The 57,671-nt window shown below is 48.3% G+C and carries 52 protein-coding genes (2 of these 52 running past the window's edge); 38 read left to right on the top strand and 14 right to left on the bottom strand.

The window, feature by feature from the left end:
- Window positions 1-299 carry the 5' portion of a winged helix-turn-helix transcriptional regulator gene (locus B5Z18_RS06135; protein ID WP_079468494.1) on the bottom strand. Its footprint begins 67 nt before the window's first position, so the window shows 299 of its 366 coding nt (coding positions 1-299); its start codon is at window positions 297-299; its stop codon lies off the left edge, out of view.
- A 178-nt stretch (window positions 300-477) separates the two neighbouring features.
- Between B5Z18_RS06135 and B5Z18_RS06130 the strand changes: the two genes are divergently transcribed.
- Both B5Z18_RS06130 and B5Z18_RS06125 read left to right on the top strand, forming a co-directional pair.
- Entirely contained in the window at window positions 478-1,350 is an 873-nt protein-coding gene (locus B5Z18_RS06130; protein WP_079468493.1) for an NAD(P)-dependent oxidoreductase, read from the top strand.
- A 79-nt stretch (window positions 1,351-1,429) separates the two neighbouring features.
- Entirely contained in the window at window positions 1,430-2,203 is a 774-nt protein-coding gene (locus B5Z18_RS06125; protein WP_079468492.1) for a helix-turn-helix domain-containing protein, read from the top strand.
- A 2-nt stretch (window positions 2,204-2,205) separates the two neighbouring features.
- On the opposite strand, the gene B5Z18_RS06120 is transcribed toward B5Z18_RS06125, so the two are convergent.
- On the bottom strand, window positions 2,206-2,535 hold the full coding sequence (locus tag B5Z18_RS06120) for a winged helix-turn-helix transcriptional regulator (protein WP_235015880.1): 330 nt from the start codon (window positions 2,533-2,535) through the stop codon (window positions 2,206-2,208).
- 192 nt (window positions 2,536-2,727) lie between these two features.
- On the opposite strand from B5Z18_RS06120, the gene B5Z18_RS06115 reads away from it, so the two are divergent.
- From B5Z18_RS06115 to B5Z18_RS06095, 5 genes are all read left to right on the top strand, one after another.
- On the top strand, window positions 2,728-3,510 hold the full coding sequence (locus B5Z18_RS06115) for an SDR family oxidoreductase (RefSeq protein ID WP_079468490.1): 783 nt from the start codon (window positions 2,728-2,730) through the stop codon (window positions 3,508-3,510).
- Window positions 3,511-3,615: 105 nt separating this feature from the next.
- Window positions 3,616-4,206, top strand: coding sequence for a TetR/AcrR family transcriptional regulator (locus B5Z18_RS06110; protein WP_079468489.1), 591 nt, complete (start codon window positions 3,616-3,618; stop codon window positions 4,204-4,206).
- A 54-nt stretch (window positions 4,207-4,260) separates the two neighbouring features.
- Window positions 4,261-4,479 (top strand): hypothetical protein, encoded by a 219-nt coding sequence (locus B5Z18_RS06105; protein ID WP_079468488.1) that lies wholly within the window; start codon window positions 4,261-4,263, stop codon window positions 4,477-4,479.
- Between the two features lie 28 nt (window positions 4,480-4,507).
- The gene (locus tag B5Z18_RS06100) at window positions 4,508-5,776 is read left to right on the top strand and encodes an MFS transporter (RefSeq protein ID WP_079468487.1); all 1,269 of its coding nucleotides are present in this window, start codon (window positions 4,508-4,510) and stop codon (window positions 5,774-5,776) included.
- Between the two features lie 114 nt (window positions 5,777-5,890).
- Window positions 5,891-6,877 carry a GlxA family transcriptional regulator gene (locus B5Z18_RS06095; RefSeq protein WP_079468486.1) on the top strand — a complete coding sequence of 329 codons (987 nt, stop codon included), beginning with the start codon at window positions 5,891-5,893 and terminating at the stop codon, window positions 6,875-6,877.
- Between the two features lie 5 nt (window positions 6,878-6,882).
- Here the strand turns inward: B5Z18_RS06095 and B5Z18_RS06090 are convergent, their stop codons facing one another.
- Window positions 6,883-7,314 carry a response regulator gene (locus B5Z18_RS06090; protein ID WP_159454209.1) on the bottom strand — a complete coding sequence of 144 codons (432 nt, stop codon included), beginning with the start codon at window positions 7,312-7,314 and terminating at the stop codon, window positions 6,883-6,885.
- 190 nt (window positions 7,315-7,504) lie between these two features.
- Here B5Z18_RS06090 and B5Z18_RS06085 point away from each other — a divergent pair, with 190 nt between their 5' ends.
- Together B5Z18_RS06085 and B5Z18_RS06080 are read left to right on the top strand one after the other, a co-directional pair.
- Entirely contained in the window at window positions 7,505-8,767 is a 1,263-nt protein-coding gene (locus B5Z18_RS06085; protein WP_079468484.1) for a PQQ-dependent sugar dehydrogenase, read from the top strand.
- Window positions 8,768-8,789: 22 nt separating this feature from the next.
- Window positions 8,790-9,212, top strand: a complete 423-nt coding sequence (locus tag B5Z18_RS06080; RefSeq protein WP_079469993.1) for a secondary thiamine-phosphate synthase enzyme YjbQ — start codon at window positions 8,790-8,792, stop codon at window positions 9,210-9,212.
- A 3-nt stretch (window positions 9,213-9,215) separates the two neighbouring features.
- Here B5Z18_RS06080 and B5Z18_RS06075 read toward each other — a convergent pair whose 3' ends face one another.
- Window positions 9,216-9,929 carry a 2OG-Fe(II) oxygenase gene (locus B5Z18_RS06075; RefSeq protein WP_079468483.1) on the bottom strand — a complete coding sequence of 238 codons (714 nt, stop codon included), beginning with the start codon at window positions 9,927-9,929 and terminating at the stop codon, window positions 9,216-9,218.
- 176 nt (window positions 9,930-10,105) lie between these two features.
- Here B5Z18_RS06075 and B5Z18_RS06070 point away from each other — a divergent pair, with 176 nt between their 5' ends.
- Complete coding sequence (locus tag B5Z18_RS06070; protein WP_079469992.1) at window positions 10,106-10,837, top strand: metallophosphoesterase family protein; 732 nt, start codon at window positions 10,106-10,108, stop codon at window positions 10,835-10,837.
- 12 nt (window positions 10,838-10,849) lie between these two features.
- Here B5Z18_RS06070 and B5Z18_RS06065 read toward each other — a convergent pair whose 3' ends face one another.
- Complete coding sequence (locus B5Z18_RS06065) at window positions 10,850-12,598, bottom strand: ATP-binding response regulator (RefSeq protein ID WP_079468482.1); 1,749 nt, start codon at window positions 12,596-12,598, stop codon at window positions 10,850-10,852.
- Between the two features lie 209 nt (window positions 12,599-12,807).
- Here B5Z18_RS06065 and B5Z18_RS06060 point away from each other — a divergent pair, with 209 nt between their 5' ends.
- From B5Z18_RS06060 to B5Z18_RS06035, 5 genes are all read left to right on the top strand, one after another.
- Window positions 12,808-14,160, top strand: a complete 1,353-nt coding sequence (locus B5Z18_RS06060; RefSeq protein WP_079468481.1) for a TlpA family protein disulfide reductase — start codon at window positions 12,808-12,810, stop codon at window positions 14,158-14,160.
- A 304-nt stretch (window positions 14,161-14,464) separates the two neighbouring features.
- Window positions 14,465-15,694 carry a PepSY-associated TM helix domain-containing protein gene (locus B5Z18_RS06055; protein WP_079469991.1) on the top strand — a complete coding sequence of 410 codons (1,230 nt, stop codon included), beginning with the start codon at window positions 14,465-14,467 and terminating at the stop codon, window positions 15,692-15,694.
- A 224-nt stretch (window positions 15,695-15,918) separates the two neighbouring features.
- Entirely contained in the window at window positions 15,919-16,854 is a 936-nt protein-coding gene (locus B5Z18_RS06045; protein WP_079468479.1) for an NADP-dependent oxidoreductase, read from the top strand.
- A 323-nt stretch (window positions 16,855-17,177) separates the two neighbouring features.
- A complete protein-coding gene (locus B5Z18_RS06040; RefSeq protein ID WP_079468478.1) occupies window positions 17,178-18,050 on the top strand; it encodes an EamA family transporter in 873 nt (290 codons plus the stop codon).
- A gap of 124 nt (window positions 18,051-18,174) precedes the next feature.
- Window positions 18,175-20,187, top strand: coding sequence for a hypothetical protein (locus B5Z18_RS06035; RefSeq protein ID WP_079468477.1), 2,013 nt, complete (start codon window positions 18,175-18,177; stop codon window positions 20,185-20,187).
- Window positions 20,188-20,324: 137 nt separating this feature from the next.
- Here B5Z18_RS06035 and B5Z18_RS06030 read toward each other — a convergent pair whose 3' ends face one another.
- Complete coding sequence (locus tag B5Z18_RS06030; protein ID WP_159454208.1) at window positions 20,325-21,557, bottom strand: TlpA family protein disulfide reductase; 1,233 nt, start codon at window positions 21,555-21,557, stop codon at window positions 20,325-20,327.
- Between the two features lie 266 nt (window positions 21,558-21,823).
- On the opposite strand from B5Z18_RS06030, the gene B5Z18_RS06025 reads away from it, so the two are divergent.
- Genes B5Z18_RS06025 through B5Z18_RS06015 form a run of 3 tightly spaced genes read left to right on the top strand, consistent with a single transcriptional unit; the run spans window position 21,824 to window position 24,447 of the window.
- Window positions 21,824-22,693, top strand: a complete 870-nt coding sequence (locus B5Z18_RS06025; protein ID WP_143313505.1) for a LytS family sensor histidine kinase — start codon at window positions 21,824-21,826, stop codon at window positions 22,691-22,693.
- Complete coding sequence (locus tag B5Z18_RS06020) at window positions 22,686-23,747, top strand: sensor histidine kinase (RefSeq protein WP_079468474.1); 1,062 nt, start codon at window positions 22,686-22,688, stop codon at window positions 23,745-23,747. The genes B5Z18_RS06025 and B5Z18_RS06020 overlap by 8 nt, the downstream gene beginning before the upstream one ends.
- A gap of 4 nt (window positions 23,748-23,751) precedes the next feature.
- Window positions 23,752-24,447, top strand: coding sequence for a LytR/AlgR family response regulator transcription factor (locus B5Z18_RS06015; RefSeq protein ID WP_079468473.1), 696 nt, complete (start codon window positions 23,752-23,754; stop codon window positions 24,445-24,447).
- A 102-nt stretch (window positions 24,448-24,549) separates the two neighbouring features.
- Here B5Z18_RS06015 and ppsA read toward each other — a convergent pair whose 3' ends face one another.
- Entirely contained in the window at window positions 24,550-26,964 is a 2,415-nt protein-coding gene (gene ppsA / locus B5Z18_RS06010) for a phosphoenolpyruvate synthase (protein ID WP_079468472.1), read from the bottom strand.
- Between the two features lie 212 nt (window positions 26,965-27,176).
- On the opposite strand from ppsA, the gene B5Z18_RS06005 reads away from it, so the two are divergent.
- Together B5Z18_RS06005 and B5Z18_RS06000 are read left to right on the top strand one after the other, a co-directional pair.
- The gene (locus B5Z18_RS06005; RefSeq protein ID WP_079469990.1) at window positions 27,177-27,680 is read left to right on the top strand and encodes an Lrp/AsnC family transcriptional regulator; all 504 of its coding nucleotides are present in this window, start codon (window positions 27,177-27,179) and stop codon (window positions 27,678-27,680) included.
- Between the two features lie 64 nt (window positions 27,681-27,744).
- Complete coding sequence (locus B5Z18_RS06000) at window positions 27,745-28,551, top strand: hypothetical protein (RefSeq protein ID WP_079468471.1); 807 nt, start codon at window positions 27,745-27,747, stop codon at window positions 28,549-28,551.
- Here the strand turns inward: B5Z18_RS06000 and B5Z18_RS05995 are convergent.
- Window positions 28,508-30,532 carry a beta-L-arabinofuranosidase domain-containing protein gene (locus tag B5Z18_RS05995; RefSeq protein ID WP_079469989.1) on the bottom strand — a complete coding sequence of 675 codons (2,025 nt, stop codon included), beginning with the start codon at window positions 30,530-30,532 and terminating at the stop codon, window positions 28,508-28,510. The genes B5Z18_RS06000 and B5Z18_RS05995 overlap by 44 nt on opposite strands.
- A 126-nt stretch (window positions 30,533-30,658) precedes the next feature.
- Here B5Z18_RS05995 and B5Z18_RS05990 point away from each other — a divergent pair, with 126 nt between their 5' ends.
- Window positions 30,659-31,465 (top strand): alpha/beta hydrolase, encoded by an 807-nt coding sequence (locus B5Z18_RS05990; protein ID WP_079468470.1) that lies wholly within the window; start codon window positions 30,659-30,661, stop codon window positions 31,463-31,465.
- Window positions 31,466-31,535: 70 nt separating this feature from the next.
- Window positions 31,536-32,381, top strand: coding sequence for a protease complex subunit PrcB family protein (locus B5Z18_RS05985; RefSeq protein ID WP_079468469.1), 846 nt, complete (start codon window positions 31,536-31,538; stop codon window positions 32,379-32,381).
- 69 nt (window positions 32,382-32,450) lie between these two features.
- Here the strand turns inward: B5Z18_RS05985 and B5Z18_RS05980 are convergent, their stop codons facing one another.
- Together B5Z18_RS05980 and B5Z18_RS05975 are read right to left on the bottom strand one after the other, a co-directional pair.
- Window positions 32,451-33,299, bottom strand: coding sequence for an NAD(P)-dependent oxidoreductase (locus tag B5Z18_RS05980; protein WP_079468468.1), 849 nt, complete (start codon window positions 33,297-33,299; stop codon window positions 32,451-32,453).
- A gap of 29 nt (window positions 33,300-33,328) precedes the next feature.
- Entirely contained in the window at window positions 33,329-33,682 is a 354-nt protein-coding gene (locus tag B5Z18_RS05975) for a winged helix-turn-helix transcriptional regulator (protein WP_079468467.1), read from the bottom strand.
- A gap of 125 nt (window positions 33,683-33,807) precedes the next feature.
- On the opposite strand from B5Z18_RS05975, the gene B5Z18_RS05970 reads away from it, so the two are divergent.
- The 4 genes from B5Z18_RS05970 to B5Z18_RS05955 all read left to right on the top strand — a co-directional run bounded on the left by B5Z18_RS05970 (window position 33,808) and on the right by B5Z18_RS05955 (window position 36,715).
- Complete coding sequence (locus B5Z18_RS05970; protein ID WP_079468466.1) at window positions 33,808-34,602, top strand: SDR family oxidoreductase; 795 nt, start codon at window positions 33,808-33,810, stop codon at window positions 34,600-34,602.
- Window positions 34,603-34,705: 103 nt separating this feature from the next.
- Window positions 34,706-35,938 carry a trans-sulfuration enzyme family protein gene (locus B5Z18_RS05965; protein ID WP_079468465.1) on the top strand — a complete coding sequence of 411 codons (1,233 nt, stop codon included), beginning with the start codon at window positions 34,706-34,708 and terminating at the stop codon, window positions 35,936-35,938.
- A 62-nt stretch (window positions 35,939-36,000) separates the two neighbouring features.
- Window positions 36,001-36,531 (top strand): hypothetical protein, encoded by a 531-nt coding sequence (locus B5Z18_RS05960; protein ID WP_079468464.1) that lies wholly within the window; start codon window positions 36,001-36,003, stop codon window positions 36,529-36,531.
- A 1-nt stretch (window position 36,532) separates the two neighbouring features.
- Window positions 36,533-36,715: a hypothetical protein gene (locus B5Z18_RS05955; RefSeq protein ID WP_079468463.1), complete on the top strand. Its 183-nt coding sequence runs from the start codon at window positions 36,533-36,535 to the stop codon at window positions 36,713-36,715.
- Window positions 36,716-36,727: 12 nt separating this feature from the next.
- Here B5Z18_RS05955 and B5Z18_RS05950 read toward each other — a convergent pair whose 3' ends face one another.
- A complete protein-coding gene (locus B5Z18_RS05950; RefSeq protein WP_079468462.1) occupies window positions 36,728-38,056 on the bottom strand; it encodes a GntP family permease in 1,329 nt (442 codons plus the stop codon).
- Window positions 38,057-38,217: 161 nt separating this feature from the next.
- On the opposite strand from B5Z18_RS05950, the gene B5Z18_RS05945 reads away from it, so the two are divergent.
- The 3 genes from B5Z18_RS05945 to B5Z18_RS05935 all read left to right on the top strand — a co-directional run bounded on the left by B5Z18_RS05945 (window position 38,218) and on the right by B5Z18_RS05935 (window position 40,693).
- Window positions 38,218-38,748, top strand: a complete 531-nt coding sequence (locus B5Z18_RS05945) for an OmpA family protein (protein WP_079468461.1) — start codon at window positions 38,218-38,220, stop codon at window positions 38,746-38,748.
- A gap of 115 nt (window positions 38,749-38,863) precedes the next feature.
- Window positions 38,864-39,973, top strand: a complete 1,110-nt coding sequence (locus B5Z18_RS05940) for a Gfo/Idh/MocA family protein (RefSeq protein WP_079468460.1) — start codon at window positions 38,864-38,866, stop codon at window positions 39,971-39,973.
- Window positions 39,974-40,099: 126 nt separating this feature from the next.
- Entirely contained in the window at window positions 40,100-40,693 is a 594-nt protein-coding gene (locus B5Z18_RS05935; RefSeq protein ID WP_079468459.1) for a porin family protein, read from the top strand.
- A 5-nt stretch (window positions 40,694-40,698) separates the two neighbouring features.
- Here the strand turns inward: B5Z18_RS05935 and B5Z18_RS05930 are convergent, their stop codons facing one another.
- Window positions 40,699-41,202, bottom strand: coding sequence for a DinB family protein (locus B5Z18_RS05930; RefSeq protein WP_079468458.1), 504 nt, complete (start codon window positions 41,200-41,202; stop codon window positions 40,699-40,701).
- 135 nt (window positions 41,203-41,337) lie between these two features.
- The gene (gene folD, locus B5Z18_RS05925; RefSeq protein ID WP_079468457.1) at window positions 41,338-42,198 is read right to left on the bottom strand and encodes a bifunctional methylenetetrahydrofolate dehydrogenase/methenyltetrahydrofolate cyclohydrolase FolD; all 861 of its coding nucleotides are present in this window, start codon (window positions 42,196-42,198) and stop codon (window positions 41,338-41,340) included.
- 165 nt (window positions 42,199-42,363) lie between these two features.
- Here folD and B5Z18_RS05920 point away from each other — a divergent pair, with 165 nt between their 5' ends.
- From B5Z18_RS05920 to B5Z18_RS05900, 5 genes are all read left to right on the top strand, one after another.
- Window positions 42,364-44,352 (top strand): FAD-dependent oxidoreductase, encoded by a 1,989-nt coding sequence (locus tag B5Z18_RS05920; RefSeq protein ID WP_079468456.1) that lies wholly within the window; start codon window positions 42,364-42,366, stop codon window positions 44,350-44,352.
- 111 nt (window positions 44,353-44,463) lie between these two features.
- Window positions 44,464-45,030, top strand: a complete 567-nt coding sequence (locus tag B5Z18_RS05915) for an RNA polymerase sigma factor (protein ID WP_133256276.1) — start codon at window positions 44,464-44,466, stop codon at window positions 45,028-45,030.
- Window positions 45,031-45,164: 134 nt separating this feature from the next.
- On the top strand, window positions 45,165-46,424 hold the full coding sequence (locus B5Z18_RS05910; protein ID WP_079468454.1) for a FecR family protein: 1,260 nt from the start codon (window positions 45,165-45,167) through the stop codon (window positions 46,422-46,424).
- A gap of 52 nt (window positions 46,425-46,476) precedes the next feature.
- Window positions 46,477-49,803 (top strand): TonB-dependent receptor, encoded by a 3,327-nt coding sequence (locus B5Z18_RS05905; RefSeq protein WP_079468453.1) that lies wholly within the window; start codon window positions 46,477-46,479, stop codon window positions 49,801-49,803.
- Window positions 49,804-49,815: 12 nt separating this feature from the next.
- Window positions 49,816-51,516, top strand: a complete 1,701-nt coding sequence (locus B5Z18_RS05900; protein ID WP_079468452.1) for a RagB/SusD family nutrient uptake outer membrane protein — start codon at window positions 49,816-49,818, stop codon at window positions 51,514-51,516.
- Window positions 51,517-51,576: 60 nt separating this feature from the next.
- On the opposite strand, the gene B5Z18_RS05895 is transcribed toward B5Z18_RS05900, so the two are convergent.
- Window positions 51,577-52,503, bottom strand: a complete 927-nt coding sequence (locus B5Z18_RS05895) for a helix-turn-helix transcriptional regulator (RefSeq protein ID WP_079468451.1) — start codon at window positions 52,501-52,503, stop codon at window positions 51,577-51,579.
- Between the two features lie 90 nt (window positions 52,504-52,593).
- Between B5Z18_RS05895 and B5Z18_RS05890 the strand changes: the two genes are divergently transcribed.
- From B5Z18_RS05890 to B5Z18_RS05875, 4 genes are all read left to right on the top strand, one after another.
- Window positions 52,594-53,478, top strand: coding sequence for an SDR family oxidoreductase (locus tag B5Z18_RS05890; RefSeq protein WP_079468450.1), 885 nt, complete (start codon window positions 52,594-52,596; stop codon window positions 53,476-53,478).
- 289 nt (window positions 53,479-53,767) lie between these two features.
- On the top strand, window positions 53,768-54,322 hold the full coding sequence (locus tag B5Z18_RS05885; RefSeq protein WP_079468449.1) for an RNA polymerase sigma-70 factor: 555 nt from the start codon (window positions 53,768-53,770) through the stop codon (window positions 54,320-54,322).
- Between the two features lie 96 nt (window positions 54,323-54,418).
- Entirely contained in the window at window positions 54,419-55,360 is a 942-nt protein-coding gene (locus tag B5Z18_RS05880) for a FecR family protein (RefSeq protein WP_079468448.1), read from the top strand.
- Between the two features lie 33 nt (window positions 55,361-55,393).
- Window positions 55,394-57,671: the 5' portion of a TonB-dependent receptor gene (locus B5Z18_RS05875; RefSeq protein ID WP_143313504.1), read on the top strand. Its footprint extends 1,031 nt past the window's final position; the window shows 2,278 of its 3,309 coding nt (coding positions 1-2,278); the start codon lies at window positions 55,394-55,396; the stop codon falls past the right edge of the window.

Here is a 57,671-nt window from a genome sequence, read left to right as displayed (position 1 = left end):
TCCATTGCCTTAATCAGTGGTAAGGTGCTCAGTCCAACTTCTGTGAGGTAATATTCTACTTTTAACGGAATACCGGCATATACTTTTTTATACAGGATGCCAAGATCTTCCAGTTCCTTCAGGTGCATGGTGATCACGCGCATGCTGGCACCATCCACTTCCATCTCGCGGTGAATGTCACTCGGCCGCCTGATGTCGTCATGGATACACTCAATGATCCAGGCTTTCCATTTACCGCCCAATACCTTCATGAAAATGCTGATGCCACAGTGCAGCTCCGGGATTTTCTTCTCGTACATAGTGTTTCATTTGCCCGAAAGATAAACATTTTACCCTGGTTCATAAAAACGAGCAAACAGCGATGCGCTGTAATGCAGCAGGGGAGCATACCGAAAAAGTTTTCCCTGGGGGAAACTTTTTTCGGTTATTGTCTGTCACCGCTATAGGTAAGACATTTGAGGCATAAAAAATGAGATGATGACAACAAACAAAAGTGTTTCCGTAATTGGATTAGGCCCTATGGGATTTGTACTGGCGCGCACCTTACTGGATAATGGTTATCACGTAACGGTATGGAACCGCAGCGCGGAAAAAGCAGCGCCGCTGGTAGCCGATGGCGCCGTACTGGCAGCAGATCCTGCCGCAGCCATATTGGCAAGCCCGGTGATTATTACCTGTCTCAATAATTACGATACCACCCGTAACATTCTTTCTATGCCGGAAGCAGCAGCTGCCTTAAGTGGCCGCCTCCTGCTGGAGTTAACCACCGGTACTCCGCAGGATGCAAGAACAGCAGAAGCCTGGGTGCAGGAGCTTGGTGCACACTACCTGGATGGCGCCCTGCTGGCCACACCCCGGCAAATAGGAAAAGCGGATACGCCTATTTTTTTATCAGGACAAATAGCTGCTTTTGAAAAAGGAGAGGCCATACTGAAAGTATTGGGTGGCAACCTGATGTACATGGGCGCAGCAGCCGGCGCTGCCGCTGCATGGGACCTGGCCATACTTTCCAGCCTGTTTGGTTTGGTCACCGGCTTCCTGCAGGGCGCACGGATTTTTGAATCGGAAAAGCTGGATGTAAACGCATTGGGCGATATGATCAACAACATTGCACCGGTACTCGGGGAAATGGTGCGGCATGAAGGCGCGGTGATCAGCACCAATAATTTCACACATCCCGAAAGCAGCCTGAAAACCTGCGCAGTATCTATTGCTTTAATGGTGAAACAGGCCGCTGAATCAGGCATTCCCGGGGAAGTGCCTGCCTTCATCCTTAACCTCATGAACAAAGGCATTAAAGCCGGTTATGGAGAAGAACAGCTGGGAGCATTGATAAAAGCCATGCGGTAAGTACGGGCGTTAGTGTTTAGTCCGCTGCGGACTAAACACTAATTATGCGTATCTTTATAAACACCTAATTTGTTACCACATGAACATGGAAAGTTATCTCCCGTCAGCGATCCTTTCTCCTTACGTCAGCGCTTATCTGATCATCGAAAGCAAAGACGGTATGGAGAACCGCGTAATGCCGGATACTGCTGTGGTGATGTCTTTCAGGTTTGGTGGTAAAGTGATGACCGGAGACGCCGGAGAAGCAACCGATCTGCCGGTAACAGCATTGGCCGGTTTGCGCAGAACTTCCCGTCTGTTACATTATGCGCCCGGCACCGGCAATGTGTTGGTGAAGTTCAGGGAAGGTGGGGCTACAGCCTTTTTCAAAACACCCCTGCATGAACTTTTTGATACGCATGAATCGCTCGATCAATTGGTACAGCGCCATAAAATAAGAGAGGTGGAAGAACGGTTGTATGAAGCGAAAAACAACCTGCAGCGGATCGCTATTGTGGAACAGTTTCTTATCGCCGCACTCAGCAGCCGGCAACCGGACTTACTCATCCGCAATGCGGTACAGCAAATTAAAACCGCAGCCGGCCATGTAAAGATCAAATCACTGGCAGCAGACCTGTATATCAGTCAGGATGCCTTTGAAAAACGTTTCCGGCGCAGTGTGGGAACTACTCCCAAACAGTTCTCCGCCATCGTAAGATTACGGCACCTGCTCGATCATTTCCCGGAAGCTGATAGTCTTACCGAAGCTGCCTATGACGCCGGCTATTACGACCAGGCGCATTTTATAAAAGATTTCCGCGCCTTCACCGGGCAAACACCACAGGCATTTTTTCAGCAGGCCACCTGGTGGTAACATCATAGCGCCACTGGCTCTTCCTTCTTTTTCATCAATGCCTCAAATTCGCCCTGGTAGGCTTCTCCCCATTTATCCATCGCATCCACTACGGGCAACAACGACGCGCCAAAATCAGTAAGATAGTATTCTACTTTCGGTGGCAGCTCATGATAAATAACACGTTTAATGATCCCGTGAAATTCCAGTTCCCTTAGCTGCAAATCCAGTACCCGCCTGCTCGCAGAAGGCATCGCCCTTTGCAGTTCACTGGGCCTTCTTACCCCTTTGTTGATCAGGTACACCATATAGGATTTCCATTTACCACCAATAATTTCCATGATGATCGCCATCCCGCACGCAAAACTTTTTGGAATCTTTTTTTCATACATAACCAATCGCTTTTCTGATACGGACAAATTTATCCCTAATAGCCGGATTGCCGGCATACGGATAAAATTTTCCGTATAGGAACATAATATCCGTTATTGTTCTGTTCACCCGATCTGCGTCACTTTGCAGCATTGATCATCAAAAAAAATAACATGACCAGCACAACAAATAATTACAAGGGAAAGAAAGCAGTAATCACCGGCGGTACACACGGTATGGGAATGGCAGTGGTTAAAATGCTGATAGCAGGAGGGGCAGAAGTATTGCTCACAGGGAAAAATCCAAACAACCTGGAAGCAGCCAAACAGGAACTGGGTAACAGCGCGCACATCATCGCTTCTGACACATCTTCCATGACCGATATCGAAACCCTGCGCAACACCGTGGCTGCTACTTTCGGACAAATCGATTTCCTGTTTGTGAATGCCGGCTTCTCTTTGCTGGAGCCATTCGATAAAGTAACGGAGGCCACTTACGATAAAACTTTTGCCATCAACACCAAAGGCGCGTATTTCACGGTGCAGCAACTGGCGCCACTGATAAAAGATTACGGTGCAATTGTGTTTACTACTTCTATCGCCAACAACGCCGGTTATGCAGGCATGAGCGTATATGCCGGTGCAAAAGCAGCGCTGGCTTCGTTTGTAAAAGGCTTTGCCGCCGAACTGCTGCCCAGGAGTATCCGCGTAAATGCGGTAAGCCCCGGCTTTATCAACACCCCTACTATGGGCGTATCCGGTGCATCAAAAGAAGAACTGCTGGCCTTCGAAAAAATCGGGGAAGCAGTAACGCCGCTGAAACGCAACGGCAGCACGGAAGAAGTGGCAAAGGCCGCACTGTTCCTGGCCTTCGATGCTACGTTTACTACCGGTGAAGAGCTGACAGTGGATGGCGGTCTTTCTAAAAGTCTCACCCCGCCCGATCTTTCACACTAATTTCAAAGGGCTGGCTATAAAACCAATAGTCAGCCCTTTCCTGAAATCCCCTTGTCTCAAAAAAATATTTTAAAATGAGCAATCGCTCACTTATCTTTGTGTCGCATGAGATACAGAGACGAAAATAAGATACAGGCCATCCGTGAGTGTGCCATTGAAATGGTGGCTAAGGATGGACTCGAAAATTTTGGTATCAACCGGCTGGCAAAGGCAGCGGGTGTATCTCCGGCTACTATTTATATTTATTATAAAGATAAAGAGGACCTGCTGACGAGTATCAGCATTGAAGAAGGAATAAAAATGACGCAGGCCACCCTGAAAGATTTTGACCCGAAAATGAGTTTTAAGGAAGGGCTGTGGGTGCAGTGGAAAAACAGGGCCGCTTTTGCACTGGATAACCACCTATCCGCCAACTTCTTTGAACAGCTGCGTAATTCTACTTACAAAGACAAAATGATGGAAACCATCACGCATGAATTCCGCAGGGCAATGGGCGACTATGTGCATAATGCGGTAACACGGGGAGAGATCGACGAAATGCCCCTCGAAGTATACTGGTCCGTTGCCTTTGCGCCATTGTACTCGCTGATAAAATTTCATAACGAAGGACAAAGTCTCGGTGGCCGTAAGTTTAAGTTCTCAGAAAAGATCATGAAAGAAACATTCGACTGTGTGGTAAAAGGATTGATGAAATAGCTCTTTTTTTTGTCAAATTAATAAATGAACGCTCGCTCACAAAACAAAATAGTCATGCAACACGTTCTTATTTTCAAAACAAACATTGCCACTGCGCAAGCCCGCTCCAAAGTAGCCCCGTTACTGGACCAGCAGCCCTTTATTGAAAAGTGGACAGTAGACATGGAAGACGTAGATTGCGTACTGAGAGTGGTAGCTGCTGAACCGGTGCCGGATCGCATCATCGCATTGATCAACGCCAGCGAGTACGAATGTGCAGAGCTGGAAGACTAACAAATACATAAGCTGAAAATCTCCCTGAATGAAACAAACATCACCCGCATTTTCCGGTCACCAGAAAATGATAGTAGCCCTGTTGGCACTCACACAATTCACGGTCATCCTCGATTTTATGGTGATGTCGCCACTCGGAGATATGCTCATGAAATCGATGAGCATAAAGCCCAACCAGTTCGGACTCATCGTATCAGCCTACGCTTTCAGCGCCGGTATCTCCGGGCTGCTCACTGCCGGCTTTGCCGATCGTTTCGACCGTAAGAAATTACTGGTATTTTTTTACGCCGGCTTTATCCTCGGCACGTTGTGCTGCGGACTGGCCAACACCTATTACACGATGGTCGCGGCCCGCATCATCACCGGTTTATTCGGCGGTGTAATCGGATCTATTTCGCTGGCCATCGTTACCGATCTTTTTGATATCTCACAACGCGGCCGCGTAATGGGATTTGTACAAATGGCATTTGGCGCCAGCCAGGTACTTGGTATTCCTATCGGGCTATACCTCGCCAATGCCTGGGGATGGGAAGCCCCCTTCTTCCTCGTAGCCGGCGTAGCCGCTATTGTAATGCTGCTGATCATCCTGCAGCTGCAACCGGTTATTGCGCACCTGGCCGTACAACGCGATAAAAGCGCGTTCACACACCTGTGGCATACCGTGAGAAACCGCGATTACCGCATCGGTTTCAGTGCCACCGCACTGATGTCTGTAGGCGGATTTATGATGATGCCTTTCGGTAGCGCGTTTGCCGTAAATAACCTGCACGTTACACACGAGCAGTTGCCTTTATTGTTCATGGTTACCGGCGTAGGTTCCCTGTTCATTATGCCGGTGCTGGGAAAATTAAGTGATAAAAGAGACAGGTTCACGCTCTTCTCCATTGCTTCCATTTATGCGTTGGTAATCATCATTATTTATACACACTTAACACCGCAACCGCTCTGGATCATCATGTGCCTGAACGTATTGATGATGGCGGGTATCATGGGCCGTATGATCCCCTTCACCGCCTTAACCACCGGCATCCCCGACCTGTCGGACCGTGGCGCGTTTATGAGTGTGAACTCCTCCCTGCAACAAATTGCCGGCGGAATAGCAGCGGTGATCGCAGGCATGATCGTAGCACAGAAAGATAAATTCAGCCCGCTGGAACACTACGATACACTCGGATGGGTAATTGTGGGGTTAACACTTCCCTGTATTTACCTGGTACACCGCGTAAGCCTGATCGTTAAAAGAAAACTCGCCAAAGGCGCCGTGGTGAATACTACGGAAGTAGTGGCGGAGACGTAATATTTTCGGGGAAGCCGGTATTGCCGGCTTCCCCGAAAATATTTAATAAGATAAAGGTACTTTCATCACCCGTTTAGGGTTGATTCCGAGAAACTTTTATCTTAGATTTGAATTATGAAACAGATCTCCATTCTCGTTCCCAAAGGCGCTGTTGCGCTCAGCTGCATTGAAGGCCCGTTTGTACTGTTTACCAAAGCCAACGATTTCCTGGAAAGCGTTGGAAAGGACCCGCTGTTTAACGTTAAGCTGGTAGGGCTCTCCAAAGAAGCGCACGAATACGACCGGTTCTTTAAAGTAACCCCGGATGTAGTGATCACAGAAAAACATAAAGCCGACCTGATCATCATTCCCGCAGTGAACGGGGAGCGTGAAACGGTAATAGAACAGAATAAAGATTTCTATCCGTGGATTGTACAGCAGCATGAGGGAGGATCAGAAGTGGCGAGCCTTTGTGTAGGCGCCTTTTTACTGGCGTCCACGGGCCTGCTTAAAGGAAAGCGTTGCTCCACGCACTGGCTGGCAGCCAATGAATTCAGGAACATGTTTCCTGATATAGAACTGGTATCTGAAAAAATCATTACAGATGAAAAAGGTATTTATTCCAGCGGTGGCGCCAATTCCTTCTGGAACCTGCTCATTTACCTGATAGAGAAATACACCGACCGCGATATGGCCATCCTGGCATCCAAGTATTTTGAAATTGAAATAGACCGCACCAACCAGGCTACCTTCACCATCTTCAAAGGTCAGCGCGAACACCAGGATGAATCAGTAAAACAGGCACAGGAATTTATTGAACAGAACTGGCAGGAAAAGATCACGGTGGAACAGCTGTCATCCATGTTTGCCGTAGGACGCAGAAGCCTCGAAAGAAGATTTAAAAAAGCCACCAGTAACACGGTGTCGGAATATATTCAACGGGTTAAAGTAGAAGTGGCCAAAAAAAGCTTTGAAAGCAGCCGTAAAAACATCAATGAAATTATGTGGGAAGTTGGGTATTCGGATACAAAGGCATTCAGAACCATCTTCAAGAAAACCACCGGTTTGTCACCGCTGGAGTATAGGAACAAATACAATAAAGGAGCAACTGCTGCTAAATAAATCCTTTATTTTTCTGTACCTGTGGAATTGGAAAAGATCTTATGCCACCGTCCTTCCAATACGCCTTTCAGCATGGTGCATAGTTCCTGGAAAGTATTGGGCTTGGTAAGGAATAATTTTGCACCCAGCCGCATAGCATCTTCCATGTCTTCTTTCATATCAGAAGTACTCAGGATCACAATATTTGTTAACTGATGCTGCAGGATTTTCTTCAGCTCTATCAGGCATTCCCGCCCATTCATCAGCGGCATGTTGAAATCAAGGAAAATGTAATCGGGAGCAGGAATTTTATTCTCCTGGAACATAGCTATCGCTTGTATTCCACTGTCACATACATGCGTTTCTATAACCGGGGAAATATTATTGATGGCTTCCTGGAAAAAAATTCTGTCATCCGCATCGTCATCAATAATCATTATTTGTTGTGGTCTTGTCATGGCTAAAATTTTAAGCATTTAGGTCTTCACGTTCGTTTGGATCTTCGGCGGGGAAATATGAAGATAAACAAAAATGCGAGTGCATTCAAATTAAAGATTTTGTAATACATATGGTCGCGTTCCTTTAATTACTACACCAGTGGCGCAAATATTGTAAAAGAGGATAGTATCACCCTGAAAGTATATCCCCATGAAAAAATATTTGTTGTCACTCGTATTGTTGTCCTTCATTTATCAGCTGTCCGCACAGGATAGCGTTCACTTACCGTTACCTGCAAAATCACATACCAACTACAGCCAGGTACGGGGCTGGAAACCGGGAGAAACGCCCATTGCCCCCGCGGGATTCCACGTTTCGTTATATGCGGATGGTTTTGAAAATCCGCGGTGGATGTACGCACTTCCCAACGGGGATATCCTGGTGGCAGAATCCAACAGCAACCACTCCTTTTTTACCAGGATCGGCGCTGCCATTATCGGGGCCAATAAATCCAATAGTATGAAGCATAGTGTGGACCGTATTACCCTGTTGCGGGATGCTGATCACGATGGCATACCGGAATTGCGCAGTACTTTCCTCACCGGCCTGGAGCAACCCTTCGGTATGCTGCTGATAGGCAACCATTTTTATGTGGCCAACACCAACGCTTTACTCCGCTATCCCTACAAAACCGGGGACACTGTGATCACCGCGGCGCCGGAAAAAATAACAGCCCTGCCGGCAGGAAAAACAAACCGGCACTGGACCCGTAATATCATCGCAAATAAAGACCAGTCAAAAATTTATATCGCTATCGGCTCAGGCTCCGACCACGCAGAAAAAGGTATTGAAAAGGAACAATCAAAAGCAGCCATCGTGGAAATTAACCCGGATGGTACCGGGCGCCGCATTTATGCCGCAGGGTTAAGGAATCCCGTGGGCATGGACTGGGCGCCGGGTACTTCCACTTTATGGGTAACGGTAAACGAAAGGGATAAGCTGGGCAACGACCTGGTACCGGACTACCTCACCGGCGTAAAAGAAGGCGGTTTCTACGGATGGCCGTGGGTGTATTACGGTCAGCATAAAGACACCCGCGTGAAAGATCCCGCCCCGCCGGAAGTGAACAATACCATTATTCCCGATGTACAACTGGGCGCTCACACTGCTTCCCTGGGGCTGGTATTTTACCGGGGAGATAAATTTCCGGAAAGATATCACCAGGGCGCGTTCATTGCCCAGCACGGCTCCTGGAACCGCAAGCCCATCTCAGGATACAAGGTATTGTTTGTACCTTTTGCCAATGGAAAACCCGCCGGTAAACCGGAAGATTTTCTCACCGGCTTTGTAAAAGATTCCACCACGGCAGATGTAAAAGGCCGGCCGGTAGGACTGCTCGTATTGAAAAACGGCGCCCTGCTGGTAACAGACGATAAAACCAACCGCATCTGGAAAGTGGTATACGGACAATAACGAAATGTTTAACTTGCACGGCATGAAAATATTCCAGCAGGCATTACAGCTACAGCAAAGAAGAAGAGGGTTTCATATTATCACCACAGAAATCATACAGGCATTTCCACAACTCTCCGAAATAAAAACGGGGATGCTGCAGGTATTTATCCAGCATACTTCCGCATCACTCACCCTGAATGAAAATGCAGACCCCACCGTGCGGAAAGATTTTGAAATGTATTTCAATAAAGCAGTCCCCGAAAATGATCCGGAATACCTGCACGATGATGAAGGGTCCGACGATATGCCGGCACACCTGAAAGCGGCCTTGCTGGGCAGTTCTGTTATGATCCCTATCCGCAACGGACGCCCCGCATTAGGCACCTGGCAAGGCGTGTACCTCTGCGAACACCGCAACTATGGCGGCCCGCGGAACCTGCTGCTCACCGCATGGGGCGAATAACAATCAGCTTAACGCATCATGAAAAATAATGCCCAGCGTATGCCGGTTGCCGGTATGCACCGGGCTTACGCCATGCTTCATGTTCACACGGTAATATCCCTTGCTGCCTTTTACGGGCCGGAAATTGGTGGTAAATATCAGCATGTCGCCACGCTGTGGCCGTAGCACATTGGCTTTGGACTGCGCCCGCGGAATCTGTTCTGTTAATACAAACTCGCCCCCGGTATAATCTTCTTCCGGCTCATTCAGGAATACCACCAGTTGCATGGGGAAATAAATATCGCCGTACAGATCCTGATGCAACGTGTTAAAGCCATCCTGGCAGTATTTGAGGATCAGGATAGTAGGCTTTGTTTGTCCGTTGGCATGGCAATGTTCTTTTAACGCTGTATGCGTAGCAGGGTACCGCTGCGTAATATTTAATACCTCCATCCATTTGTTCGCTACCGGCGCAATAAACGGGTACACCGTTTCGCGGATAGTGGTAATCAGTTCCGGCAGCGGATACTGAAAGTATTTATATTCTCCTTTCCCAAAACGGTAACGCTCCATCACAATGGTTTTACGATAGGTGTCATCTGCCTGGTAGGCATTGATCAGCGAATCACATTCCTCTTTGCCCAGCATGCCTTTCAGCAAGGTATAGCCATGATCGTTCAACTGTGCTGTGGCGTGCTGCCAGTCGTGCGCCAGCAACCGCTTTTTAATATCTTTCATCTGGTGTTTTTTTTATGGAGATACAAAAATAGCTGCACGGGCCATCACAGAAAACCCGGTTCTTGCGAATGGTACTATTTAACGGAACAATTGTATTTTTCAGGGTTTATTATTGCGTGAAATATGCAACGCATAAATTAAATTGTAACGTTGCAAATATCAAAATGAACAATGGAATGTTGAAGTTGGCCATCATCAGTGATATCCACGCAAACCTGCCTGCGTTGATATCAGTATCGGAAGACATAGAACAGTTTGGCGCCCACCAGGTATATTGCCTGGGGGATCTTACAGATGCGGCGCCGTGGCACAATGAAGTAATAGACCTGATCCGGCAAAAGAACATCCCGGTAATTATGGGTAATCATGATGAACGCATTGCCTTTGATCATCCTGTATATCCGCTCAGTAAACACACGCCGGAAGAACAGGCAGCGCGGCTCCGGGCTATCAACTATACAAAAGAAACCATCATGCCGCAACATGCAGCTTTCCTCGCAGAACTGCCGCGTTCTATACAGATGGATGTTGCCGGCCTAAAAGTATTACTGGTACACGGCAGCACCCGGAGCAACGATGAATACCTCTACCACAATCATGATGAAAACGATTTGCTGGGAATGATGGACGAACATCATGCAGATATTATGGTGACCGGGCATACCCATCTCTCTTATATACGCCCGCTGAAAGCGGCGGGAAAAATGGTGATCAACACCGGTTCCGTAGGCAGGTCAAAGGAAAAAGACCGGTTGGCTGCTTACCTGCAACTAACGGTTACCGGCAGCGAAATTATGCCGGTTATCCGCAAAGTGCCGTACCCGGTGGAGGAAACAATAGCCGGCATCCGGAACAGTCCCATCCCGGATTTCTATGCACATTTTTTAGCGGGGAGCGATAAAGTGTAGGATGTATCAGGGCTACCTGGCAATTGAAACCGGCCCGGTAGTATCCGCCATGATTACCAGGTCTCTCAATATCGTATATAGTTGTTCAATATTTACCGGCTTGCTTAAAAATCCATCTGCGCCGGAAGCAATCACTTCTTCCTTTACTTCACTATAGGCATTGCCGGATACCAGTATAAAGGGGATCTGCCGCAGCTGGCGGTCGGCCCTGAACTGCGACAACATTTCCACGCCGCTGGTATAGGGCATGATCATGTCCATTAATATCGCATCCGGTTGATGCAGCCGCGCTTTGGTAAGTCCCTGCGGACCGGAATCGGCCAGGATCGCTTCTATACCCATGCGTTTCAGCGCCAGTGAAAACGCGAGGTGGTTCAGGTGGTCGTCGTCTACTACCAGTACTTTCAACCCGTTTAATATGGAATAGTCGATGATATGATCGGTAGCAGGAGGGGGCGTCGTAATTTCCACCGGCATCCGCAGCGTAAAGATGCTGCCGCCGCCATCCGGGTTATCTGTTACGGAGAGATCGCCTCCCATCATGCGGGCCATATGCCGGGCAATGGGCAGTCCAAGCCCGCTGGATTCTGTATGTTGCCCCGGTTCACTCACATACGGATCAAAGATGTGTTCCTTCCGGTCGGCGGAAATGCCCACCCCCTGATCGGTTACGGAAACCACCAGCTGGTTGTTTTTCATGCCGGCCTTCACGGTAATGATCGACCGGAACGTGGTAAACTTAATGGCATTGCTGAGCAGATTCACGATAATGGTGCGAAGCTTGGATTTGTCTGCCAGGATATACTCCGGCAGGTTGTCGCTCAATGAAATGTTTATATGTACAGATCTTCTTTTGGCGAGGTATTCATAGGTGTCGCATAAATGCTGTACCCAGTCGCTGAAGTGGAACGGCGAATGACAGATCTCATCTTTTCCTTCCTCAATTTTCGCCCACCCCAACGCGTTGCTCATCACCAGCTGCATATCCTGGCAGGCAAAATGTACTGCTTCCAGGTGGGCAATGCCTACCTGTACCGTCTTTTTTCCCTGGTCGGCTGTTTCAATATAATTTTGCAGGATGCTGTTCACCACATTTAATGGGGATCTTATTTCGTGTGTGGTTTCACGCACATAGATGCGCATGGCCTGGTTGGCTTTGTCAAGCTGGTTTACCAGTGATTTGAGTTGTTTATTCTGAAACCTGCTTTCCTTTGCAAAATAATACAGGGCCGTTCCGTTCAGGAAAGTGGCAGCAATGATCACCAGCCAGTGTAAGTATAATTCGGTTTCCTTACTAAGTGGAAGTGAAGCAATGACCGGGTACCTGAAATTAAGCACCACCAGTATCATTACTACCGCGCTGGCAACAAGCGCCAGTACCTGCGACAACGGCTTTTCAAATACCAGGAATACACAAAAAGCAAGAAAGGGGGCAAACAGGTAGATCTGGGAAGCAGGTCCCAGCAACACGCCAAAAAACCAGATAGAAATACTGTGTAATAAGAACATTAACTGTTTCCCGTAAACCGGTTTACTGTACCGGGTAATCAGCAGCGTGGAAAGAAAGAGGGCGCTTTCCAGCATGGCCGGGTAAAAAATAATCCCGTAGCCGGTCATATAATATAACAGGCATCCAAGCGTAAATGCCAGCAGGCTGGCGCTTATAGCCAGGGAATTGACAATCTTTATAATCCGTTCCTTTGTTTCGTTTGCCTCCGCATTACGGCTGTTCATCCTGGTAAGGGTAATGTTGTTTTTCATAAAATCCAGGTTTTCATGTTAAGGGGTTGCAGGTTTTTCTTTCCTGACGCATTCAAGGTAGAAGAATGTAGATTATCAAGTGTAAATTCTTTGTAAACAACATTCTTGTTTTAACAGAGGTTTAAAATTACCGGGTGAAGATTTGAACAATTAACGCACATTTTTTTGTCAGTTATAAACACTACTTTCATATTTAAATTATTATGTAGATGAATGTCTGTTTGTTTTACCTGGTCATCTGGCTGTTTATCATACCCGTGGCGGGGAAAGGCGCCATCGTTATTGAGGGGCAGCTACCAGCCAATCCGCACAGCCTTGTCACCCTGTACGGCTATGCTGATTATATCAGTAAAGCACCGGTGGAAATACTAAAAGTACATACAAACGGCGCGGGAAATTTCCGGGTAACCGTAACGGATTCCTGCGGCCCATTGCTAAAACTGCTGGTGGAAAACAGGTCGCTGTCCTTTTTTGCACTGCCGGGCGGCGCCTATACCATCCGGGATACTACCAGCCAGCTTGCAATAACTGATGCGGCCGGCGTTCCCGTGAACCAGCTCCTGCATAACATGGAACAGGAGCTACTGAAAAACTGGTATTCCTTATTTGTGGATACCACCGGTAATTTCCGGCTAACCATGCCGGCAGATACCGTTTTTCAGCGCTTTCACAACATAGTATTAAAATATACCGGAGATACTACATCAGCAGCTTACCCGCTGCTGCGCTATGATGCGGCGGGCTATTACCTGGCATTTATCCGTCAGCTGCCGGATACCATTGGTTTGATGGATCATTTTGAGAATGATTATTTCAATAGCCCACCTATCCAGGAAAGAAATCCGTTTTATATGGAGCTGCTGGGAAATGATATGATGATAAGAATACTTTACCTGGCCCATCAGCGATACAAAGGAAACCCCGGTCAACTCATTGATAAGGTGACCCACGAAGCTGCTTACTTTAAATCGCCGCAGCTGCAACAACTGGCACTGGTAGCCGGCTGCAACCAGGCATACCGCATCAGCCGCGAGCCGGAGCTGAAAGATGAACTGTCGCGCCGTATCCACACCACCATCCCGGATAGCCTCTCCAACCTCCGCATCAGGAACATGCTTTCCCGTGTTATCTCGGAAAATACCCGCGCCCGCATCGGGAATAAGTTTCCGCTGCTGACTCTGAAAAATGAAAAGAATGAAACCGTGAATTTTGGAGATATCAAATCCGATCTTATCCTGGTCGACTTCTGGGCCACCTGGTGCTGGGGCTGCGTGGAAGGAATGAAAAGCTTTCCCGCATGGATCAGCCAATGCAACGGCAAACTAACCATTGTTACTGTTTCAGTTGACGACAATCTTCAGGCAATGAAAGCATTCCTGGATAAACGCGAAAGGGTTCCCGGGGTACTGTCGCTGTACAACGGCCGCACCGGCGGTTATCCCGATAAATTGCAGCTTACCGGCTACCCCACCTATATCCTTCTTAATAAAAAACGCGAAATAATTGCCATGCCCGGTTATACCTCTGCTGTGGCGGAACAGCTGAAAGCCGCACTGCACTAACGTATATGGATAGTTGAAAAAAACAGCTGTCGCAATCCGGAAAAATAAATCCCCCGAAAAATTCCCGATATCGAAAATGCTTTGAGCAATATACGTCTACTTTTGCAGGAGGTCAGATACCTGTAAGTATGCTGTATGCTGAATACCCGGATACCTTATGCCCTTGCCTGTACATCGTTTCAATAAAAGCTGTTTAAAATGTATATCAGAAAACTAAAGCTTCAGTTGCGCTCACGGTTAATGGCGGAAAGATGACGGCAATCGCCAAAGCAGATTATTGATATTACTTTTTATGCAGAAAAATATGAATGCAAGTTCAAAGAAAATGGCCGGGAAAAAAGCAAACTCCCGGTCGCTGTTTTACCGCATCTCCGCCTGGCTGCATTTGTGGCTGGGCATTGCTTCCGGTATTATAGTAGTGATCGTATGTATAACAGGGTGCATCTATGTATTCAATGAGGAAATAACCGGCTGGATGGAGCCGGAAGCAAATGTTCCGGTGCAGTCGCAGCCGCTCATCGCTCCTTCAAAGATCCTGGAAGTAGCAGCGAAAGAATATCCCGGCAAATCCGTAGGATATGTACTTTATAAAGAAGGCAAAGCAGTGGAAGCCAACATCGGCGCGAGGAGAGGAGGTTCTACCCTGAAGCTGAACCCCTACACCGGCGCGGTGATCAATAAAGTAAACCGTAAAGAAGGAGAACTGAATTTCTTCAGATGGGTGCTTAACGGGCACCGCTTCCTCTGGCTGCCGTTTAAGATCGGCCGCCCTATTGTGAACTACAGCACCCTGATCTGCGTAATCACCCTCATCAGCGGCCTGGTATTATGGTGGCCGAAAAGATGGAATAAAAGTACCCGTAACCAAAGCTTTAAAATAAAGTGGGGCGCCAGCTTCAAACGGGTCAACTACGATCTGCATAATGTACTGGGCTTTTACGCACTGCTGGTACTTTTTGCTATAGGCGTTACCGGTATGGTATACGGTCTTGAATGGTGGAGCAAAAGTCTCTATTGGGCTACTTCCGGTGGAAAAACACTCCCGGAATTCAGGGAGCTGAAATCCGACTCCCTGCAGGCTGGCAAAAAACGCTATGATAACCTCGGCCAGAAAATGGACATCGCCTGGAAAACAGCGGTGGATAAACATCCGGAGGCATCCGGTTTTTACATGGCCTTCCCGGATACGTCCAAAGCCACGGCTTCTATTACCGTTATTGTATATCCTGAAAAAGGACAGTACTACAACAATCAGCGGTACGTATTTGATCAGCACACGTTGGAACCGCTTACCGGTAATAAATTATATGAACAGCGCTTCGAAGAAGCTGAATTTGGCGCTAAGCTCAGGCGAATGAACTATGATATCCACGTAGGCAGCATCCTGGGTTTGCCCGGTAAGTTCATGGCATTTTTCGCCAGCCTGATCGGCGCCACATTGCCCATCACCGGGTTTATTATCTGGTGGGGTAAAGGCCGGAAAAAGAAAACGCCGGCGCCGGTAAAAAAGAAGGCGCAAACAGCAGCGGCATAAAACAAATGTTCCCCGGATATATAGATTCAGAAAAGAAGGGTATCATTCATTTGGTACCCTTACCATCGCCTTCAGCTCACACCAGTGGAGATAAAGAGTGTCATACTGCCATAAAGAAGGATCATCAACCGGTATTGATACAGGAAATGTACAGAATTATACTATTAATGTACAGGGGAATAGCGGCATTATAGGTATAAATTTGCGCTTATAAATCCTGGAATATGAAAGCAATTGTTTTGAATAGCGCAGGAAGCGTAGATAACTTAGTACTTACGGACCTGCCGGTACCTGTACCGGCTGAAGCCGAAGTGCTGGTAAAAGTAAAGGCCATCAGCATTAACCCGGTAGATGTTAAAACCCGTGCCGGCAATGGCCGGTACAACATCCTGAAAGAGGAAAACCCCCTGATCCTGGGTTGGGATATTTCCGGTGTGGTAGTAGCCTCCAACTCGCCGCTGTTCAAGGAAAACGACGAAGTATTCGGAATGGTCAATTTTCCCGGTCACGGCCGTGCCTACGCAGAATATGTGGCTGCACCGGCGGCGCACCTGGCGTTAAAGCCGGCGAACATCTCCCATGAGGAAGCGGCTGCAGCTACCCTGGCGGCGCTTACCGCCTGGCAGGCATTGATAGATCATGCCAGCATAAGGCCCGGCCAGAAAGTGCTGATCCATGCAGCTGCGGGTGGTGTTGGTCATTATGCAGTGCAGCTGGCCAAACGCCTCGGTGCGTATGTTATCGGTACTTCTTCTGCTGCCAATAAAGACGTAATCCTGGGATTGGGTGCAGATGAGCATATCGATTATCACAACCAGCGGTTAACAGACCACGTACCGGAGGTCGATTTTGTGCTCGATACCATCGGCGGCGATACCATTGATCAGTCGCTCGAAGTAATGAAACCCGGCGCCACCATCATCAGCATTCCTTCCGGTTTCCGGGAGGCTGTAACTGCCAAAGCGGAAGCGAAAGGCATGATCGGCTTTTTCATCCTGGTGGCTTCCAACGGGGCAGAAATGGCCAGCATCGCTGCTTTGATGGAGCAGGGCCTGCTCAGGTCCATCGTGTCCAAAACGTTTTCCCTGGAGGAAATGAAGCAGGCACATCTCCAGATAGAAACCGGCAGAACAGTAGGTAAAATTATCGTACGGGTTTAACCGTTAGTAACGATCCCATTATAACAGCAGCGCAGTTTACACAGGCGGTGGCCCGGCCGCCGGCGCTGTTGATTTTTTTAGAGAGATGTAAAGAAATATTTCTATCTTGTGCCCCATAATCAAGCACAAATGCACCGTATTTATTCAAGCACACCTCCTCCTGCTGTTGTTGTTTTGTTCGCAAAATAACCAGCATTACTACGGCTCTTAGCTATTCCTGTTGCAGGAATCAGTTCGTCATTTATATGCACTAAGTCTGTTTATTGACCTGGTTATTTTCGTGTACCCGTATTCTCTCTTATTTTTTTACACAACCGAAAATAATGACCAGGTATATATTAATGGTTTTCGCCGGCGCATGCAGCTTCGGCATCCTCTCTACTTTTGTAAAATTAGCCTACCGCGAAGGCTATACTGCCGCGGAAATATCCGTTACACAAGCCTTTACAGGCATGATTGTTTTATGGCTCCTGTATCTCATCACCCGGCGGCAACGCCACCCCATGAAGCTTCGCGATTGGGCCTGGATGCTGATTACAGGCGGATGTATTGGCCTTACCAGTTTCGTATATTATGTGTCAGTGGCTTATATACCGGCATCAGTAGCCATCGTGATCCTGATGCAGTTCACCTGGATTGGCCTGCTGATGGAAGCACTGCTGTTTAAAAAGAAGCCATCCGCATTACAGCTTATCACCACCATACTGATCCTGGTGGGAACCTGGATGGGCAGCGGATTGGCTGGCGGCGGCCTAGCCGGGCTGTCGGTGAAAGGCATGCTGTATGCCGGCGCCTCCGCTTTTTTATATGCAGTGTATGTGATTGTCAACAGCCGCGCAGGCAAATCGCTCGATGCCGGTAAGAAAAGCGCGGCCACCATCACCGGGTCCACGCTGTGCATCTTCCTCGTGAATGCGCCGCAACTGGTGGCGAGCACTCACTTCGATATAGGGCTGCTAAAGTGGGCGCTGTTCCTGTCGCTTTTTGGCACCATTATTCCGCCATTGCTGTTTGCAAAAGGAATCCCTAAAGTAGGTGCGGGTATCAGCGCCGTGATCATGACCGCCGAATTGCCGGTAGCCATTGTATGCTCGCATTTTATCCTGCATGAACCGGTGAACGGCCTGCAGTGGGCGGGCGTTGCACTAATGCTGCTGTCGATGTTGCAGCTCAATGCACATTATTTCCGCAAATAGAGGAGGGGACCGGGCATTTTGCCCGGTCCTTTTTTCATGCTGCCACGAATTTCACGCAATCGTTTGTGCCGGAAAAGTCCACTGAAATCGCCTAACATTATCCTCCGTTCAACAGCTGCAACCCATGAAAAGAAGATCCGTTTTTATTGCCGCATTACTGCTCTCCCGTTTATCTTTATCTGCACAGGTGTATTATGCCGGTACCGCCCCGGCGGCAGCAGTGGCGCAGCCTGCCACCAATACACTGGGAAATAATATCCTGGAAGTGAAAGTAAGCGTATCGAAAAACCATCTGCAACAGGTGGCATTCACCGATAAACTGTCTGCAAAAACCATCTCCTTTCCTCAACCTAATTTGTTTGAATTAAAATTGAAAGATGGTACCATATTAACTGCCTCCGATTTCCAGGTTAGCACAAAAGACGCGGGTAACATCGCTTCCTCACGGGCCGCAGTAAGGCTGATAGACCGTCTGCCGGGTAAACAACTCACCTTTACATTGGTAAATACCGCAAAGGATATCCACGTGATCTGGCAGATCACTTTACATGATAGCTGTAACTTTATTCAGCAACATTTTCATATCACCGACCCTGCGTCTGCCGTGGATGAACTGCTACTGGTAAATGTTCCATCGGCGTATCAGCCGCAACTCTCCGGCACAGTGGATGGCTCGCCGGTTATAGCCGGCAACAACTTCTTCGCCCTGGAACATCCGATGGCGCAGGGACGTGTAACAGATAAAGGCGTTCAAAGCACCGTAGCGGCATCTGCCACACTGCGCTCCGGTAATGGGTTTGATGTGAGTGTGGCCTGGGGCATTACCCCGGAAAAACAACTGCGTCGCGGCTTCCTCAGCTACCTGGAAAAAGTACGCGCCGTACCTTACCGTCCTTTCCCGCATTACAACTCCTGGTACGATGTGGGCTACGACGGCAGGGAAATTACGGAAGCCAACGCAATGGACCGTATCCGCCTGTTTGGCGACAGCCTCGTGGTAAAACGCAAAGCAAAGATCAGCGCCTTCCTGTGGGACAGCGGCTGGGATGACTATAATAAACTCTGGTATTTCAGCCGTCACCTCCCCAACGGGTTTAAGAAGATGGAAGCGCTGGCCGCTAAATATCATTCCGCAATGGGTGTATGGGTGTCGCCCTGGGGTGGCTACGACCAGGAAAAGATCAGTCGCCTTGCCAGCATTAAAACGCTCCATCTTCCTTTTACACCCAACGACAATGGCCTAAGCCTGGCAGATAAAAACTACTTTGATTATTTCAGAAAACTAACGACCGGTTTTGTAAAAGACCAGGGCGTGGTAAGTTTCAAATTCGACGGCGTAGGCGCAGGCAACGGCGCCAGCGGGGCAGGAAAGAAGTATGCCAGAGACGTGGAAGCATTTTTACGGGTCATCACCGATCTGCGCAAAATGAAACCCGATCTCTTCTTTAATTTAACGGTAGGCACCTGGCCTTCTCCCTACTGGCTTAACTATGGCGATGCCATCTGGCGCGCCGGCGGCGATATGGATGTACAGGGCGCCGGCACCAAAAGACAACAATGGATCAACTACCGCGATGCGGAAGTATATAAAAATGTAGTGCAGCGCGCAAAACTATACCCCCTGAACGCGATGATGTATCACGGTGTGGTAGTCAACAATGAAAATGGCGTGGGCGCCGGCTTTACCAACGACGACAAAGGCATTGCAGAAGATATCTGGGAGTTTTTTGGCAACGGTACCGGCATGCAGGAATTGTATATCAACCCGCACCTGATGAGCAGCAACAGCTGGAATGTGTTGGCCCAGGCCATGCGCTGGTCCGAAAAACACCGCGATGTATTATCCGATGTACATTGGATTGGCGGTGACCCCGGCAAACAGGAAGTGTATGGCTTCGCCGCATGGAACCACCGGGAAGGCACCCTGACCTGGAGAAACCCATCTCCCGAAACCAAAAAAGTTGCTTTCCGGTTAAATGAAGTACTGGAATTACCGGTTGGCTATCATGGAAAATTTTCCGTCTTTAATGTAAGGGAAGATGTAAAACAACAAAGCGAAATGGATAGTGATGAAACGATTATGTTTGAACTGGAGCCGTTCGAAGTGAAAGTGCTGGAACTGAAACCGGTGAAATGATTCCCGGTTATTTATGACGGGCGATTTTTATTACAGCGTTTAATCTGAGAAGGCGTTTCACAGCAATGTGAAACGCCTTCTTTTTCTCCGCCATACCGTAAGACGGCCTCTTTCCCTTTTAATGGTTGGTAATATCATCAGAAGCCCGTCATCGGAACGCTTGCTGGTTGCGATGCTTTGGCCTTCGTGCCTTTGGAAATGCTCTCCTTTATTTTTGCTTCTGCATCATCACTGTACCCGGTGAATCTTTCCATAATTTTACCTTCCGTATCCACGAGGTAAAGCGTGGGAATACCGGAAAACTGGAACTGTTCCATCGTTTTATCCTTGTTATCGCTCAGTAACTGATCCCATGGCATTGCTTCTTCTTTCATGGCTTTCTTCCACGCATTTTTATCTGTGTCTATGGAGATGCTTACTACTTCAAATCCTTTGGCTTTGTATTCATCATACAGTTCCTTTACTTTTGGAATAGCCTGGCGGCAGGGACCACACCAGCTCGCCCAGAAATCTACCAGCAGGTATTTACCCTTGTATTTCTCCAGTCCGGCCAGTGCACCGTTGGCATCGGGGTATTTTACGGTTGGCATAGGCTGACCGGTTTTCAGTTTCATCGCCTGCGCTTTATTGGTGATAATGGTTTGCTTTAGCTGTTTGGCTTCAGATAGCCACGGGTAACGCGCAATGAGCTTGTCGAGCAGCTGCATGGCCTTGTCGTATCTGGCGCCGGCCTCTGTGCCTGCCATGCCGCGAAGGGCGTATACCAGTACCGGGCGATCGGCATAGGAGCGGGTAAGCACTTCTTCCCGGATGTTGAAATCTTCCCGCATAGGATTATACTTCTTTGTATTTTTCATATATCCGTACCAGGTAGTATCGGTTGCTTTTTTGGCGTAATACTCCATGTTGTACTCATCAATCATTCTACGGTAATTCAGCTCACCGTTCAGCGTCATCAGGTTAATAAAATTGTTATCGTAAGATCCTTCTACATAGTTATAATGCGGGATTTTAATTTTATAGAAAGAAGTATCATAACCCCTCAGATCCATTTTTACATCTGCATCGCTCCAGAAAGTAGCCCGGTCCCAGTGAAGGGCGTCTACCGTATAAATGCCCTGGTGGTCCTGTTTGATCTTAAAGGTGAAGGTATTGTCTTTCGCCAGCAGGCAGGAATCTACCACTACAGGCTTTCCGCTGAAATTGTCTTTCAGCAGCCATATTATATTGCTGCTGCTTTTAGGATCGGTAAATTCCACGGTACCCTTTACGGTGATAGATTTTACCACGTTGTTCTGCTGTGCCAGCAGGGCTGACGGGGCAGCTAAAAGGGCCACGGGTAGGCACATCGCATAAACTGCTTTCTTCATTATTGGTAGTAATTTATTTTTTATGAATGTACCGGCAAAGTAAACATCGTTTCTTTGATGCTTACAGATAATGGACATACCGGGTACAATAATGTACGAACCGGCAGGAGGCGGGGACCAAAAAAATACCCGCTGTTTTATGGAAAAACAAAGAGGGTATATAGTACCTTCAGCACTTGTTGAACAGTAAACGCACATATAAACCATACCGGTACCTGGTACATCTCGCCGTGTGGATGGCGTTAATTTTCTTATACGCTTTTCCTATGATCCGGGTAAACTGGCCTTCATCTTTTGGGATGAAGTGGGTGCTGGTACGGGAGGTGTTGTATGGCTGTATTAACTTCCAGTTGTTTTACCTGTTGGCATTTGTATGGCTGCCCCGGCCCCTGAAAGAACGGAAGTACCTGGAAGCAGCTGCCGGTACGTTGCTGCTGATCGGTATCTTTTCTGTGATCAAGTACGCAGCAGGCTATTTCTTTTTCCCCGACCAGGTACTGCTGGGCATGATCCCGCTCATCGGGTTCCCCAAAGTGTATATGCCGTTTACCACTTATTTGCCCGCTACGCTTAAAACCGGCGCCGGCGTGGCTTTGCTGGCATACGGCTATTACCTGTTCCTGCAATGGCGCAATACAGATCCTGCCGATCGCCTGCTGGCTGTCACCGCAGCCCAGGCCCATGCACGGTATGAGCGGATGCACACCGGCTCGCGGCAACTGCTTCACCACCTGCAGTTGCTTACACCGGTACTGGAAGATGAACGGACACGCGAACACGAAGGTACACAGGCCATCCTGCTGCTATCCGACCTGCTGCGGTATATGTTGTACGACAAAGCACTGGAAAACGAACGGGTGGCAGTAAAAAAAGAACTGGTGCATTTTGAGAAGTATGTCCACCTGCGCGCATTGCTGATAGCCACCCCGCATTTACATCTCCGGGTAACCGGGGAAGAACATCCGGGCCTCATCGCTCCGCTACAGTTACAACAGCTAACGGAAGAAAGCCTGCAACAGTTCAAAGACACAACCGCCGATATTAATATCACGGTAGAAATGAATACACATGAACTGGCGCTGTTACTCACACAGCGCGACATTGCTCTTGCTCACAAAATAAAACTATATGCATAGCGCCCGTAAACATATCAGCCAGTTTTTGCTCCTGCTGCTGGTATGGATGCTGCTGGTATATGGCGTGAGTCTCCTGATGGCCACCCGGCACATTCCGCAGGTGATGTGGCGCATCACCATCAACGACGGATTATTTGGCTTCCTGAACTTTATGCAATTTTACATTTACCTGAAATGGATCCTGCCACCTTTCCTGGAAAAGAAAAATGTGGTAAAACTGTTTAGCTGGCTGATACCAATACTGCTGGGATTTATCCTGTTGAAGTATGCCGTGGCAAAAAACTTCTTCCCGGAAGAAACATTGTACAGAGGCTACCGGATAGAACAGGGGCAACGGGTGGAAATATATACCACACTGCAGCAATACCTGGTAAACGGATTATGGAGCGGGGCCATCATCATAATAGCCGCTTTTTCCGCACATCTTTTTATGTTGTGGCTGGACGAAGATAAACGCAGGGCCATTTTACAACAGAAGCAATTACAGGCAGAATCAGGTTTTTTAAAGATGCAGCTGAATTCACATTTTCTTATCAATAGTCTGAACAGCATTTATTCACTGGCGCTAACAGGCTCGCCGGAGGTAGTGCCGGCCAATAAAACCCTCACTAACCTGCTTGCCTATATGGTAAATCAGCCGGCTGATATTGAAGGCCGGGAGCCGGTATTGGCGGAGATCCGCTACCTGCAGGATTTTGTAGCCCTGCAGCGGATCCGCACAGGTTGTGAACAAGGTGTTATTTTCAACTGGCCCGCACAACTGCCGGATAAAAGTATTGCGCCGCTGTTGCTGGTGCCTTTCGTGGAAAACGCTTTTAAACATGGGATCACTAATCGCCCGGAGAAGCCGGTCACCATTACGTTGCAGGGAAGTGAGCAACAACTGGTGTTTAGTGTGCATAATTTTATTTCCGGCGCTCATCACGATAAAACAGGCGGCATCGGACTGGATAATGTGCGGAAACGTTTACAACTGATTTATCCCGGTCAGCATCAGCTGGAGATCACCGAAAGTAAAGCAGAATATTTCATTAACTTAACGGTCAACTGGTAACAATATGGCAGTAAAGTGTATAGTGGTAGATGATGAGCCACTGGCCGCACAGGTATTGGTGGCCTTCATCAACAAAACGCCGGATCTGCAGTTGTTGAAAACATTTCATCATCCGCAGGAAGCGCTGGCATTTGTAAAAAATGAGCCGGTAGATTTAGTATTCCTGGACATACAAATGCAGGAACTCAGCGGTATAGAATTTATGCAGCTCGCACCGGGCGGCATGCAGGTAGTGATTGTTTCTGCCTACGATGAATACGCTGTAGAAGGCTTCGACCGTGAAGCGGTGGACTATCTCCTGAAACCTGTATCGTTTGAGCGCTTCGCCCGTACTGTACAACGGGTGCTGGCAAAAAGCGCTCCCGCTATATCGCAGCCCGCAGGCACCGATTATATTTTTGTGCGCACCGATAAACGCATCGTGCGGGTAGATGTAAAGGATATCCTTTTTGTAGAAGCGCTCCGTAACTACGTAGCTATACAAACTGCCAAACAGAAGATCCTTACGCTACAAAACCTCCGCAGCTTTGAAGACATCCTGGCGCCCTTCCGTTTTTTGCGCGTGCACAAATCGTTTATCATCTCCCTGGATAAAATAGACAGCATAGAACGGCAACGTATTTTCACCGGCGATCATCATGTACCTATTGGGGATGCGTATCTGAAACAGTTTATGGAAGCGATTAATATGCAGCGGTAACATTATTGCATTTAAACTAAAAATGGCCCGCCAACCGGCAGGCCATCTTTAATTTGAACCCCTGAAACCCGGACTCCTCAAGTTCCCGGGGCTACTCCTTTTCTAATCCTCCGCCTCATGAATCGCCATCACCGTTTTTATGATTGCATCTGGTGTAACTGAAATACTATCTATACCTAACTGAACAAGGAATTTGGTGAAATCCGGAAAGTCCGATGGACCCTGCCCGCAGATTCCTACCTTTACGTTCTGTTGCTTCGCTACCTTGATCAGGTGTGCAATCAGCCGTTGCACTGCGGGATTACGCTCGTTATAAAGATTGGCCACCAGGGAAGAATCCCTGTCGAGACCAAGTGTGAGCTGTGTCAGATCATTGGATCCTATCGAGAATCCGTCTATGTATGCAGAAAATTCTTCGGCCATCATGATGTTGGATGGCAGCTCGGCCATCAGGTATACTTCCAGTCCGTTCTGTCCGCGGCGCAGTCCGAATTCTTCCATCGTAGCCAGCACCAGCTGAAGCTCTTCCACGGTGCGGCAGAAAGGGATCATCACCACTACATTCTTTAACCCCATTGTTTCCCTTACTTTGAGGATGGCTTTACACTCCAGTTCAAAAGCAGGTTTGTATTCGGGGGAATAGTAGCGGGAAGCGCCTCTCCAGCCTATCATAGGATTTTCTTCAGTTGGCTCAAAGTATTTACCGCCTAATAAATTGAAGTATTCATTACTCTTAAAATCGGAGAAGCGAACAATTACTTTTTCCGGGTAAAAGGCGGCGGCAATTTTTCCTACGCCATACGCGAGTTTATCAATAAAGTAATCTGTTTCACTGGCATGTCCCTGGATGAGTTGTGCAATCTTTGCAGACAGTTCGGGATCATTCAGTTCTTTGTGTTTCAGCAACGCCAGCGGGTGCGCTTTGATATAGTTGTTGATGATAAACTCTTCGCGGGCAAGTCCCACGCCTTTGTTTGGCAGGTGTGTGAACTGGAACGCCATCGCGGGAGATCCTACATTCAGCATCAGTGGCGTGCGGATGGCAGGCAGGGTGCTCAGGTCCAGTTTATCTTCCCGGAACGGCAGGATGCCTTCATATACAATGCCATCGCTGCCTTCTGCGCAACTCACGGTAATGTCCTGGCCGGCGTTTAATTTTTCGGTAGCATCGCCGCAGCCAACAATGGCGGGTATGCCCATTTCACGGGCTACTATGGCAGCATGACAGGTACGTCCGCCCTTATTGGTTACAATAGCGGAAGCCATTTTCATGATGGGTTCCCAGTCGGGATCAGTCATGTCTGTAACGAGGATGTCGCCCGGTTTAAATTCGCTGCCGGTAATCAGGCGGTTGTCGAGGGAGAAGAGGATATTCACTTTGCCCACTGCAATCTTATCGCCAACAGCGATGCCTTTCAGCACTTGCCGGGGAAGTGTGCCGTTATGATTGATTGCGTAGGTGGTGATCTGGTTATGATCTTTGCGCGAATGAATGGTTTCCGGCCGTGCCTGTACAATGAACAGTTCATTGGTAAGCCCGTCTACCGCCCACTCTACGTCCATCGGGCACCAGCGGCCTTTTTTCTCAGAGTAGTAAGTTTCAATGCAGCGCACCCAGGTAGCCAGCTGCATGATCTGTGCATCGTTTAAACAAAAATGTTGCTGCTGCTTTTTTTCTACCGGGATAATCTTTGTTCTTTCATCACTGCTTTCACCGTACACCATTTTCTTATCCTTCACACCCAGTTTCTTTTCAATGATAGGAGTGTAGCCGGGCTGCATACAGGGTTTGAACACAATAAATTCATCCGGTGATACGGCGCCCTGCACAACCATTTCTCCCAAACCAAAAGAGCCGTTGATCACCACTACTTCCTTAAATCCGGATTCGGTATCGAGGGAGAAGGCTACGCCGGAGGCGCCAAGATCCGCACGCACCATTTTCTGCACACATACGGATAAGCCTATACTAAAATGATCATACCCGAAGTTCTGGCGGTAGCTGATGGCACGGTCGGTGAATAAGGAGGCAAAACAGTTTCTTACGGCATCAATTAAAGCCGCGGGTCCTCTTACGTTGAGGAAGGTTTCCTGCTGACCGGCAAAGGAGGCATCAGGAAGATCTTCCGCGGTAGCAGACGACCGCACGGCCACATCGGTTTGTTCCTGTCCGTATTGATGCGATAAAGCATAATACGCGGCAATGATTTCTTCGCTCAGCTCGTGCGGAAAACGGGTGCTGCTGATAGCCTGCCGTATTTTCTGACCCGCCCTGCGCAGGGTGATGATGTCGCTGTAGTCTACCGTGGCCACCTGCTCTGCAATAAATTGTTCGAGCCCGCTTTGCTTCATAAAATCATAGTATGCTTTGGTGGTGATGGCAAACCCGGAAGGAACCGCTACGCCTGCTTCCGATAAGTTGGCAATCATCTCACCCAGCGAGGCCGATTTACCGCCAACTAAGGCAATAGCATCCATGCCCACCGCGTGGAGCGGCAGTACAATACTTTCTCTCATGTAAAAATGAGTTTAGTGAATAATAATATGGAAGGACGGTTTTTTGTCTCCCAAAACGTGGTTAGATTTCTATGACACCAAATTAGATCATGCGGAAATGGAATAACGGCAACCCGGATAAAAGCGAAAACAAATCTAAAAAAAGGGGATGCCGCCGATTTTTTTTCATCAAATCAGTAGCAGTATCATTATTTTTGATAAAAAATCGGCCCATGAATTTTATACCTGACCAGATTGATATGTGTATAATGGACATATTGCAGGAGGACGCCAGGACCACAAATAAAGAGATTGCCGCCAGGTTGGGTAAGTCAGTTACTTCTATATTTGAAAGAGTGAAACGCCTGGAAGCAGAGGGGTATATTTTACGCTATATCGCCGTACTTAATAAAAATAAACTGGGCAAAAATCTCGTGGCCTGGACCAGCATCACCCTCAAAGAGCATGGCCAGGACCGGTTTCCGGAGTTTGAACAGAAGATCAATACCTTCCCCGAAGTAATGGAGTGTTATAAAATGAACGGGCAGTTCGACTACCTCCTGAAAGTACTCATCGCCGACATGGAAGCCTATGAAGTATTTAATTTTACCAAATTATCCAAGCTGGATAATATCTATAAGATCCGCAGCCTGTTTGTTTTAGCAGAAACAAAACAGGAAGTGGAACTAAACCTCAAAACAGGACTGCAAACAAAACTGCAACAGAAAAATAAATAATTTTAAAAAGTAGGGAGACGGTTTTTTTTCCGGATTATCGTAATTTCAGGAAAAGTTAACCCACATGGCAAAACAAACCGGGATACTCCAGTTCACCGGCAGGCTCGGTAATATTATCGGCTACAGGCGAAACGGATCCTACTTCATTCGTACCATGCCGGAAACAGTCCGGCAAACTTCCGCTACCCGCAGGGCAGCACAGCATTTTGGCATAGCCAGCAGGAAAGGTAAACTGATCCGGCACGCTATTTCCCCTCACCTGGATATCAGGTCCGATGGGGCATTGGTAAACCGCCTGAACAAAATACTTATTCCGGCAGGGCGTGAACATCTGAAGGCCCTCAAAGGATTCCGGTTTAACCGGCATTGCGGCCTGGAATATTTCTTTCCGGAACAACCGGTTATGCAGCACAACACCCTGCAAATACCTGCACAAATAATTCCGTCACAGGAAACAGCCACCCACCTGGTTGTAAAACTCATTGCGGTACGGCTCTGCTTCAAGGAACGTTGTATCGAAAATGTGCATACTGCCACAGCTACCATTGATCTGAGCCAGCCCTTCAACGGTATGGAACTGGAAACAGCCGTTCCCGGAAAAGGATCACTGTTGGTAATATTACAGGTGCAGCCTTTCAATGGTACCTATGCCACACAGAACAAACGCTCCATGGCAGCGGATATCATAGCAGTAGCCGCCCCCGCCCCCATGAAGCGAAAAACCATCACAATAGCATCTGATCACCGCATCAAGTCCACCTTTTCTGCACGTATTTGGCGTGTCCTAAGCGACCCCTCGCCTAATCCTCCGCCACTGTTTAGTACCCTTAATGGCCATTCACCACCGGGAATTGTGAAATCCGCAACTTAGTACTTCCAAAAGGCACCAATGTAATCTCTTCTTCTTCGCCTGTTTCCATACCATAGGTAATACTATACGGAATGGGGCCGGTCATCTCATTGTATAACTGCCAGGAAGGAATCCTTTTTGCCCTTGTTTTAAGGGAGATGGGTACCTGCCCGGGATTCCACGGCCAGCCGGTTTTATTACCATGTTGCACTACCTGGTAACGTGCGGCCAGCTTATCATCCGGAGTGGCTATCAGCGCATAGTTCCACGGAGTAGTGGGACGCACTTCCAGGTAACCGGCGCCATATTCCACCGGGTCCTTATCATTTTTTACGGCAGTCACTTCTTCGCCTATCTTCAGCGCATAGGTAACCGGACCGCGTTCTACCGATATCGAATTTTCAAACCAGCGTTGCTGGTAGATATGCATCGGCAACGCCAGCTCCATTACATCACCCGGCTGCCAGGTTCTTTCCACTTTCACTACCTGGTTACCTGCGGCCTCCTGCCATACTTTACCGTTGATCTTTATAATCCCTTTCTTACACCACGCAGGTATCCGCAGGTGAAAAGGAAAGCTTACTTTTTTAGGTGTGTTAACCGTAAACGTAACCGCTTCTTCAAAGGGGTAATTGGTTACCTCCTTCACCGTAACAGGTGTTTGCCCGGCCACATATATTTTCACTTCGCTGGGGGCATACACTAAAGCTGCCACGCCACTGTCGGCGGTGGCATACCAGAGGTTTTGCGCAAACTTGGGCCAGCCCTGGTGCATATTGGATGTGCAGCAAGGATAACCGGACAACAACCCATAACAAAGATCTGTACCACTGTGGTTCATATCAAAGTTGCGGATATGCCGCGTAGCCATCACCTGGTTGGCTTGCTGGAAATACTGCCGGCTCATAAAGTCTTCCGTGATCTGCGAAGGCAATACATTAAAGGCAATCTTCTCCAGCTGATCGGCATACCTTACGTCGCCGCTTATTTCCAGGATACTTTCCAGTGAAAACATCATTTCTACGGCCGTACACAACTCCGATCCCTGCGTGGGGTTGTTGCCATGCAGGGATTCATCACCGCCATAAAGACCATTCGCCATCCCATTGAATGTACGGAGGTCATCAAATCCTTTGGCGGTGGCCTGCGGGTATAACGTATCGGGGTGCTGCTGGAAATAGATCATGGGTTCTTTGATGCCTTGTGCAAGGTTTACGCCGTGAATGCTGCCTGTGGTAGATAACAGGTTGGTATGCATAAATGCACCGGCATAGTCGAAGGTTTGTTTATGGAGCAGGGCTGCAAGGTCCAGCAGGAACGCATCTCCCGTAATATTATATAACCAGTATACTACCATCAGGTTATCACCGGCGCGGTACTTTGCCCAGAAAGTCCAGTGATCCAGCGGCTTTTGCGGCAGCTCTTTCAGCTGGTAGCGGAAGTAGTTGGTCATGAGCGTAATGATCCGCGGATCGGCGGTAGCGTCGTAGTATTGCTTCAGTACTTTCAGCATCACCATCTTGGGCCACCAGTCGCGGCTGTTATCCCTTTGAATCCCCGCTTCATAGGGATAGTCTTTCGCAGGTCCAAAATAACCATCGGGTTGCTGGCTTTTGATAGACCATTCTACCCAGGGTTTTACCTTGGCAATCAACGCCTCATCTTTCAGAAGATAAGCCAGCGGCAGCAGTCCATCGATCCAGTAAGGACCGCGTTCCCACTGGTCGCCATCGCCCCCGAGCCATCCGTTCCGCTGGTTCATTACCAGCGGGTACAATTTATCCAGCTCACCGGTAGCGCCGTTCTTTTGCTGCACCAGTACGGTGCGCAGCCATCCCTGTGGTGTAATAGCGCCCAAAGGAAGCATGGAGTAAGGTTTGGGATGTAGGGGAGCCCGGTTGCCGTAATAATGCGGCACAGGCGCTGTATTCTTTTTTCCCTGTGCCGCTGCCTGTAAAGTAAGACCCAGCAATATCGTGGAAGCTATAGCAAAACGTTTCATAAATGATTTGTAGCGTGGCATAATGAAACGCCAATATATGCCTTATTTTATACGGGTAGTTATCCCGGTTGACTCATTCTTTCTATAAAATGTCTCTCTATATTTTCTTATGTTTGAAAGAAAAAGATGAATCGTATACTGGCAATCCTGTTACTTGGAATTTTAGGAATCAACACATCAAAGGCACAAACCACTCCTTTTACCTTAGGCGAAACACACCAGCTGTCTTCCGCTGTATTGAATGAAACACGCACCCTGAATGTATATCTTCCCGATGGATATGCACAGGCCGTAAACGCCCGCTACCCGGTAGTGTACCTGTTGGATGGATCTGCCAACGAGGACTTTATCCATATCGCCGGCGTAATGCAGTTTCTGACCATGATCCAGCATATGCCGCCCACTATCCTGGTAGGCATCGCCAACAAAGACCGGAAGCACGACTTCACCTTCCCCACCACCGTGAAAAAAGATAAGGCCGATTATCCCACTACAGGCGGCTCGGAAAAGTTTATCCGCTTCCTGGATACAGAACTGAAGCCATACGTACAACAACACTTCCGCACCAACGATACCACCACCCTCGTCGGACAATCACTTGGCGGATTACTGGCTACCGAAATATTACTCAAACACCCGGCAATGTTTAATAACTATATCATTGTAAGCCCAAGCTTATGGTGGGACCAGGAGTCATTATTGAAACAAGCCGGGAAGCTACTGGCTACCACAGGCAGCGCACAGGCCAACGTTTTTCTTACCGTAGGTAAAGAAGGAAAAATGATGGAAGAACCTGCCCGTCAGCTGGGAGATGTACTGAAGGCTAATCCCGGGATACGTGTTCATTATGTACCACTGCCGGATGAAACACATCTTACTATTTTACACAATGGGGCGTACAAAGCGTTTCAGTTGCTGAACGGGGCAAAGTAATAATTGTCACACCCGCTCATGACATCTTGTTACAAATGCCTACTTTCGCAATACGTTAAACACCTGTTTTATGAATCTATACACGGCAGTAGCATTACCGTTATTCCTTTTGACCCTGCATCCACAGGATGTGCACAGCAAAGACAAAGCTGATACGGAATTTCCGGCTCCAAAACCCCAGTCAAGGATCTCTATCGGCAACGGTATCGATCTTATTGTAAAAGGACTCGGTCTGAACATCGACAATGTCCGTTTTATCAAAGCGCCCAAAGCCACCGATTATTTTAAAAAGGCCAACGATAAAGCATCGTACGCGCCTTCACTTATCATTGCGGCGGTTAACGGCGTGGAGTCGCTGCGCGATGTAAACCCGGAATCGCCGGCTACCCGCGAACAGTTTGCCCTGGCGCTGTACGACGCTATTCAGTCGACCGGCCAGTACCCCGTGAATATGATGTTTATTAACATCAAGGATGAAAAGTCTTTTGTAAGCGGCGGTATGAATGCCGTGCAAACATTGATCAAGTTTAATGTGGTGGCACTGGAAAATGGTAACTACCGTCCAAAGGCGTATATCACCAAAACAGAAGCGTCAAAAATGGTGAAGAAGGCAGCCGCCTTTATCCAGTCGCATAAAAGCGCTGCGGTAGAACACAGCGGAAAGGAAGCCGCCAGCTTTACTTCTACGCCGGTGAATGATAAAGTAAACAGTGTGGTGATCACCGCGGAAAACCAGCCTACATCCGGTTATTCCGTAAAAGTAACCAGTATTGTTTTTACAGAAGCAGGCGAAGCAGAGATCCATTATAAAATCATTGCACCGGCTTCCGGCAGTATGAACCTGCAGGTGATTACATCGCCAACAGCAGAAACATTTGTACCTGCTAACTATAAGGTGGTATTAAAACAAGACTGATAATCTATCACAATAAAAAGCGGGCATTTCATATGTGAAATGCCCGCTTTTTTATTTTTAGTTTTTTATTCAGATGGAATCCTTTCCTATCACGGTCCAGTCGTCGTTGCCGTGGCCCTTTTCAATCCACCGGTCCATTTCTGCGGCAATGGCCGGCAATACTGCCAGTTTTACATCGCTTTTATTTGCCGCGTCCATAAACAGCTGCGTATCCTTGCGTGCCATGCTCAGTTCCCAGGAAGGGCTGCTGTAGTTACCGGAAGTCATGCGTTGTAAACGTGCGGGCAATGCTCCTCCGGGGTTCCAGGAGTTAAAGAGGGTACTCACATCGCTCAGCGGAATTGCCAGCGCTTTGGCCAGCGACAGGGTATCTGCGAGTCCGGCGGTGAGCCCCACGAGGAAGCTGTTCCCGATGAGTTTCATGCCGGCGGCTTTACCGGTGGTATCCCCGAAATTGATCACCTTTCCGGTCATTTTGGAGAGCGCGGGCTCCCATGCACCAATCACCGCCTGATCGCCGGAAACCAGCATATAACCGGTACTATCCAGCGCATTTGCCGGACCCATAAATACCGGTGCATGCAGGTAGGTGAATCCACGTTCCTTCCATTCTTTTGTTCTGGCTACTGCGCCTTCGGCGGAAGTGGTAGTATGATCAATGATTACCGCGCCTGGTTGAAGCCCTTCGGCGGCGGCGGCCAATACTTCATTTACAGTATGATCATCTTTTAAGGTAAGATGAATGCGGTTTGCACCATGCACAGCAGCGGTTACATCAGGAAATGCTTTGGCGCCGTATGCATCCAGCGCTGTGGCTTTTGAAGCAGTGCGGTTCCACACCTGTACCTGTTCACCCTTGCCAATCAATGCCCTCACGAAATTTGACCCCAGGAGGCCCATGCCTAAGAATGCTATCATAACCTTTTTTTTCCGAAGGTAGGAAAAAGTTAATCCTCCTGCAGGATCGCTTCTTTCAATTCTTCTTCATGCTCATCTGCCCATTCTCCCAATGTTTTTATTACTGGAATGAGGGATGCACCCAGCGCTGTAAGACTATATTCCACCTTTGGCGGCGCCTGTGCAAATACTACTTTCGACACCAGCCCGTGCTTTTCCATTTCATTGAGCTGGATGTTCAATACCCGGCGCGTAGCATCCGGAATCTGCCGCTGTAGCTCACTCGGGCGCTTATGCCCTTCATGGATGAAATACAGCAGGCGCACTTTCCATTTACCGTAGAGCACTTCCCCTACGAGGTCGAGACCGCAATTCAGCGTAATGGGTAGTTTTTTTACATACATGATTCAAAAGTACTTTATTGTTCTTAAACAGGCTATAGGGATAAATTCCACTCTATGCGAATCGTTTTTCCGTTATTGTCAGGCAAGGTTGATTGACGGATTTTTGCTGAAAATAATAATAACAGATGGAACCAAGATTAAGTTTTGATAACGAGTTATCCGGTAAAACAGCCCTGGTAACAGGCGGTACAAAAGGAGCAGGAAAAGCCATAGCAACACGACTGGCCAATGCCGGCGCAAAAGTGATTATCACAGCCAGAACAAAGCCCGCAGATACTGACCCGGCGTTTCATTTTATAGGCGCCGATCTGAGCACCCCGGCGGGCACTACTACGGTGGCAAACGAAATAAAGGAAAACTATGGCGGGGTAGACATCCTCGTTAATAACATGGGTGGCTCCGAAACGCCCGGTGGCGGCTTTGAAGTACTAACAGATCATCACTGGGACGCCACCCTTCAAACCAACCTCCTGGCGCCGGTGCGGTTGGACAGAGCCCTGCTGCCGCACATGCTGGCAAAGGGCGCCGGCGTGATTATTCATATCGCTTCCATACAAGGCACTATGCCACTCTATGATTCCACACTGCCCTATGCCGCTGCAAAGGCCGCATTGATCAACTACAGCAAGGGGCTGTCAAACGAAGTGGCGCCAAAAGGAGTGAGGGTACTCACCGTATCTCCGGGCTTTATTCAAACCGCTGCCGCTGATAAAATGATCCAGGAAATGGCCACCCGCGCCGGCAGCAGCTTCAACGACGCCTTACAGCAACTCATGCAGTTCCTGGGTGGCATTCCTATGGGGCGTCCCGCCAAACCGGAGGAGGTAGCCGAATTTGTGGGCTTCCTCGTATCCCCGCGTGCGGCGTATTTAAGCGGCACGGAATACATCATTGATGGCGGTACTATTCCCACTATTTAACCTAAAAAAAGATTGGGAAGATGAAAATGCTGTTGTCATTTTCATCTTCCCAATCTTTTGCTGTATTTATATTTTCTTCCCGCGGAAACTATAAATTTACAGCATGAGTCATCACCCGCGTTTTACTGAAATGGCCTCTGCAGCCATCCATGCAGCCCAATCCAATATGGCCGAACACGCCCACCTGGTGCCGGTTTTCGCCACTGCTACCTTTACATTCGACGATGCACAACAGGGCATGGACCGTTTTAAAGGAACCGCCCCCGGCTATATTTATTCCCGCTTTGGCAATCCCACTGTAACAGTGGCCGAAGAGCTGATCGCCGCCCTGGAAGCTTTTGGCATTACCGCCGCAGATGGAGAGCCCCTGCAGTTGAAAGCCCTGCTGCACGCCAGCGGACAATCGGCGATGGCCAGCATGTTCCTCTCAAATGTAGTAGCCGGAGATACCATACTAACGCATTACTCCCTCTATGGCGGCACGCATGAATTCCTGTTCGATTTCCTGCCGCAATTCGGCGTAAAGGCACTGATTGCGGACCTGCATGATACTGTTGCCGTAGCTACCTTGCTGAAACAGGATCCCTCTATTAAAATGATTCATATCGAATCGCCCGCCAATCCATCTATGCGCTGTGTGGATATTGCGGACATCTGTAAAATAGCCGCTGCACACGGTGTAAAAGTAAGTGTGGATAATACCTTTGCTACACCCTATCTTCAGCAACCGTTCCGCTATGGAGCCGATTTCGTTTTTCATTCCACTACCAAATTCCTGAACGGTCATGGTACCGCTATTGGCGGTGTGCTCATCGGAAAAGATATTCCCCTGATGCAAACGAAAGTCAATAAAACAGCGAAGCTACTCGGTGGCTGCGCCAATCCGTTCGATACCTTTTTACTGATCCAGGGCATCAAAACACTGGAACTGCGCATGAAGCAACATTGCAGCAATGCACAAACAGTAGCGGAATTCCTGCATGCGCATCCCGCCGTAGCGCAGGTAAATTATAACGGCCTCCCTTCCCATCCGGATTATGCACTATCGGCCAAACAAATGCGCCATCCCGGTGCAGTGATGAGCTTTGAACTGAAAGATGGGTTTGATGCCGCCGTACGTTTTATTGACCGGTTGCAGATGTGCTTACGTGCTGTATCACTGGGCGCCGTGGATACATTGGTGTCCCACCCGGCTTCTATGACGCATTCCGGGATGAAGAAAGAAGACAGGGAGAAAGCAGGGATTTCTGATGGATTGATACGGATTAGTGTGGGGCTGGAAAGTGTTGGGGATATTGTGGCGGATTTGAAGCAGGCATTGGAAGGGGAAGGGTAGTTTTATGAAAACGGTTATAAGAAGAGAAGACAAAGGTTAAAGCCTTTTTCGTAAATTTGTGGATGCCCCGACAATCAAAATATCACATAGGGATCGAAGTAGACAAACTGACCAACAGTATCTTAAATACTATTTCCGGAGACAGTTTTGAGACTGTTGTTAATCCGCTTGCAAAGGAGGATTTAAAAGGACTATCATTGAAGAATGGATGGAAATTTGATTGGAAAAAGGAGTTTAAAATGACGGATAGAGAAGTTTATAAACTTACTATCGAAGGAAATAGTCACATATTACAAGGGTTAGCAAGTTTGAGCGACTATGGCGATCATTTTTATCTCCATCTCATTGAAAGCGCGCCTTTTAATTTAGGAAGTACGAAGTTGTATGAAGGGGTTCCTGGTAATCTATTTGCTTTTGCCTGTCAATTATCTATAGACCGTGGCTATGAAGGGTTTATATCTTTTACATCCAAGACTAAACTCATTTCGCATTACGAAAAAACACTGGGTGCAGTGCATATTGGTAACCATAAAATGATTATCTTTCCAGACGCAGCTTTAAAGCTGGTTATTAAATACTTTAACAATAAATAACATGGGATATATTAAAGAACCTAAGGGGGTAAATTTTGTCGTGGATCCTAAGCCTGTTACAGAAAATGATAAGAAATTGATCAGTGAAGTAATTGCTCATTATAAGGCAACAGGAAAGAAGAAACGGGTAGTAATAAGTAAAACTGCAAATAAGCCAAAGGATAGTAAAAAGTCATCCCGTTAAGGGCTTTTTTGTTTACTGCACCGCCAGCACCAGCGACAATAAATACACCAACCCCACTGACACAAGCCCCATTACCACAGTCCCCGTACTATACACCCGCAGCATATCTTTTATTTCCAGCCCGGAGAATTTAGAGATCACCCAGAAGTAAGCGTCATTGGTGTGTGAAATCATCATAGACCCTGCGCCCATCGCCAGCACACAAAGGATACGGCCATTGGCGGAATCCAGGCCCATTACGGGCAGCAGCGGTTGTACAATGGCGGCCGCGGCAATCACTGCTACAGTAGAAGATCCCTGTGCTGTTTTCAGCAGCGCGGTGATAAGGAAAGGAAGAAATAATCCCAGCGTTGCGATAGACTGGTTCTGCGCAATATGGCTACCGATATCCGCTTTTGCGAGAATAGCCCCAAAGGCGCCGCCACCGCCAATAATCACCAGTATGCCTGCTGCTTTTTCAGCCCCTTCCTGCAGGATGGCGCCCATATTATTTTTCAGTTGGGATAGCGCCAGCAGGATACCCACGCTGATAGCTACTTCGGGGATGCCTAATATAGAAATCACCTGCAGTGCAGGAGACGGATGTGTTAATTCCAGTCCGCTCAGGGAACGGATGGCAATGAGTAGTACAGGAACAGCAATAGGAAGTACCGACATCAGCACAGAAGGACCGCGGCGTGCCTCTTCCGCAACGTCTGCTGCGTCACTAACGTCAACGGCTATGCGTCGCCCGGCGAATATGGACCACAGGTAGCCTGCTGCCGATGCCGGGATGGCAATGAGCAATCCATACAGCATTACCCTGCCTGTTTCTGCATGTATAGTACCGGTGGCGGCAGTAATGCCGGGGTGCGGCGGCATCAGGCAATGAACGGCATACAGGCCGGTGGCCAGTGAAGACGCCATTACAATCATGGAGATACCGGAACGTTTGGCCAGCGCTTTATTTAGTCCGCTTAATACAATGAAACCGGAGTCGCAGAAAATGGGCATGCCTACCAGGTAGCCGATGATATTCATAGCCAGGGCAGAGCGGCCGGTACCGGTACGGCGCAGTACGTAGTTGGCCAGCACAGTAGTGCTGCCGGTATGTTCCAGGATGAGCCCCAGCGTAGTGCCGAGTATGATGAGCAATCCTAATGAGCCTACAATATTCCCCATACCGCTTTTAATACTGCCGAGGATTTCCGTTACGGGCAACTGTAAAATGATACCGGTGAGCACACTGGCCAGCAGCAAGGCAAAGAAAGCATGCACCCGGAAGCGCGCAGTGAGCAATACAATGAGCGCAATGCCCGCCAGCAATCCCAGCATGCTTTGTATCAAAGGAATGGTATTCATATCTCTCCAAGATAAAAAGAATTACGCAATACCCCGTATAGGTGTTACCGTAACAGTGTTATAACATTAACGCATATATGTTTTTGTAAATATTAGAGATTATTTATGCAACAGCTTGATAATGGCTATTTTACATACCTTTGCACCTTAATACAGCGGATATGAAAAGAATGTTATTGACCTCACGTTATTGCCTGATGGCAATAGTGTCCATTGTTGTAATGGCTTCCTGCGCGTCTTCCCGGAAAAGCAGCAGCCAGCATGCTTATATGAACAAGCAGTATGAAGAGCTGAAAAATACGTTGAATGATGCGGAAGTAAGTATCATCAAAGACAGCCTGAAAGTGATCTTCCCCAACAACGTACTGTTTTCATCGTCTTCCGACCAGGTGAACGAAAGCGTAAAGCCCACCTTCAAACATTTTGCAGATGTGCTCAACAAATACAATAAAACAAAGATCCTGATCACCGGGCATACGGATAACACCGGCACGGCAGAATACAACCGTGAGCTATCTGAACGCCGCGCAACAGGCGCTAAGCAACTGCTCAACAGCTTTGAAGTGAACAACGACCGTATGTTTACCTGGGGACTGTCGGACCGTGATCCTATAGCCACCAACAATACAGAGGCAGGAAAGGCAAAGAACAGGAGAGTGGAGTTTGTAATTTTGTATGATGTAAAGAACTGATTTTTTTATAAAGATAGCAGCCGCTCCGTAAACCCGGAGCGGCTTTTTTTATTGATATAATTTCCTGGATAAATTTTGTATTATTAAGGAATCAATGAAACCCAAATCTCCCGTCATGAATACTCGTCGTGATTTTTTACAGAAAATTGCTGCCTCCGCTATGGTACTGCCCCTGATGCCGCTCGCCGGCTGGGCAAAAGACCTCCAACACTACGATGGCCCGGTATTACGTGTAGCCATTATGGGATTAGGCAGCTATGGCAGCCGCGTGGCAGACGCCATGCAGGCCTGCGTAAAAGCAAAATTGGTAGGTGTGATCAGTGGTACTCCGTCTAAAATAAAAGACTGGCAGAGCCGGTTCTCTATCCCCGACAAAAACTGCTATAACTACGAAAACTTTGATCGCATAAAAGACAACAAAGACATTGATGCGGTATACATTACCACGCCCAATGCCCTGCACCACGACGAGGCGATCCGCATCGCTGCGGCGGGTAAACACGTGATCTGCGAAAAGCCAATGGCACTGAATGCCAAACAGGGCCAGGAAATGATTGCCGCCTGTAAAAAAGCAAACGTAAAATTACTGGTCGGATACCGTATGCATTTTGAAGCCAAAACACTGGAAGTTATCCGCATGCGCAAAAACGGCGACTTTGGAAAAATCATGTTCTTCCAGGGACTATGTGGTTTCCGCATTGGCGACCCCACACAGTGGCGCCTCAATAAAGAACTGGCCGGCGGCGGTTCCTTAATGGATATTGGAATCTATGCGATTAACGGCTCCCGGTATATGACAGGCGAAGACCCCATCTGGGTAACCGCCCAGGAAACCAAAACAGACCCGGTGAAATTCAAGGAAGGCGTGGATGAAACCATCCAGTTCCAGCTGGGCTTCCCCAGCGGCGCCGTGGCCTCCTGTCTCTCTACTTACAACATGAACTACCTCGACCGCTTTTATCTCAACGGTGAAAAAGGATTTGCAGAGATGCAACCCTCCACAGGCTACGGTCCCATCCGCGGACGCACCCATAAAGGAGAACTCACCCAGCCACATGTTACCCATCAAACCGTGCAAATGGAAGAAATGGCCGGAATCATCCTGGAAGGGAAACAACCGGTGGTTGCTGTGGACGGAGAAGAAGCGCTGAAAGACCTGAAAATTATTGATGCCATTTACCACGCCGTTAAAACAGGACAGAAAGTAGACCTTAAACTGTCATGATCCTGAACGATCTGCCGAGGAAATATCCCGCGTGATAGTGAAAAACAGCAGGATCATCTATTAGTGGCCCGGACGCAGCAATTCGCATCTGATCAATTCGTTTCTTTATGGTTAAAATCATCAGCTATGAAAAAACGATCACTGTCAGTATTGTTGCTGGTTTGCCTTGCTGCCGCGGCCAGCGCGCAGGGACTGCATTACGGCATCAAGGCAGACCTGAACATGTTTAAACTGGACGGGGCAGGCATTAAATCAAATTACACATTAGGCGGAAGATTAGGCGTGTACGCCGAATATGATTTTTCAAAAAGATGGGGGCTGCAACCCGAACTCCTCTTCTCACAGGTGGCCCCCAAACGTGGCGATGATTTCGGTGCAAAATATATCTCTACCGGTAACGACAACGCCAATAAAAGCATTAAACTCAGCTATATTACCCTGCCGTTGTTATTGCGTTACAATGTGAATAAGTTAATTACTATCAATGCAGGACCGCAATACAGTTACCTGCTTTATGCCAACGAAAACCTCCTGACCTACAACCGTAACGCTTTTAAACGCAGCGACGTGGGAGTGGCCGCCGGCGCTACACTGAACTTCGATATACTGCACGTATATGCACGCTATGTGCTTGGACTTACCAATGTAAATGACATCGATGACCGGTACCAGTGGAAAACACGCCAGGTACAGATCGGCCTCGGCGTGAATATTAAGTAAGCGCTTTATGCCTTTACTACGGTATCGTATATACGTTGTAATTGCTGTATATGTCTTTGCGTGTGAATGTTGATAAACTGTATCCATTCCAATCGTGTAAAAGGCCCGAAGCCCGGCACTTCAAAGCTGGTACATTCTTCGGTAAGGTTCACCGTATTGGCGGCAGTTGTTAATTTCTGCCAGGTAGCAGCGGCATCCTGTAATACAGCGTCTTTGGGCAGATACCCTTCTTCCGGCAGAATCATTTCCGGGGCCTTCATTTTAATATCGAAGTTCAGGAACAGGGATTTTACGGCAGGCACTTTTTTATCCGGTTGCCGGTCGGTAGGCACAGCCCCGCCATACAACACGCCGCAGTCGCCGGCTTTGCAGATATGCGATGCCACCTGTGCGGCCGTCCAGCTGCCTTCGAAAGGTACCTTGTTCAATTGTTCTTCATCAAAGGAGGTTAGCAATTGTTGCAGGGTATCACCGGTGGTGGTTATTTCCAGAAGCAGTTCTTGTCTCATGATTTTCTTTTCCACAAACTTAACCGGATATATCGATAAGGAAAGGGGGAGAATACGACAATCAGGCGGGCGAAAAAGGACAATAACAGCTGCGGGTATGTAGTTACCTGCAGCTGTTCCTTATTTTTTAAGATATTATTTCCTGGAAGATCCCAGTTTCCTTTCAGCAGATTCCACTGTTTGTGCAATCAGCTTTGCGATGGTCATAGGGCCAACGCCACCCGGTACTGGTGTGTAGGCGGCTACACGGTCTGCCAGCGGCCCCAGTTCTATATCGCCGATGCCGCCTTTATGATAACCGGCATCTATTACAATGGCATCGTCTTTTATCCACTCGGCTTTTATAAATTCAGGCTTGCCCACGGCGCCTACTATGATATCTGCCTGTTTGATAAGCTCTGGTAAATTATTGGTCCGCGAATGACAAATAGTAACCGTGGCATTTTCATTCAGCAGCATCATGGCTACCGGTTTACCCAGGATAGGACTCCGGCCTACTACTACCGCATGTTTGCCCGCAATGGGTATCTGGTAATGCTTCAGCAGCTCCATAATTCCGGCAGGGGTGGCACTGCCATAAGCGGGTTCATTCATCGACATCCGGCCAAAACCCAGGCAGGTAACCCCATCTACATCTTTATCAATATGTATTTTATCAAAACACGCCCTTTCATCGATCTGGTGCGGAACCGGGTGTTGCAACAGGATGCCGCAGATCTGGTCGTCGTTATTCAGCTTTTTGATGGTATCCAGCAACTCTTTGGTAGTGGTTTCCTTTGGCAGGTGTACTTTTACGGAGGTCATACCCACCCGCTCACACGCATTACCTTTCATTTTCACATATACTTCCGAGGAAGGATCATCGCCCACCAGGATGGTAGCCAGTACAGGCACCACACCCGTTTTTTCAATGATGCGCTGCACCCTGATCTTTAATTCCGCTTCCATTCGTTTGGATAAGGCTTTTCCGTCGAGCAGTACTGTTGTTGTTGTCATATTCAGATGTTTATTTCCGTGTGTTGAGGTAGTTGTACCGTGGAAGGGCACAAAGATACTAACCCCCTTTGATATATTTTTTTTTAGACAGACACATTCCTGTTACCTTTTTTTTCGTCTTTATAAACATAACGGTCTTCTTAAAGGGCGGTTATTGTTTCACGTATGAAAATCAAACTCTTTTCTATCCTTCTTGTATGTACAGGATATCTCCTTCCGCTTAGCAGTTACGGGTTTACGGCTCCCCCCAGGGAGGTGGACATTTGCGTGTACGGCGGCACCTCCGCAGGGGTAATTGCCGCCTATACCGCAAAGCAGTTGCACAAAACAGTGCTGCTGGTATCACCGGAAAAACACCTGGGCGGCCTTACCTCTGGCGGTTTGGGATATACCGACATCGGTAATAAGTACGCTATCACCGGGTTGTCGCGTAACTTCTACCGCCGGATCGGCAACCATTACGGAAAACTGGAACAATGGATCTTTGAACCCCATGTGGCAGAAGCTACTTTCCACCAGTATATCGATGCCGCCAAAGTGGAAGTGCTGTACGGATACACCATCACTAACGCTGTAAAGCAAAACGGGTATGTTACGGAAATAACCGTGAACGGTCCCGCTGCGCAGGTGGTAAAAGCCAAAATGTTCATCGATTGCTCCTACGAAGGCGACCTGATGGCCCAAGCAGGCATTTCCTACACCGTTGGCCGGGAACCCAACGCACAATACAACGAAACCTATAACGGTGTGCAACTGCTCGATAAGCACCAGTTCCCCGATGGCATTGATCCGTACAAAATACCCGGCAAACCCGAAAGTGGCCTGCTGTGGGGCATCAGTACCGATTCCCTGGCGGCGCACGGGACGGGAGATAAAAAGGTACAGGCGTATAATTTCAGGATCTGCCTGAGCAACCGCCCGGAAAACAGTATTCCTATTACAAAGCCGGACGATTATGATCCGTCGCGTTATGAACTGCTGCTACGCGTGCTGGACGCTACCCAGCCTAAGATCCTGAAGCCCAATCTCAAGATAGACCTCATGCCCAACGGGAAAACGGATATCAATAACTACGGCGCTTTTTCCACGGATATGATTGGTATGAACTACAACTATCCGGAGGCCGATCCCGCTACCCGGAAAAAGATCATCCACGATCATGAGCTGTATACCAAAGGGCTGCTCTATTTTATAGGACACGACGAACGGGTGCCCGCCCATCTCCGGGAACAAATGTTACAATGGGGATACCCGAAAGATGAATACACCGATAACGGGAACTGGTCAACCCAGTTGTATATACGTGAGGCAAGACGCATGATCGGCGGATATGTGATGACACAGGCCAATTGCGAAGGCCGCGAGAAAGTAACGGACCCTATTGGTATGGCCGCCTATAATATGGATTCCCATAACTGCCAGCGTATTGTAGTAAATGGGATGGTAAAAAATGAGGGAGATGTGCAGATTGGTGGTCTTGGCCCTTACCCGGTTTCTTACAGGTCCATTACACCTAAACCGGAGGATGCGAAAAATGTATTGGTGCCGGTTTGTTTATCGGCGTCGCACATTGCCTATGGCTCTATCCGTATGGAACCGGTGTTTATGGTACTGGGGCAATCCGCTGCCACGGCGGCTGCTGTAGCCATCGATCAGCGCAGTTCCATCCAGGAGGCTGATGTACAGAAAATACAAACCATGCTGCGTACCAATCCGCTGGTGGATAACAGTCCCGCTGAAATACTGGTGGATGACAACGACGAGCAACACGTAACCATCACCGGCGAATGGAAAAAGCTGATTCATGGGGGCTATGGTCCATCCCTGCTTACAGACGACAGCAAGGGAGCCGTGCATAAATCAATACGTTTTTCACCTGCTATCCAGAAAGCCGGTAAATATGAGGTATTTACCTACGTACCACGCCTCCCCGGTTTGGATGGGAATGCACACGTAAAAGTATTCGATGGCCGCACCGTGAAGGAAGTGGAAGTTGCGGCAGCAAGTATAAAGGTAGAGGGACAAACCAGCGGCGAATGGGTGAGCCTGGGCACCTACCAGCTGAAAGCCGGAAACGGCGCCTACGTGGAAATAGACAATCACAAAACGGACGGCATAATAGCCGCAGATGCGGTGTTATTTGTTCCGAGATAATTATTTTGGAAAAAAAAGAAAAGGAAGGATTCGGTTTACAATTTTTATCGTCTTTATAAGTACAGGTAGTTCCGCGAAATGATTATTTTGTAATAAATTCCATGACCTTCCTTGCCGATAGATAGTCCACATAATGAAAAAGAGCTGTTGCTGCGTGTGGCAGCGGGGGATCAGCCCGCCTTCCAGCGGTTGTTTAACCGTTACTGGGGGAAGATGTATGCCAACACCCTGCAATTTGTTAAGTCGCCTGCCCTGGCAGAAGACCTGACACAGGAAATTTTTATAAAGATCTGGATGAACCGGGAACGCCTGCTGGCGGTAAACCGTTTCGACGCCTTCCTGTATACTACGGCGAAAAACCTGATCCTGGATGAATTCCGGAAAAGGGTATTGCCTACGGTGCAGGAAGAAGGACACCACGTGTACATGGCATCAGACCTTCCCTCTGCACAGGACAAACTGGAACTAAAGGATTTCGAAGGCCAGTTGCATGCAGCCATCAATCAGCTGCCCGCACAAATGCAACTGGCTTTCCGGCTGAGCCGCTTCCAGGGAATGTCGCACGATGAAATAGCCCGGCAGATGAATATTTCCAGGGTCACCTCCAAAAATTATATCGCACGGTCCATTGCCGCCATCCGGAAGTATATGGGTGGGAGAGCAGAGCATGTTACATAAGTATGGAAACAGGTGATAACGTTGCCGGTTAAACGAAGAATAATATTTTCCGGCGACAGAAGGATTCCCGCCCGTTCTTTTTTCGTCTTTATTATACAACCCTTCATGAGAGTGTTGTGCTTGCATCCGGTTTTATGTTACACGATGAGTTAAAAGATTTATTGGAGAAATACCTGGACAACCGGATTACACCGGAAGAAACCAGGCGCCTGCAGGCATTGATGCAGACGGATCGTAACGGGCCGGCACTGGAAGAAATGATTGCAGCCATACTGGCGGAAGACAGGTATACTGATGCCGCTCACCCAGATCTGCAACAGGCTTTTAATAAAGTGATGGAAACCGCAGCACTGCGGCAGGCGCTCACCCGGAAAGATCATGATGAGGATACAAACGACTCCGCGCAACAACCTGTCCAGGAGGCAGATAACCGTTATCATATCTCCCGGAAAAAAATCCGCACCTTTTATAAAACAATGGCCGCGGCAGCAGCAGTAGCATTTATACTGGCAGCGGGTTACACCTGGCGCTATTATTACGTAGGCCCGGCGCCGTTAGTATCCAAAAAAACAGTATCACCCATATCCACAGGTAATAAAGCAGAGCTGATCCTGGCAGATGGCAGCACTATTGTGCTGGACAATGCAGGAACAGGCACCGTAGGCAAACAGGGGAATACCCGTATCATTAAACTGGACAGCGGCCGGCTCGCGTATCACGCCGCAGGCAGTAACAGCGCTGCTCCCGAGTACAATACCATCCGTACGCCCAAAGGCGGACAGTACCAGGTAGTATTGCCCGACGGCAGCCAGGTATGGCTGAACGCCGCTTCCTCGCTGACATTCCCCGTGGCGTTTGCGGGCAGTAACAGAACAGTACGCCTCACCGGGGAAGCTTATTTTGAAATTGCTCAGCAAGCCGCGAAACCTTTTATCGTGCAAACATCCGGTGTACAGGTGAAAGTACTGGGCACGCACTTTAACGTAATGGCTTACACCGATGAAGCCCGCGTAAAAACAACCCTGCTGGAAGGCGCTGTGAGCGTTACACAGGGGGCCGCTACTACCATGATGAAGCCCGGTCAGCAGGCAAGCATCGCTGAAAAGGAAGACCATTTTTTAATTACACGTCCGGATATGGAAGAAGTAATGGCCTGGAAAGAAGGACAGTTCAGGTTCCGCAAAACAGATATCACCGTTATCATGCGGCAGATAGCCCGGTGGTATGATGTGGACATCGAATACGAAGGCGATCTTTCCGGTATTCAGCTGTTTGGCAGTATGACCCGCAAGGAAAATGTAACACAGCTGCTGGAACTGCTGGAGCAAACCGGAAGGGTGCATTTTATCGTCAAAGGAAACCGTATCACCGTAATGCCCGCCACTATGAAATAAACCAGGAGTACTACTCCACGTATGAATTATTTAAACTCAACCAAAAGATAGTATGGAACTGTTTACTATTGCGCACTCCCACGGGAGCAGGAGCCGTATGCCGGCTAAACAACGAACATGGCTGGTGATCAAACTGACCACCTGGCTGCTGCTGGCAGCATCACTAACCGCCGGCGCTCAAACCGTAAAACTTTCCGTCAGTAAAATGCCGCTGGATAAAGTATTTGATCTTATCAGCAAGCAAACCGGTTACCAGTTTATCTGCGATGAAAAATTACTGGAAGATGCGCCGCCGCTCAGTGTGAATATCGCCAACAAATCACTGGAAGAAGCCCTGAAGATCTGCCTGAAAGATCTTCCGCTTACTTACACGATTAAATATGGCACCGTCGTCATCAAAAAAAATACCACGTCCGGCGGAAAGCTTTCACCACAGGAAGGCAGCTCACCGGGGAAAACCATTACGGGCATCGTTACAGATAGCACCGGCGCAGGTTTGCCCGGCGTAACGGTAGGCATCAAAGGCACTACAAAAGGCGTACTTACAGATGGAAACGGAAAGTTTTCATTGCCCAATGTAACAGACCAGGATGTGCTCACTATTTCCAGTATCGGGTATCTCACAAAACAACAACCTGTGAAAGGTGAAAATTTTTTTCGTATACCTTTGTCCGTTACCCCCAAATCATTGGTGGAAGTGGTGGTAGTAGGATATAGTACCCAGAAAAAAGTAAACCTCACCGGCGCCGTAGCCACCGTATCCGGCGAAGTGCTGGCAGCGCGGCCGGTAGGGCAAACCACGGCAGGCTTACAGGGTACCATGCCCGGTGTTACCATCACACAGGGCAACGGCAAGCCCGGCGGCGATGGTGGTACGGTACGTGTCCGCGGATGGGGTACCCTGAAGAACCCCGATCCGCTGGTACTGATCGATGGTGTGGAAGGTTCCATCAACAACATCGATCCTAATGTGATCGCTTCCGTTAGCGTGTTGAAAGATGCGGCATCAGCAGCTATTTATGGTTCGCGTGCAGCCAATGGCGTAATACTGGTAACTACCAAAAGAGGTAAAAGCAATAAGCTGTCTGTTAACTACAACAACTATGTAGGCTGGCAGAAACCCACCAATCTTCCTGCCCTCACCAACGCGCTGGATTATATGCTGCTCGCCAACGAAGCTTATAAAAATTCCGGCCGTACCCCGTTATACTCCGATGCATTGCTGGAAAAATACCGGCAGCAGGGAAACGGCAACTCTGATTCATTACCGAACACCGATTGGCAGAAGGCTGTGTTAACAGGCTCCGGTTTTCAGCAGAGCCATTTTTTAACGGTGAACGGCGGTACGGATAAAGTAAAAATGCTGGTATCACTGGGGTATTTTGATCAGAAAGGACTGATGGATAACAGCGAATTTAAACGCCTTACCATCCGCAGTAATACCGATATTATTTTTTCGAAGCAATTAAACATGCAGTTTGACCTGCAGTATATCAGCCCGGTAACCACCGAACCGTCAGCAGGCGCTGATGCGATCTTTGCTTACATGAATAATATTTCCCCCAACCAGCTGGCCGTAAATGCCAATGGTACCCGCGGGGAAGGATGGGTGGGCCTCAACCCCGCTGCTGCCGCCAGCGATGGTGGCCTGAACCGCGTAAGCGCCCCCTGGGGAAGTATTAACACCACCCTGAATTACCAGCCGGTAGAATGGCTTACCGCCTCCATTAACATTGCACCCAAATACGTGCAAACCTATACGAACAAATTTAGTAAGGTGCTGCAAACCTATCATCCTGATGGCACGCCCAGTTATAAGTGGCCACAGGTAAGCACACTGGACGTTTCCAGTCAGCGGCAGTTTTACAATAACATGCGCGGTACCCTTACCTTCCAGAAAAAATACGGTGCACACGACCTGAAAATATTGGCCGGTGCAGAACAGAACAGCTACCGCCAGGATAGATTTACAGCCTACCGCGACAACTACATTTTACCCGACTATCCTATACTGGATGCCGGAGCGGCTACCAATATGAATAACGGCGGCGCCGGCGAAGAATGGTCGCTGCGCTCTTTTTTCGGCAGGATCAACTATAACTACAAAGAAAGATACCTGCTCGAAATCAATACCCGTTACGACGGATCTTCCCGTTTCGCAGAAGGCCGCAAGTGGGGCGTATTCCCCTCTGCATCTGCCGGATGGCGTATTTCAGAGGAACCATTTATGGCGCCCCTGAAACCGCTGGTGAATGAATTAAAGCTCCGCGCATCATGGGGCCGGCTGGGTAACCAGAACATAGGAACTTATCCCTCTGCCACGGTGGTGAATTTAAGCTCTTATTCGCTCGGCGGACAAATAGTTGGCGCCGCCACGCTGGACGCCCTGGCGAACAGGAATATCACCTGGGAAAGTACCGAGATGAGTGATGTAGGATTTGATGTGACCCTGTTTTCCCATCTCTCGGTAACAGGAGATTATTATATCAGCAAAACAAAAGATATCCTGCTGTTGCTGAACATCCCGCTGATCACGGGTTTGAAAGCGCCTTACCAGAACGCGGGAAAAGTAAGTAACAAAGGATGGGAACTTGGCATTAACTACGATGGTAAAATCCGCGACTTTAAATATAACATCGGCGTTAACGTATCTGATGTGAAAAATAAAGTAGTGGATATGCATGGTATTAATCAATCGGCTGTAACCGTGAGCAGGGAAGGATATCCCGTGAACTCCATTTTTGGATTACAGGCAGAAGGATTTTTCCAGGATGCAGATGAAGTGGCAAAACATGCCACACAATTTGGTACCATTGCCCCCGGCGATATTAAATACAAAGATCAGAACGGCGATGGCATCATCAATGAAAGTGATAAAGTAATTCTTGGCAACACCATTCCCCGCTATACTTACGGCGTTAGCTTAAACGCATCGTGGAGAGGCTTCGACCTGGGCGCTTTTCTGCAGGGCGTAGGTAAAGTAGACGGCCTGATTTACGGCGCCGGCATCATGCCTTTTTATGTAAGTTCTGTAGGTGGTACAGCGCAGGAACGCTTCAAAGACTACTGGACACCGGAACATAAAAATGCTGCATTTCCACGGCTGGTGTTTGGCGGTACCAACAACCAGCAGATCTCCAGTTTCTGGATGAAGAGCGCTGCCTATCTGCGTTTGAAGAACCTGCAAATAGGATATACCCTGCCGGCCAACCTGGTGAAAACCATGCGGCTCAACAGCCTGCGGGTATTTGTAAATGGTTCCAACCTGTTTACGTCCAGTAAATTCTGGCCGGGCTATGATGTGGAAACCGCCGTGGGCGTGGCCGATAACTATGCCATTGTAAAGGTTTACAGTTTTGGTGTTAATGTAAATTTCTAAAAAACAGCAATCATGAGAAAGCGTTTTACCTGTTGGATGATAGCGGCTGTTACCCTGTTAGGGATACAGGCATGTAATAAAGACTACCTTGATAAAGATCCTTTAACCGGCCCTTCCGACGCCGATTATTTCAAGAACCAGGATGAACTGCTCCTGGCGGTGAACGGGCTGTATAAAGGGCTGAATAAGCCAATGGACAAGGAAAATGACCCTGGTCAGCTGGATGGACTGCCCCTGGTTTTACTGCTGGATGCCACCAGCGATATTGGCTACGAAAGGAATAACAGCGATTTGCAAAAAATAGGCACCGGTAATCATGACGCCAATAACACGGTTACACAAGGCGTATGGAGCAACTATTATAAGGTGATTGGCCGCTGTAATTATATCCTGGACAATGCGGAAAAAGTAAGAGCGGTAACGAATCCGGCGTTGTATCAGCGCAGCATGGGCGAAACACGTTTCGTACGTGCGTATATGTATCAGCAGCTGTTGTCCATGTTTGGCGGTGTGCCGTTGGTAACGCACGTGCTTACACTGGAAAATGCACAGGTGCCGCGGAGCGACAAAGCAACCATCCTTAAATTTGTGCTGGAAGAACTGGACAGCGCCGCTGCCTGGCTGCCTGCCACTTACCCGGCTACAGATTTTGGTCGTGCTACCAAAGGCGCTGCACTAACAGTTAAAGCCAGGGCTGCACTGTATAACGAACAGTGGAAAACTGCTGCAGATGCCGCCAAAGCCGTGATGGACCTCGGCGTGTATAAGCTGGACGACAGCTATCCCAGGCTGTTTTCCTATGAGGGAAGAAATTCGCCTGAAGTGATATTAAGCCTGCAATACCAGTTGCCGGTGGTAACCTGGGTAGGTCCGTATCCGTTTTTATGCAGGAATGCCGGCGGCGCTTCCAATAAAATTCCTTCACAGTCGCTGGTCGACAGCTACGAATGTACCGACGGCTTAACCATTGATCAGTCGCCGTTATTCAACCCGCAAAAACCTTTTGAAAACCGTGATCCGCGGCTGGGTTATACCGTTGCGCTTCCGGGATCTATATTTTTTAACTACCAGTTTGAAACGCATAAGGACAGTCTCAAGTGCTGGAACTACAACACCAATCCGGCTACCCGGATTGTGAACCAGGACGCCGTTAACGCTTATGCATCTTTCAGCGGCTACTGCTGGCGCAAGTATGTGGATATGAAAGATAAAGACAACATACGCCAGTCCACCATGAACGTGACCCTGGCGCGGTATGCGGAAGTACTGCTTATTTACGCAGAGGCAAAAACAGAAGCCAACGAGCTGGATGCCACCTTATACCAGGCCATTAATGCAGTAAGGAAGCGGCCGGGTGTAAATATGCCCGACATTCCTGCCGGCAGCACGCAGGAAGCGCTGCGTTCCGCTGTAAGGAAAGAGCGGCTGTATGAATTGTCGATGGAAGGATTCCGTTTGTTTGATATCCGCCGCTGGAAGATTGCCGATAAAGTGATGAAGGGACCATTTTATGGCCGCGTGCCGAGAGGCTGGCTTGCTGCAGCCCCGAAGATAGATGCCAACGGGATTGCCGATTACAGCGCGGTGCCCAACAAAGGAGAGATGCGGGTGGTGGAAGTGCGTACGTTTAATGCTGCGCGGGATTACCTGTGGCCGATTCCTTATATAGAAACACAAACAGATCCGTTGATAGTACAAAATCCCGGGTATTAATTTCCGGAGATAAATACCTGGTCATCCTGTCTGCTGCCCGTTGTGTTTACAGCGGGCAGCTTAGTTTTTGAGATCTTTCGGAAGCAGGCCGAATTTTTTCCGGAAGGCAGCCGTGAAGTGCTGCGGGTATTTATAGCCCATCCGGTCGGCCACTTCGTTTACATACATTTTTTCCTCCAGCAACAATCTTTTTGCTTCCTGCATTCTCAATCCTGAGATGTAGCCAAACACCGTGGTATTAAACAGGGCTTTAAAGCCGTTTTTAAGCTTCATCTGGTTGATGCCGGCAGTACGGGCCAGCGCCATTATAGAAAGCGGTTTTTCGTAGTGCAGATCGATGTAGTGCTTAATGCTGTGAAGCCGTTCTGTATCGCCGGGTGTTAACCGCGCAGGAACCGGCGATGGCTGATCCAGTTGCAGTACCTGCATCAGGAACAGCTCCGTGGCTTTTGTTTCCAGGTAGGTGGCCCTTAATGCGCCGCTGTAAGGAGCATGCTGCATATCATGGATGATGCTGTGCATAGCCGGTAGCATTTGCGCAGTAAATTCCGGTGCAGGCCTATTAAAGGTTTGGTACCCACGGAACCGTTCCATAAAGCGGCTTTCTTCCGTGAAGATGTGATCAAAGAAATCGTCCGTAACAATCAGTTCAAAGAAGGAGCGTGTTTTATTATTGGTGGGAGGAATGAAAAGGTCGTACGACTCCGGCGTTTCGCGGTATACCACAAACTGTTTTTCGCGGATGGCGTGTGTGTTGGCAGCGCTGGCATCCTGGATCCTGAAGTGTGATACGATGGCTTGCTTATCCGGACGAAAGGACAGCACCCTTGCATCGTGGTTAATGTAACTTCCCCAGCGGAGATCCACGCCGTTAAAAGTGATCTCTTCCAGTTGAATGCGGAACCCGGAAGGGTCCTGTATACTCAGTTGCTTTTCCTGCACGGGCGGCTTGTGGGCGTTATGGGTTACCTGGCATCTGCGGATCATAATACTTCTTTTTGCGTTGGTGAGTGTTCCTTATGCGTTATCAGCCGGGATGTACGGGTGGTAACTTTGGATCTAAATTAAATCATAAAAATGGAAAACACACCGTACCGCACCGTGTTTGGTGCAACAGGAAAAATAGGCAGGGCGTTGCTCGGTTTTTTATCGCAGGCGCAGATGCCTACCATTGCAGTAACCCGCGACCTGGGCAAAGCGGAACCCCTGCCTTTTGTAGAATGGGTAGCCGCGGATATGAGCCGGCCGGAAACGTTGCCTGCCGCCCTGAAGAATAGCGCAGCTATTTTCCTGGTATCCGGTATGGGTACCAGCTTTGTAGAGGAGCAGCACAATGTAATTACCGCCGCCAAAGCCGCAGGGGTGAAAAACTTCGTGAAACTATCCTCTGCGGCGGCCGGGAAAAGCTCGCCCGCGCACATTGTACAATCGGCTATCGGGCGGTCGCATAAGGAAGTGGAAGAATTGCTGAAAGCTTCCGGCCTGAACTGGACCATCCTGCAGCCGACCGGCTTTATGCAGAATTGGCTGGGGGAGTTTTCAAAACGGGTAAAAGAAGAGCGTGGTATTTACGAGGCCACCGGCGATGGCAGGCGGGCGTACATCGATCTCCGGGATATTGCGGAAGTGGCATTTACCGTGCTGAAAGAGCCGGCAAAGCATGCGGGGCAAACGTATATCCTTACCGGCGATGAAGCGCTCAACTACTGGCAGCTGGCTGATATCATAGGAGAAGTGATTCATCACAAGGTGACCTATGTACCGCTTACCCTGGAGGAAGCCCGGGAACGGATGGAAATGAAGGGGATGCCGCAGTGGGCCATTCAAACCTTTATGGCCTATACGGAAGTGCAGCGGAATGGCGACGCCGCTTATGTAAGCAGCGATGTGCAGCAGGTGTTGGGTAAGCCGGCGCGTACTACCGCCGCTTTTTTTGCAGATTATGCGGAATGGTTTAAATAATAAGACCAGATGTTTGCTATTATATTACCCCGTACCCGGAAGATATTCTTCCGGGTAATGTATTTAGTGTAAAAACGACAATTAATATAAAATATCAATTAACCATTGATTTGTTCCCCGAAAGCCCCTATCCATCATATCTCCCGTAATAATTTTAAAAAACCTGGAAAAAAATAACTGGTCAATTACTATTAATTGTATATTAGACAATTAATAATTCTCACGTTCCGGGAAGGAACAGAATGCCGTAGGTAAAGACAGGTTTCACGTTTATGTTAATTTTCCACTTATGAATGGTGTGCATCTTCAACAATATGCAGACGATATTCTTTTAAATTTGCTGAAAGAGGATAGCAAGGAAGCCTTTGACGTGATCTATATGCGTTACTGGGAGCAGCTGTATTGCTACCTGGTAAAGGCAATTAAGGATACCACAGAAGCGGAGGATATCCTGCAGGAGATATTTGTGTCCCTGTGGAAACGCCGCAGCAACCTGCACAACGTAGATTCCCTGTATACCTATCTTTACTCCTGCGTACGGTATGGCGGCTTCCGGTACATCCGCCAGGAAATCAAAAGAAATCATTTCCGCAAATCCTGGAGCATCCTCTTCACGGAGGCAGACGATCTCTTTGAACGGCAACTGGCCGCCAATGAGCTTTCCCTGCTGGTAAACCGTGAAATAGATAAGCTGCCGCTGAAAATGCGGGAGGTATTTCTCCTTAGCAGAACAGAAGAACTTTCTCATAAAGAAATTGCGCATAAACTGAATATCTCTGATAAAACAGTGAAGAAGCAGATCAGCAACGCATTGAAATACCTGCATCTGAAACTGAATGTATAATTTCTCAAAAAAATATTCAGGTTATCTACTACCATCCCTTCTTTTTATACACTTCTATATTAACCACGTGTTCCTATACAAAGAAAAACAGCCGTTATGAATGAAACAGACTTTAACACGCTGCTGGAACTTTACCTGGAAGGGAAATGTACGCCGGAACAAAAAGAGTGGATGGAGCAGTGGTTCGACCGCCTTTCAGAAGAAGGAAGCGGGGAGGAGTTGCCGGCAGACAGGGAACTGGTGATGCAGCGGTTGAAAAACCGCATCGATGGACAAATCAAAAGACAAAATTTTTTTAATCTTCCGGTGCTATTACGTGTAGCCGCCTCCGTTATTGTTATTTTATCATTGGGTACATGGGCATATCTGCGTTATCAAAGCACCGCTACTGTTGCCTTGCAGTATGTTACCAGGTCGGCCGCCAGGGGGCAGCAATTGAAAGTAACGCTCCCGGATGGATCAATGGTAATGCTGAATGCAGGTTCAGGTATCCGGTACCCGGAAAATTTTAAGGAGAACAGAACCGTAACATTGCTGGAAGGTGAAGCCTGTTTTGACGTAACCACCGATCAGGCGCATCCCTTTACAGTAACAAGCAATGGTATACAAACAGCAGTACTGGGTACCGTATTCAATGTACAGGCATACAAAGCACTGGACGAAATAACTGTAACGGTTATACGTGGAAAGGTGGCGGTGGAAACATCTTCACAACAAAAACCACTGCTGGTGCTACCGGACGAACAGGCGGTAATCCGCGCCGCTACCGGATCGCAGCAGAAGAGAAAAGTGAACGCCGCAGCGGTAACCGGCTGGGTAACAGGAAAGTTAGCCTTCAGAAATGAAACACTGCAGCACGTGGCCGTTCTGCTGGAGAATATTTATGATGTTAAAATAGTTTTTAAAGATGAAGCTACGAAGGGAATACGTTTTACAGCAAATTTCAGCTCCACCGATTCATTGGAGAAAATTCTTTTCGCCATCGCTAAAGCCAACAAACTTAACTGGTCTATCAGGAACAAGGTAGTACAATTCTAATCGCATTTTACTTTAACCAAAACTCTCAAATGTATGAAGCAATTCATTTGGTGTCATCTCTATGCCATCCGGAAAACGATGCGCACCGGCTGCAGGATATTCCTACTCATTTCACTTGGAACGCAATTGCTGTTTGCAGGCGCCTTAACAGGGCAAACAGCCAGGGAAGTAAAAATAGATGTGCAGCTGGAAAACCGCTCCCTGCAGGATGTTTTAACAGAGATGGAAAAGAAAAGCGGACTGTCATTTGTATACAATGATAAACTGGTAGCGGAATATACGCGCTTGTCCGTATCCGCAAACCGGCAGCCACTGTCGGTTGTGCTGGACAAACTACTGAAAAATACAAAGCTCAGTTATCTGCAGAAAGATAACCTGATCATTATTGTGGAAAAAGAAACCCCACGCACGGAAATCATCAGTAATGAGATACCCATACAACAGGTAACCGTACAGGGAAAGGTAACCGATGATAAGAATGAAGCTCTACCCGGCGTAAGCGTAAAAGTTAAAAACGGGCAGACAGGCACTTCTACAGATGCGGAGGGAAAATACCGCATTGCCGTTGATCCCGGCGCCGTACTGGTGTTTTCTTATATCGGCTTCCAGGATGAAGAAGCGCTGGTAGGTAACAAAACAGTAATAGACGTAGTGATGCAGGGGTCCATAGCAAGTCTCCGCGAAGCAGTGGTAATTGGTTATGGTACGCAACGCAGAGGTGATGTAACCAGCGCCGTAGCCACTGTGAAGTCCGCTAACTTTGTGAAAGGCCCGGTACTGGATGCCGGACAACTGCTGCAGGGAAAAGTTGCAGGTTTAACCGTTGCTACGCCCAGCGGCAACCCTACCGATGGATCGCAGATATTGCTGCGCGGTAACACCACCTTATTCGGCGCCAATGCCAACCCCCTCGTTATCGTCGATGGTATCCCCGGCGATCTGAAAACAGTAGCCCCTGAAGATATTGAATCGGTGGATGTATTGAAAGATGGCTCCTCTGCGGCTATCTATGGTGTAAGAGGTTCCAATGGCGTGATCATCATCACCACAAAAAGAGCTAAAGGTACCTTTGCCAATTCCGTGGATTACAGCGGCTATGCTACCACGCAAATGATCTCCAAAAAACTGGATATGCTCACCGCACAGGATTACCGGGATCAGATCAAAGCCGGCACCAGGCTCGCTTCCTGGGATGCAGGCGGCTCCACCGACTGGCTGAAAGAAGCCACCCGCACACCGTTTACACAGGTGCATAATCTTACCATCCGCGGTGGTAATGCTACCACCAACTACCTCGCTTCTGCTAACTATCGCGCGTTACAGGGGATCTTTAGAAAAAGTGATAACAATACTTTCTCCGGCAGGATCGATGTAAACCACAGCATGCTGGATGATAAACTGAAACTGAATATCGGTATCCTGAACCAAACCAATAACTACACCCGTAATAATAACGGCGATAATAGTTTTAACGGATGGATCTACCGTCAAACAGTAATCAGGAATCCTACAGAACCGGTGCGTAAAGAGAACGGCGACTTCTACGAGCAAACCGGCAACTTTGATTACGAGAATCCAATGGCATTGCTGTATGAAAGCGATGGCGAAGCCAAGAATGTAAATTCCCGCATGAACGCTACACTTACCTACAGGCCTATTAATAATTTGAAGCTGTCGGCCTTATTCTCCTATGCACGCTTTAATTCCAACAAAGGTTACGCGGAAACGAAGAAGCATATCTCTAATATCAAAAGCGGCGTGAATGGCTTTGCATCGGTAGCTTCAGATCTGTCTATCGACCGCCTCACGGAATGGACGGCGGAATATACCCGGTCGTTCAATGCGCATCACTTCACATTGTTAGGTGGATATGGCTACCAGGAGAATGAATCTTCCGGTAACTATTCCGACAACCAGGATTTTCCGACAGATCTTTTTGGCTATAACAATATTGGTTTGGGAGAAGGGATCAAGAACCAGCTGGCGAATATCAGCAGTTATAAAACAGAATCAAACCTGATCAGTTTTTTTGGACGACTGAACTATAGCTACGAAGACCGCTACCTGCTGATGGCCAGCCTGAGAAGGGAAGGAGCCAGCCAGTTGTTTGGCGCGAAGAACCCCTGGGGTAATTTCTGGGCGGTATCCGGTGGCTGGAGAATTTCAAACGAAAGCTTCATGAAACAGCAACGGCTGTTTGATGACCTGAAACTGCGCGCTGGATATGGTATTACCGGGAACCCGCCAAAGGATGGGTTTTTAAGTCAGCCGCTGATCGGTTATGGCGACTATGTATACACCAATGGCAAAT

Origin of the sequence: Chitinophaga ginsengisegetis (assembly GCF_900168065.1) — a bacterium.
Classification (GTDB): domain Bacteria; phylum Bacteroidota; class Bacteroidia; order Chitinophagales; family Chitinophagaceae; genus Chitinophaga; species Chitinophaga ginsengisegetis.
The sequence above is the reverse complement of the archived record's forward strand: the minus strand, read 5'-3'. Positions and strand labels throughout refer to the sequence as shown.

What these genes read in the sequence shown, in the direction of transcription:
- B5Z18_RS05970 (WP_079468466.1), top strand. Translation starts at nt 33,808, where the DNA reads ATGGAACCAAGATTAAGTTTTGATAACGAGTTATCCGGTAAAACAGCC.
- B5Z18_RS05965 (WP_079468465.1), top strand. Translation starts at nt 34,706, where the DNA reads ATGAGTCATCACCCGCGTTTTACTGAAATGGCCTCTGCAGCCATCCAT.
- B5Z18_RS06100 (WP_079468487.1), top strand. Translation starts at nt 4,508, where the DNA reads ATGAAACAAACATCACCCGCATTTTCCGGTCACCAGAAAATGATAGTA.
- B5Z18_RS06005 (WP_079469990.1), top strand. Translation starts at nt 27,177, where the DNA reads ATGAATTTTATACCTGACCAGATTGATATGTGTATAATGGACATATTG.
- B5Z18_RS05905 (WP_079468453.1), top strand. Translation starts at nt 46,477, where the DNA reads ATGGAACTGTTTACTATTGCGCACTCCCACGGGAGCAGGAGCCGTATG.
- B5Z18_RS06075 (WP_079468483.1), bottom strand. Translation starts at nt 9,929, where the DNA reads ATGAAAGATATTAAAAAGCGGTTGCTGGCGCACGACTGGCAGCACGCC.
- B5Z18_RS06000 (WP_079468471.1), top strand. Translation starts at nt 27,745, where the DNA reads ATGGCAAAACAAACCGGGATACTCCAGTTCACCGGCAGGCTCGGTAAT.
- B5Z18_RS06035 (WP_079468477.1), top strand. Translation starts at nt 18,175, where the DNA reads ATGAAAAGAAGATCCGTTTTTATTGCCGCATTACTGCTCTCCCGTTTA.
- ppsA (WP_079468472.1), bottom strand. Translation starts at nt 26,964, where the DNA reads ATGAGAGAAAGTATTGTACTGCCGCTCCACGCGGTGGGCATGGATGCT.
- B5Z18_RS06015 (WP_079468473.1), top strand. Translation starts at nt 23,752, where the DNA reads ATGGCAGTAAAGTGTATAGTGGTAGATGATGAGCCACTGGCCGCACAG.
- B5Z18_RS06070 (WP_079469992.1), top strand. Translation starts at nt 10,106, where the DNA reads ATGTTGAAGTTGGCCATCATCAGTGATATCCACGCAAACCTGCCTGCG.
- B5Z18_RS06105 (WP_079468488.1), top strand. Translation starts at nt 4,261, where the DNA reads ATGCAACACGTTCTTATTTTCAAAACAAACATTGCCACTGCGCAAGCC.
- B5Z18_RS05950 (WP_079468462.1), bottom strand. Translation starts at nt 38,056, where the DNA reads ATGAATACCATTCCTTTGATACAAAGCATGCTGGGATTGCTGGCGGGC.
- folD (WP_079468457.1), bottom strand. Translation starts at nt 42,198, where the DNA reads ATGACAACAACAACAGTACTGCTCGACGGAAAAGCCTTATCCAAACGA.
- B5Z18_RS05895 (WP_079468451.1), bottom strand. Translation starts at nt 52,503, where the DNA reads ATGATCCGCAGATGCCAGGTAACCCATAACGCCCACAAGCCGCCCGTG.
- B5Z18_RS05935 (WP_079468459.1), top strand. Translation starts at nt 40,100, where the DNA reads ATGAAAAAACGATCACTGTCAGTATTGTTGCTGGTTTGCCTTGCTGCC.
- B5Z18_RS05975 (WP_079468467.1), bottom strand. Translation starts at nt 33,682, where the DNA reads ATGTATGTAAAAAAACTACCCATTACGCTGAATTGCGGTCTCGACCTC.
- B5Z18_RS06055 (WP_079469991.1), top strand. Translation starts at nt 14,465, where the DNA reads ATGAATGCAAGTTCAAAGAAAATGGCCGGGAAAAAAGCAAACTCCCGG.
- B5Z18_RS05960 (WP_079468464.1), top strand. Translation starts at nt 36,001, where the DNA reads ATGCCCCGACAATCAAAATATCACATAGGGATCGAAGTAGACAAACTG.
- B5Z18_RS06130 (WP_079468493.1), top strand. Translation starts at nt 478, where the DNA reads ATGACAACAAACAAAAGTGTTTCCGTAATTGGATTAGGCCCTATGGGA.
- B5Z18_RS06045 (WP_079468479.1), top strand. Translation starts at nt 15,919, where the DNA reads ATGAAAGCAATTGTTTTGAATAGCGCAGGAAGCGTAGATAACTTAGTA.
- B5Z18_RS06080 (WP_079469993.1), top strand. Translation starts at nt 8,790, where the DNA reads ATGAAAATATTCCAGCAGGCATTACAGCTACAGCAAAGAAGAAGAGGG.
- B5Z18_RS05945 (WP_079468461.1), top strand. Translation starts at nt 38,218, where the DNA reads ATGAAAAGAATGTTATTGACCTCACGTTATTGCCTGATGGCAATAGTG.
- B5Z18_RS05910 (WP_079468454.1), top strand. Translation starts at nt 45,165, where the DNA reads ATGTTACACGATGAGTTAAAAGATTTATTGGAGAAATACCTGGACAAC.
- B5Z18_RS05995 (WP_079469989.1), bottom strand. Translation starts at nt 30,532, where the DNA reads ATGAAACGTTTTGCTATAGCTTCCACGATATTGCTGGGTCTTACTTTA.
- B5Z18_RS05880 (WP_079468448.1), top strand. Translation starts at nt 54,419, where the DNA reads ATGAATGAAACAGACTTTAACACGCTGCTGGAACTTTACCTGGAAGGG.
- B5Z18_RS06095 (WP_079468486.1), top strand. Translation starts at nt 5,891, where the DNA reads ATGAAACAGATCTCCATTCTCGTTCCCAAAGGCGCTGTTGCGCTCAGC.
- B5Z18_RS06115 (WP_079468490.1), top strand. Translation starts at nt 2,728, where the DNA reads ATGACCAGCACAACAAATAATTACAAGGGAAAGAAAGCAGTAATCACC.
- B5Z18_RS06125 (WP_079468492.1), top strand. Translation starts at nt 1,430, where the DNA reads ATGAACATGGAAAGTTATCTCCCGTCAGCGATCCTTTCTCCTTACGTC.
- B5Z18_RS06025 (WP_143313505.1), top strand. Translation starts at nt 21,824, where the DNA reads ATGATCCGGGTAAACTGGCCTTCATCTTTTGGGATGAAGTGGGTGCTG.
- B5Z18_RS05980 (WP_079468468.1), bottom strand. Translation starts at nt 33,299, where the DNA reads ATGATAGCATTCTTAGGCATGGGCCTCCTGGGGTCAAATTTCGTGAGG.
- B5Z18_RS05890 (WP_079468450.1), top strand. Translation starts at nt 52,594, where the DNA reads ATGGAAAACACACCGTACCGCACCGTGTTTGGTGCAACAGGAAAAATA.
- B5Z18_RS06110 (WP_079468489.1), top strand. Translation starts at nt 3,616, where the DNA reads ATGAGATACAGAGACGAAAATAAGATACAGGCCATCCGTGAGTGTGCC.
- B5Z18_RS06020 (WP_079468474.1), top strand. Translation starts at nt 22,686, where the DNA reads ATGCATAGCGCCCGTAAACATATCAGCCAGTTTTTGCTCCTGCTGCTG.
- B5Z18_RS05920 (WP_079468456.1), top strand. Translation starts at nt 42,364, where the DNA reads ATGAAAATCAAACTCTTTTCTATCCTTCTTGTATGTACAGGATATCTC.
- B5Z18_RS06060 (WP_079468481.1), top strand. Translation starts at nt 12,808, where the DNA reads ATGAATGTCTGTTTGTTTTACCTGGTCATCTGGCTGTTTATCATACCC.
- B5Z18_RS05900 (WP_079468452.1), top strand. Translation starts at nt 49,816, where the DNA reads ATGAGAAAGCGTTTTACCTGTTGGATGATAGCGGCTGTTACCCTGTTA.
- B5Z18_RS06040 (WP_079468478.1), top strand. Translation starts at nt 17,178, where the DNA reads ATGACCAGGTATATATTAATGGTTTTCGCCGGCGCATGCAGCTTCGGC.
- B5Z18_RS05885 (WP_079468449.1), top strand. Translation starts at nt 53,768, where the DNA reads ATGAATGGTGTGCATCTTCAACAATATGCAGACGATATTCTTTTAAAT.
- B5Z18_RS06090 (WP_159454209.1), bottom strand. Translation starts at nt 7,314, where the DNA reads ATGACAAGACCACAACAAATAATGATTATTGATGACGATGCGGATGAC.
- B5Z18_RS06030 (WP_159454208.1), bottom strand. Translation starts at nt 21,557, where the DNA reads ATGAAGAAAGCAGTTTATGCGATGTGCCTACCCGTGGCCCTTTTAGCT.
- B5Z18_RS05940 (WP_079468460.1), top strand. Translation starts at nt 38,864, where the DNA reads ATGAATACTCGTCGTGATTTTTTACAGAAAATTGCTGCCTCCGCTATG.
- B5Z18_RS05955 (WP_079468463.1), top strand. Translation starts at nt 36,533, where the DNA reads ATGGGATATATTAAAGAACCTAAGGGGGTAAATTTTGTCGTGGATCCT.
- B5Z18_RS05985 (WP_079468469.1), top strand. Translation starts at nt 31,536, where the DNA reads ATGAATCTATACACGGCAGTAGCATTACCGTTATTCCTTTTGACCCTG.
- B5Z18_RS06065 (WP_079468482.1), bottom strand. Translation starts at nt 12,598, where the DNA reads ATGAAAAACAACATTACCCTTACCAGGATGAACAGCCGTAATGCGGAG.
- B5Z18_RS06085 (WP_079468484.1), top strand. Translation starts at nt 7,505, where the DNA reads ATGAAAAAATATTTGTTGTCACTCGTATTGTTGTCCTTCATTTATCAG.
- B5Z18_RS05930 (WP_079468458.1), bottom strand. Translation starts at nt 41,202, where the DNA reads ATGAGACAAGAACTGCTTCTGGAAATAACCACCACCGGTGATACCCTG.
- B5Z18_RS06120 (WP_235015880.1), bottom strand. Translation starts at nt 2,535, where the DNA reads ATGGCGATCATCATGGAAATTATTGGTGGTAAATGGAAATCCTATATG.
- B5Z18_RS05990 (WP_079468470.1), top strand. Translation starts at nt 30,659, where the DNA reads ATGAATCGTATACTGGCAATCCTGTTACTTGGAATTTTAGGAATCAAC.